The following is a 57671-nucleotide window of genomic DNA, read 5'->3' on the forward strand; positions in this document are numbered from 1 at the left end:
CCCAATAAACCAAGCAACGCCCTTTGCATCCGCACACCCACACGAAAGTCCACTATGCTGTCCGCCCTGACCCATCCCACGCTCTCCGACTGCCGCCGCCTGTTTCTTCGCAACTACGAAGTGATGATCAACATCGGCGTGCACGATTTTGAAAAGAAAGGCGAGCAGCGCGTGCTGATCAACGTCGACCTGTACATCCCGCTGGCCCTGTCCACGCCCAAGGATGACCACCTGGCCGAAGTGGTGGACTACGACTTCATGCGCGTGACGATCGCCAACCGCATGGCCCAAGGCCATGTCCACCTGCAGGAAACCCTGTGCGACGACGTGGTGCGCGCCATGCTGGCCCATCCGCAGGTGCGGGCGGTGCGGGTATCGACCATGAAGCCGGATGTGTATCCCGACTGCGAAGGCGTGGGCGTGGAAGTATTTCAGATCAAGGAAAACGTATGAACCAGGCAATCACGGCTGAAACGCTGGAAGCGACCTCCGACAAGGTCGCCTATGAAAACAACAAGCTGCACAAGCGCCTGTGCCGCCAGGTGGGTCAGGCCATTGGCGACTTCAACATGATTGAGGATGGCGACAAGGTAATGGTGTGCCTGTCCGGCGGCAAGGACAGCTACGCCCTGCTCGACATCCTGATGACGCTGCGCGAGCGCGCACCCATCCAATTCGAGCTGATCGCCGTCAATCTGGACCAGAAGCAGCCCAATTTCCCGGCCGACATCCTGCCGGCCTACCTGAGCAAGCTCGGGGTACCGTTCCATATCGAAAACCAGGATACCTACAGCATCGTCAAGCGCCTGATCCCCGAGGGCAAGACCACCTGCTCGCTGTGCTCGCGCCTGCGGCGCGGCATCCTGTACCGCGTGGCCGATGAGTTGGGCTGCAACAAGATCGCCCTGGGCCACCACCGCGACGATATCCTGGAAACCTTTTTCCTCAATATGTTCTTTGGCGGCAAACTCAAGGGCATGCCGGCCAAGCTGGTGTCCGATGACGGCAAGCACATGGTGATCCGGCCCATGGCGTACGTGAAGGAAGCGGACTCGACCCGCTACGCCGAGGTCAAGCAATTTCCCATCATTCCGTGCGACCTGTGCGGCTCGCAGGAAAACCTGCAGCGCAAGCAGATCAAGGGCTTGATGCGCGAGTGGGAGAAAAAATACCCGGGCCGGGTGGAAAGCATCTTTTCGTCGCTGTCGACGGTGGTGCCGTCGCACCTGATGGATGGCAACTTGTTCGGTTTTAAAGATATCAAGACCGACGGCGTGGCCAATCCGCTGGGCGATATTGCCTTTGACGAAGAGCCATGCGGCACGCCTGCGGCGGGCGTCATCAGCCTGCAACGCGAGTAACAGCCGGTCTTGCTGACAAAGTGTCTGCAAAGACCGACATCGACAGGCAAAAAAAGAAGGCTCCAAAGTGTAATAAGATACAATGTTGCACACACATTAATTCTTATCGCTGCGGAGCCTTCCTGCCATGCCGAACAACGCCCTCATGCGTTTGCACAGCCTACTCGGCGCGCTGACCCAGGACACTCGCCTGCTGCAGCTTGCTACCCCGCTGGCCATGCTAGTGCCGGAATGCGTGCGCGGCGAAGAGGGCATCGACCAGGGCTTCCGCTTGACCGTCAGTGCGCTGTCGCCGGATGCCGGGATCGCCCTCAAATCCCTGATCGGCCAGCCGGCCCTGCTGCAGCTGCTGACCGCTCACAGCCGCGACGCGCTGCGTCCCTTCCACGGCTACATCACGGCTGCGGAAATGAGCGGGGCTAACGGCGGCCTGGCCCGTTACCTGCTCACCATCGAACCGTGGACCCGGTTTCTCGAGCACGGGCGCGACAGCCGCATCTTCCAGGATATGACGGTGTTCGACATCCTCGACACCGTGTTCGCCTCCTGGCAGGGCAAGGGCAAGCTGGCGCCGCAGTGGCGCTTCGACATTGCCCGGCGCGACATCTATCCGGTGCGCAGCCTGACTACGCAATATCAGGAAAGCGACATGGCCTTTGCCTCGCGCCTGATGAGCGAGGAAGGCCTGTTTCATTATTTCGAGCATGCCGGCGCCCCCGGATCGCCGGCGCTCGGTCAGCACACGATGGTCATTGCAGACCACAACGGCAGCTTCCAGCCCAATGTCCAGTCGAGCATTGACTTCACCCAGTCCAGCGCCGTCATGAAGCGCGATGGCCTGGACAGGTGGCGCACCGAGCTGCGCCAGCAGGCCGACAGTGTCGAAGTGCTGAGCTGGGACTACCGCCGCAACAGCGCCCGCAGCGCTGCGGCAACCGCCGGCCAGGCCGGCCTGCCGGCTGTGCGCGAAGCACTGGGGCCGTACGCCTTCGAGACAGCAGACCAGGGCCAGCGGCTGGTCGACAACCTGGTGCAGTCGCTGGGCGCCAGGCGCAAAGTCCATGTGGGGGCCGGCACCGTGCGTACGCTCGCCCCGGGCACCACTTTCGCCCTGCACGGCCATGCCGTGCATGACGCCGCGCCCGATGACGACGCCCGCACCTTCGTGGTCACGCGCGTGGTGCACCTGATGCACAACAACCTCAGTGCGGAGCTCAGAAGCGAAGTGAGCGAGCGCCTGCCCGTGAGCAGCCTGGAACAAGCCATTGGCCGCGATGCCAGCCACAGCCTGCATGCGGTGGGGACCGAGCAAGGCGAGCGTCCCTTGTACCGGGTGCGCATCGACGCCATCCATGCTGGCGTGCCGTATCGCGGCAGCGTGCTTGATGACCATGGCGCGCTGCGCTTTCCGCGCCCGACCGTGCGAGGCCAGCAAACGGCCATCGTGGTGGGCGCACTCGGTAATTCCGTGCATACCGACCGCGACCATCGCATCAAGGTGCAGTTCCACTGGCAGCGCGGGGTGCAAAGCCACAGCCGCCTGGTCCACGGTGCCCCGGATGGCCACACCGGTGCGCCGGGCGACGACAGCGCCGGCACCTGGGTGCGGGTGGCCACGCCCATGGCGCCGGTGGCCGGTGCCAACTGGGGCAGCAGCGCCCTGCCGCGCGTGGGCCAGGAAGTGCTGGTCGATTACCTGGAAGGCGATATCGACCGCCCGGTCGTGATTGGCTGCCTGTACAACGGCCAAGGCCAGGATGACGCCGCTGGCAACCAGGTGGCTGGCGGCGCAGGTGCCAGCACCGGCAATGCCCCGGTGTGGTTCCCCGGCAGCGGCGGCGCGCATGCACATCCGGCGTCCCTGTCCGGCTTCAAGTCCCAGGCCATGGCGGCGAGCCAGGGCGGCAGCGGCGCCTACAGCCAGCTGGTGTTTGACGACACGGCCGGCAAGGCGCGTGTAGTGCTGCAGCGCCACGCGGCGGCCCATCGCGGCACCGACGAGCTTAATCTGGGCCAGCTGCGCCACCAGTGCGACAATGAACACCTGGCCCCGGCCGGCTTCGGCGCCGAGCTCAAGAGCGAACACAGCGCCGCCGTGCGCGCCGGCAGCGGCTTGCTGCTGTCAAGCCACGGGCGTAGCGGCGACAGCGCGGCCCAGCTTGATTCGCGCGAAGCACTGTCGCAAATCCAGGCCAGTACCACTTTGCTCTCCGACATGGCGAGCACCGCGCAAAAGCATAACGCGAAGCTCAAGGATGCAGAGCAGGCCGATGAAGCCGCACCCGACAAGCTGCCTGCAATCGAGGCAATGGCCGCCAGCGGCGCCGTTGTTGCCGCCATCGGCAGCGGCGGCGGCAAGGGCGATGCGGGCGGTGCGGGCGAGGCCATTGCCTACAGCAAGCCACAGCTGCAGTTATCCAGCGCGGCCGGCATTGCCGCCTCCACGCCCGCTGCCGTGGTAATCAGCGCAGGCAATACCAGCGCCATCGTGGCCGGACAAGACATCAATTGCGTTTCGCAAGCCAACAGCCATTTTCTGACCGGGAGCGGCATCAGCCTGTTCACTTATGGCAAAGCCAGCAGCGCGGACAAGCCCAACCAGGAGACCGGCATCCGCCTGCATGCGGCTAGTGGCAAGGTCAGCACGCAGAGCCAGTCGGGCGCGGCCAGCCTGACGGCCGACAAGGCCATCACGGTCGCAAGCGTGACAAAGAGCGTGACCGTGGGTGCCGGCAAGCATGTCATGCTGACCGCCCAGGGCGCCTTCATCAAGCTCGAAGGCGGCAACATCATGATCCACGGACCGGGCAAGATGGAGTTCAAGGCCAGCAAGAAGGAGCTGACGGGGCCCAAAAGCGCGAGCCAGAAGCTGACATTGCCGCCGCCCGGTAAGCTAGCGCAATGCCCGGCCAAGCTCGACGCAGCCGGCAGCGGCGGCGCCAGTGCAATTTAGACGACTGCGCTGATGGATGCCACCATGCGCTCCGCCACGCTGGGCCAGTTGGGCCAGGCCCTGGACCAGCCGCTCTCGATCTACCTGCTGGTCGACCCCATGCTGGGTGAGCCCCTGCCCGGCTTGAACACCGCGGACAGCGGCGATGTGGATGCATTGCGCCAGGCAGCCTGGCAGCGCGAGGTGGCCACCATCCCCCTGCATCCCTCGGTCAGCCTGGACCCGTACCAGTATCCTTACCTGGTTAATATGAACGGGCTGGATGACCCGACGCTGGAGTTGTCGCTGGAAATCGCGCACGAGGAGCGCAGCGACGGCCTGGACGCCGGTTTGGCCGGCGAAGGCGGGGCCGCCCTGCGCATCGGCGGCTGGCTGCAAACCAGCATGCACATGGATCAGCTGGCCACGCAGCTGTCGTCGCTGCTGCGGGTCAATACCGAAGCGCGCACCAGCGCTACCTATCTGCGCCTGGTGGACCGGCGCGTGCTGGCCCTGCTGCGCAGCGCTGCCGGCGACGACGCCGTGCGTGCGCAGTTCGGCCGGCTGCACAGCTGGACTTACCTCGATTCGCTCGGCACCCTGGCCAGCCTGTGCAGCGCGGGCGAGGCCGCTGCACCACTGCGCCTGTCGGCGGCCGAGTGGGAGCAAATGGCGCTGGGCGCCACACTGCACCGCACGCTACGCCAGTGGCTGGGGGAGATGCAGCGGCGCGCGCTGCCGGTAGCAGAAGATGAGGCGGCCCTGTTCCGCCGCGCCGCCCACGCGCTGATCGGCGCCCGCGCACTGGCTGCCCAGTTGCCGCACCGCTTTCGCGAGCAGCATGACCTGACCACATGGGCGGCACTGTCCATGCTGCACCCGGGTCTGTGGGACCACGACAATATCCGGCAACTGATGAGGCGGGCCGCGAGCGAGCAGGAAGAGTCGGACCGTCTTGTCTATCTGGTGGCAGATATCGAACAATTGATGGCCGCCAATGCGGAAGGCGCGCGCGCCCCTTCCATCGGTTAATTCAGGAATAGTATGCAAGAGAAGAAACAACAAGGCTGCAACAAGTGCAACAAGGCCACGCTGGCGCTGCTGCTGTTGCGGCCCTCGCCGGTGGCCAAGTACAAGCCACTGGTACCAGGCGGCGCGGCCACCGTCGGCATCCCGACCGAGAAGATTGCCAGCATCGTGCCGGCTAAGCAGCCTACCCAGTCGCGCTTTGCCCTGCGCCTGCTGCGCGCTGGCTATGTGCATGTGTATATTCCCAAGCCACCAGCAGGCGTGCCCGAGTGGACGCGCTACCGCATCACGGAAGATGCCGATCTTGTCACCGAGCAGAACGCGCTGTTCAAGCAGCCAGAGGCGCGCGTGAAGTGTTTTGAGGACGGCCATAGCCGGATGGGCATGAAGCTGTTGCCCATTCCCCAGGCGCATCTGATTGACGGCGTGTGGATCGCCTTCAGCGCCAACTTGTGGGATGCCAAACTGCGCGCCAGCATCAAGAAAACCTTGCCGGCGATGGCCGCCGGCGCCGCGACACCAGCTGGCCTGCCCATGCAGTTCGTGGCCATCGGCGGCGGCTCGGCCTGTACTTTCGAACCGACCGCGGCGGCTTTGAGAGCCTATCTGCTGGAATCGACCATCAACACGCTCAAGATTGGTGCGGACAGGGAAAACGACTTCACCTTCACCTCCATCGCAGGCGAAGTGGAGCAGATGGCCAGCGTCATGGTCAAGGCCGCTGCATGCCACAAGGTCGCGTCCATCAAACCGCAGGCAGTGATTCTGGCCGACCCGGTCGGCGTGGCTGCTGAGCTCAACACGATTCGCCTGCGCCGCGCCATGCTCATGCGCGCGGAAGCGGCCCTGCCGTACAACGTGCATGCCCACAACAGCATGAGCATCGTGGACGGCATGAAAAGGAATATGGTGGACGCGGCCTATGGCGAAAGTCTCGGCAAGATCAGCCCGATCAAGAACAAGCGCGACGTCATGCGCGGCAAGTACCCAATAGGGACCAAGTTCTACGTCCTCAACGATGCCGAGCGCGCCCAGATGCTGGCGCGGCACAACGGTTCGTCCCAATATGCCCACATGAAGGCCCACCTGGCGCGCAATGTGTACGGCCGCCTCATCTACCCTGACCAGAAGGCGCGCCAGCTAGCCTGGGCTGAGGAAAAATCACGCCAGACCTGGGAAAAGATGGCGCCTTATTATGATGAAGTGGCACGCGAGAAGTGGCTCAAGACATTTGAAGAGGACATGAAGGTCAAGCATTACGACCAGCTTGAAAAGATGGAAGAGGACTGGTGGGCCGCCGTCGAGGATGCTAAGACCAAAGCCTATTTCGCCCTGCACTTTTGCGAAAATGATCCGAACAGCCCGCTTCAGTGCCATTCGCCCGGCCTCACTTATACCCGCGAAAGCAATCATATTCATGTTCCGGGCCCCATCACGACCGGCAAAGTGCTGGGCAGCTATGTGAAGCTGCTCGAAGGCAGCTTCTTGAACGAGAGTTCGGTTGCCTTGCGAGCGCTGGCAGCCAACCAGGACCGCTTTCTGCGCGCTTTCGAAGTGCTCACGGGCGACCCCAACAAGGAAGTCAAAGAAGACCCGAACAAGCAGGATGGCGCCGGCAACCTGGGCGGCATGCGCGACAAGACCTTCGACATCCTCAAGGAAGTGGGCGCCGTCAAGAAATATAGCTGGATGGGCCACGGCATGGCTTTTTATGGCCTGGGGATGATGACCGCCATGTCCGCGGGCCTGGTAAGTGCCGCACTCAAGCATCCCATTGGACAGGCCCAGATTCGGAAAATGCAGTACTTGTGGGGAGTGCGCCAGAGCATGGAATATCTGGCTGATGCCAGGCTGAACGACTCCGCCAACGCACGCGCGCCCAAGGTGGCAGTGCTGATCAGGATGAGTATCACGGCCCAGCAGGCAATTGACATCCGCAATACGCGCTCGCCCGTCAACAACCAGAATCTGGGCGTTGGCGAAGCCGAACTCAACGCGAAGCTGGCCGCCGGTGAACGGGTGCCGCTGACCCTGCTGACCGACACTGAAGCACTGGCCGCAGAAGGCAACGATCCGCTCAAGCTGGCGCAGAAGGCGGACGTCGGCGAGGTCAAGATGGCCGGGGCGACGGCACACGCCTTGGGCAGTGCCGGCGCCGCTCGCATCCTGAACGCGGACGACTACGTGCGCATCGCCCAGCGCAACCAGACCTTAACCACTGAGTCCCTCACAAAACTACGCAAGGCCATGGCCAACCCGTGGGGCAAAGGCATTAACGCCATGTTCACCTCGCTGGACGGCCGTCTTGCAATCGGTGTCATCGCCGTTCAGACCCTGGGCGTGATGCACGGTTGGGAAGCCTACAAGAGAGAAACGGTGGCGGAAAAAAAATTGGCAGCGCGCACTGGCCTGCTGGACAGTGCATTTGGCCTTTCCGGTGGGCTTTTTCAGCTGTTGGCGATTGGTTCAGAGGTCAGCACAGCGTCCAGAGCGATGATGGTTACGGGTGCCGCTGCTACTGCAGGCGGCGACGCTGTTGCCAAATCATTGACCTTGGTTGCTTTCAAGTCCCTTGCCAACCTGGCGGGTATCGCTGGCGGGGCAATCAGTTATTTTGCAAACAAGGACTCCGCTAAAAAAGCGAAGGACGACAAGGATGCAACCGTCACTTTTTTTTACTCAGCATCGGCAGCTGCTTTTACATTGACCTCGGTTACTACGGGCCTGGTCATGGCGGGTCAAATTGCCGCGACGAGCGCGGCACGCGCAGTAGTACCAGTCATTGTCACCACTGCCGCAAAGCGGCTCGGGGCCACAGGACTCGGGGTGGTACTTGGCGTGACCGTCACCGTGTCGGGCCTGGCGTTTTTCTTTCTTATCGCTGGAGTCTCGTTGCAAATTGGCGCTATCCTGCTCACTCCGACCCAGCTGCAGCGCTGGATCAGCCGCTCATACTTCGGCAAGGACCGTAATTTCATTATCACTGGCGGGGACCGCCGCGAGGACAGCTTCAGTCATGGAGACTGGAAAGCCGAGTTTGAAGCATTTTCCCAAGCAGTTGGGTTGAGCGCCCAGGAAGCCAATCAGATCAGCGCAACACTTGAATCAAAGGAAATGCCATGAAGTTGTCTGACCCAGTAGCGCCAGTTAACGGCAAGGGTAATTTTGTCCCCCCAATAGAAGGGATTGGTAGTGGCCGCCTGATCAGCCGTTTCAAACGGAACCAGCCAGCGAGCGAGCAAACACGGGCTTTTGGACTTATCAAAAATACATATCAAGACGCGATCGAGTACAAAACGGTTCCGGCCCAGGTGCGCGGCTTAATTTTCCTTTTTGGTTTAGCAGGCGCGCTGGTACCGATTTTCGGCGTTCCAACGATGTATGCAGAGCTCGTCGAGCATGATAATCCGAGCAAATTCGATTACGCTTTCATGGCCATTCTTGCCGCGATTGCGTTGTTCACCGGCCTGGTACTTGTGTACACTGCTCGTCTGGAGTTTTTTCGCCCTATTGACGAGCCGGTAATCTTCGACCGGAAGAACAGAAAGATTTACCGCGTTTTTCGGGCGGTCCAGCCCGGCGTCAAAGGACTGTTTCAGCGTTGGCCATTGCAAACTGCTGAACATCGCTGGGATACAATAACGGGCGAATACCGTGTGACAATCACGCCCACGGGCTCGACGGTCTCAGCATCCCATGCGCTGCATTTCGTGGCGGTGGAGCGGCAGGGCGAGTCAACTTTGCTGCAGGATTTCCAAGTCGCAAATCCCCTGCTACTTGGCGAGTTCACCATTGGGCCTTTTTGGGAACACATCCGGCGCTTCATGGAAGAGAGTGGGCCCCATGTTCCTTCAACCGAAGCGGTAAATGTGGAACCTGTGCCTTCATCCCTGTGGCAGAGCCTGGGTGCGGTCGGGCCATTCGGGCCAAACTATTTCAAATGGTGGCGAACCAATACAACCGCTACGGTTTTCATGCACCTTTTTATCTGGTTGGTGCTGCCATTCTCGCTAGTCTGGGCGGTATTGAACTGGCTCAGTTATGCCACAGCTACTTCAGTCCATTGGCCAGCTAGCGTCATCGAAGCGATCGGGCCTGCGAATGAATGAATCGATCACCTGCACGGCCGTTTGCACGGAGCCAAGTGGATAACACTGATATATCGAACGCGCGTAGAAGACACCTGCCCCTGTTCTATTATCCTCAACAGTCAGGTCAGGCATGAATCGCCCTTCCCGCTCTTCTCGGGCCAAAGCGTCCAACCGCGTCCTCAGAGAGCCCCTTGTCAAAGGGCTGGGCAGTGGCCGCCTTGTCATCAGCTTTCTACGCGGACAGCGTGCCAGCGATTACGCCCTGGCGTTCGGTCTGATCAAGCGGACTTACCAGCAGGCCATCGAGTACCGGACCGTGCCGGCCCAGGTACGCGGACTCACTTTCCTGCTCGGCCTCGCAGGCGGCGCGCTGCCCATTGGCGGTGCGCTGATGACGTTCGCCGACATTGCCGAACGCGGACAGTTCGGCAAATTTGACTTCGCAATGATTGCATTTCTGACGGTGCTGACGACATGCGGGGCCCTCTTGCTCGTCTACGCGGCCCGGCTTGAGTTTTTCCGGCCAACCGACGAACCCGTCATCTTTGACCGCAAGAGCCGCAAGATCTACCGCCTGTATCGCGCTGTTGAACCGGGACTCAAGGGCCTGTTCAAACCATGGCCTCTGCGCACCGCAGAGCACGACTGGGATGACGTGACGGGAGAATACCGCGTCATCATCACGCCCACCGGCGCCACTATATCGGCATCCCATGCGCTGCACTTTGTCGCGGCAAGGCGGCAGGGCGGGGCAACGCTGGTCGAGGATTTTCAGGTGGCCAACCCATTGCTGCTGGGCGAGTTGACGGTGGCGTTATTTTGGGAACACATTCGCCGTTTCATGGAAGAAGATGGCCCCCATGTGCCGCCGTCCGAGAGCGTCCACGTGGAAGCGGTGCCCTCTTCCCTGTGGCAAAGCATCGGCGCCGTCGGGCCATTCGGTCCCAATTACCTGCGCTGGTGGCGCACCAGTCCGGTGGTGACCGGCTTTATGCACCTGTTCATCTGGCTGGTGCTGCCCTTCACGATGGTCTGGGCCATTCTCAACTGGCTGAGCTACGCCACTTCCGTCCCGGTGCAATGGCCGGCCGAAGTCGTTGAAAGCATTGGTCCGGCAAATTGACGAGCAAGCGGCCATCAAGTAGAAAGCCGCCGGCTTCGGCGAAGGACAGGCAACCCGAGCCCGAGCCTCGGAGCGGACGCTTGATTAAATCTTTCAAACGCGGCGAGCCTGCCAGTCCAGGAGCCACAGCTTTTGGCCTCGTCAAACGAACCTATCGCGATGCAATCGAATACAGAACGATCCCTGCGCAAGTGCGCGGCCTGGTTTTCCTGTCCGGCTTGGCCGGAGCGTTTCTGCCTATCATCGGGTGCCGAGGATGGTGGCGAATATCGTCGCGCACAGTGAGCTGGACAAGTTTGACTTTGTGATACTGGCATTTCTGGCCGGCGTGACGGTATGCACCATCCCATGCGCTGCATTTCGTGGCGGTGGCGAGGCAGCGCGAGTCAACTCTGCTACAGGATTTCCAAGTCGCAAATCCCTGCTACTTGGCGAGTTCACCAATGGATCTTTTTCGGAAGACATTCGGCGCTCCATGGAAGTGAATGAACCTCACGTTCCGCCAACTGAAGCCATAAATGTAAAACCCGTGCCTTCATCCCTTGGCAGAGTCTGGGGGCGGTCGGCCCTTTCGGCAGAGCATGGGTGCAATTGGCCCTTTGGCCCCAACTACCTGACATGGTGGCGGACCAATACGGCGGCTACTGTGATACTGCACTGTTCAGCTAAATATATCTGCCGTTTTCGTTGGTATGCGCTAGCTTCAACTGGCTCAGCTATGCCACCGCCTTCCCGGTGCAGTGGCCCGCGCAAATCGTCGAAGCCATCGGGCTGCTGCCCGGCTTGAGGGTGCGGGCGTGCACGCTCCCTGACCGATCTTTGACGAAACTGCGCTCGAAAAAAAACCCGCCGAGGCGGGTTTTTTCTTGTGCGGCAAATATTAGAACTTGAACGACACGCCAGCGCTGACGTTGGTCATGTCGCTGTCTGGACGCTGCACTTCCAGGCGTGCCGACATGGTTGGGGTGATTGCATAGCTCAGACCCACGCCATACAGAACGCCCGAATCGTCGCCTTTTGCGGTGATGCCATTGCCCGACACTTCAGCGTTGATGCGGTTATAGCCCAGGCGGCCATACAGACTGAACTCATTGGTCAGCGGCAGGCCGGCGATTGCCGACAGGCCGATCTGGTCAGCGTTGACGCTTGCGCCGAAAACCTTAACATCGAACAGGCGACGGTAGTTCGCTTCAATAGCGAACGTCTGGTTCAGCTGGTAGCCGGCGAAGATGCCAACGCTGGTATCGTTGTCCTTGATGCCGTAGTCATCAACACCGTCAACGCGGGTCTGGCCAACGTCTGCGCCGATGTAGAAAGCAGGAGCGTCAGCCGCGGCAGCGGTCGACGCAACGATAGCCAGAGCGGCTGCGGCAGCGATTTTTTTCAACATGATAGTAGCCTTAAAATAGGTAAATTATGGGAGCGGACGATAGCGGATATTGTCCGGGGTCCGCATTATGCCACAAAGCGGTGCGTAATGTTGCTATGTGGTCAATTGCCGACAGTCTTGCTGGCTTTGGCAATGGCATCGACCAAAGCGTCGAGCTTGGCAGGCTTGGTCAGATGGATATCAAAGCCACTTTCCAGTGCGCGGCTGCGGTCGCCGTCCTGGCCATAGCCGGTCAGGGCGATGAGGCCAATTCGGGCCGTGGCGGCCAGCGCGCGCAGGCGCACCGCCACTTCGTAACCCGACAGGTCGGGCAGGCCGATATCGATCACGGCCACGGCCGGCAGTTCCCGCTCGGCCACCAGCAAGGCTTGGCGCCCGTTAATCGCCTGCAAAACCGTGTAGCCGCTGATGGTCAGGACCTGGGTCAGCATCTCGCGCGCGTCATCATTGTCGTCCACTACCAGCACGCGCAGGCCCGGCGCCATGGCGGCTGGCTCCGCACGCGCCTCCACCGCCGGCGCCGCGCCGCTGGCCAGGGGCAGGACCACGGTAAAGACGCTGCCGCGCCCTTCCCCTAAACTGTCGGCCCGCACGCTGCCGCCATGCTGCTCCACCATGGCCCGTACCACGGCCAGGCCAATACCCAGCCCGCCCTTGGCGCGGTCAATCGAGGCCGCGCCCTGCATGAACACATCGAACACCTTGGGCAGCAGCGCGGCACTGATGCCGATGCCGCTGTCGGCCACTTCCAGCACGGCCTTGCCGTCCTGCGCGGCCACCGTCACCCGCACTGCGCCACCTGCCGGGGTGTACTTGAAGGCATTGTCGAGCAGGTTGTTGATGATCTGCTCCAGCCGCATGGGGTCGGCCTCGACCGGCGCGGCGCCAATCTCGGCCGTGATGGCCAGGCCCTTGCCAAGGCCGCGCATGTCCATGCTGTCGAGGCAGGCGCGGGTGACCGCGCCCAGGTCGAGTGCCTGTTTGGTCAGCGAAACCTTGCCGGTCATGACGCGGCTGGCATCGAGCAGTTCGTCGACGATATTGACCAGCAGGCCGCACTGGCGCCGGATGGCCTGGCGCGCGCGCTGGCTGGTCTCGGGCGTGGCGCCGGCGTATTCAAGCAGCGAAATGCCGGAGGTGATGGCGCTTAAGGGGTTGCGCAGCTCATGGCCCAGCATGGCCAGGAAGTCGTCCTTGGCCCGATTTTGCGATTCGGCCACGGCGCGCGCGTCACGCGCGTCAGCCAGCAGGACTTCGCGCTCGTCGCTGCTGCGGCGCAGGGCCAGGCCGGCATCATGCAGGGCCGACTCCAGCTTGCCCACTTCATCGATCGGCGACACGGCAATGACGGGCACCATGCCGCGGCCCAGGTCAAGCGCCGCGTGCGAAGCATGGTCGAGCGCGCGCACCAGGCGTTTGCCGAACAGGTAGGCCGCGCCAATGGCCAGCATCAGCGCCGCCAGCACGCCAATGGCGCTGAGCATGACGGCATTGCGCGCCGCTGCCTCCACTTCGCTGACCGGCACCCCGACCGCCACCGTCCATCCGGACATGGGCGAGCGCTGCAGCACTGTGTAGAGCGACGTGCCCTCCCGGCTGTGGTTGCGCAGCACATCCGTGCGGCCGTCGCGGATTGCCCGCAGCAAGTCTTCCTTGGGGAGCTTGCCCACGAACTCGGCCGGCCCCCGGTTGCGCAGCACCGTCACGCCATCCTGGTCGAAGATGCCGATCAGCCAGCTGGACGGCACATTGTCGGCCGGGAACGCGCGCTGGAAATGCGCGGCCGGGTACCACTGCGAAATGACGACCCGGCGCCCGTCGTTCAAGGTCGCTGCCTTCTCGAGCGTCGCGACGTATTTGCCAGTGGCGCGGCCCACGATGAGCCTTGAAATATGGTGCCGGCTGTCGGCCAGCGCCTGCGCCACCCGCTGGCGCGTGGCTTCCTTTGGCGGCGCAATCGCGGTGCCGTAGGGGACGGCCGTGTTGAACAGCTGCCTGCCGTCGCTGGAGATGAGCGCCGTTTGCAGGCCGCTGTCGCCATTGGCCTCGCGGGCACGCTCGTAAAAGCCTGCGAGGTCGCCCTGTTCCAGCACCGTTGAGGTGGACAGTGCGTGTCCCAGGCCGGCGGCGAAGCTCCACTCGCGGTCGGTGGCCAGGCTCGTGGCGCGCGCCGCTTCCCGCATGCTGCGCAAGGCCGCCTCGCGCTCGCCGTCAAGCAGCGCGTCCAGGGCCAGCGCGGACGACAGCACCACCGGCACCAGCAGGGTGCCGACCATGAGCGCCAGGTGCACGCGGATTTTCACGGCCATCCTTGTAGGCGCAGCCGTTACAGCGCCACGTCGGTGCGCATGACGGGATAGAGATTCAGGCGCTCATCCCACGACGAATGCAGGCGCGCAAAAAACTCCAGGCGGGCCGCACCATCCTTGGCAAAAGCGGGGTCGGTGGCCAGGCGCTGCCGGAAGCGCTCGGCCAGCGCGGGGTCGCGCGCCATCATGTCGCGCGCCTCGTCTTCAGCCACATAGTCTTCCAGGTATTCCTTGCGTTCAAAGGCGGTGTTGAACCGGCCCCAGGCCAGCATCGAATCGGGTGCCTTGGGTTCGAGCAGCGCCGCCACCAGGCGCGCCTTGGGCTGGCCGATCGGCACGAACAGCGAACCCTTGGGGATGGGGCGCGGCTCGGCGCTCCACTCGCCCTGGACAGAGACGCGCTGGTGCGATTCGAGCGAGGTGGGGCTGAGCGTGACCTTCTGGGCGCGGAAGGTTTCCACATCGGCTTTGTCGCGTCCCTGTTCCAGCACACGGAAGGTGATGCCGTGCTGGCGCAGCTTGGTGCCGACCATGGCGGCGTACGCGGCCGGCACCACGTAGCCTGCCGCCGGCAGTTTCACCTGCAGGTCCGGCACCATCTCGTCGCGCAGCGGCACGGTCCAGATCTGCGGGCGTGTTTCGTCATAGCGCGTCATGAGCTGGCCCGACACGTCCGACGGGGTGCGGGAGTAGGCATAGCCGCGAAAGTCGATCATGCGTGCCTTGTCGGTCGCCTTGTACGACAGCGGCACGGTGGCCGCGCCCAGTTTGGCCGCGCGTGCGTCGGCCTGGGCCACCGCCTGCTGCCACTTGGCGCCATGCTCGGCCACCTGGGACAGCACCGACACCACGGTATTGCGCGTGATGCGCACGCGCGTTGGATAATCCTTCCAGGCGTGGGTCTCCACCAGCATGGCCAGGCGGTTGCGCAAGGGGATGTAGCCGGTCGAAAAGCGCGGATCGGACACATTGTCGATAAAGCCCGAGGCAGGATTGTCGGTGTCGGCAAAGGACATGTAAAAGGCATGCGGCATCGATCCCTGGCGCGTGAGGTCGGCCAGCACATTGTCGCGCAGCTCGCGGCCGCTGGCGCGCAGGGCCTGGTCGGCCGAATGCACGGGTTCGACCTGGATCGAGACATCATGTTCGAACTTGGCGCCGTTGGTTACATGCAGATCGATGTAGGTCAGCGGGTCCCAGGCATTGACCAGCGCCAGCATGGCCTGCATCTCGGGGCTGTCGGCCTTGGCATAGTCGCGGTTGAGGTTGAAGTTCTGGGCGGTCGCGCGCCAGCCCGTTTCCACCGGTCCGCGCTGGTTGGGGCGGTTCCACTTCTTGAAGCGCTCGTGGCCATCGATATTGAAGACGGGGATGAAGAGCACCACTTGCTTGTCGAGCGCGCCGGGGGCGGCCTTGTTTTCCAGCACTTCGCGCAGGGCCAAAAAGCCGGCATCCTTGCCGTCGATTTCACCGGCGTGGATGCCGCCCTGGATCAGCGTGACCGGCAGGGAGCGCTTTGCGGCCGCCTGCGCCGTCATGGCGCCGGTGCGGGTGACGACGAGTGCCTTCATGGGACGCCCTTCCGGCGTGGTGCCGAAGTCGATGCACTTGGCGGCCTTGGGATAGGCCCGCTGGAACTGCGCACACAGCTTGATCACTTCATCATAGCGGCCAGTGTGCGTAAATTGCGACCGCTCGGCAATGGTGCTCAGGTCGGGGGCGGCGTGGGAAGGGGAAAGTGCGCCCAGCAGGGCAAGCGTCAACACACTACGGATCATCGGTAAGGCTCCGGCAGGAAGGAAAAGTGCCCGGCGGATACCCGGGGTGCGGAAATTATAGTCGTGTTTGAGTGACAAGGCCGCCCGTACGCGTTTATGCTTACCGGTAGCGCTCGTTTGAGCGCGTCAACGACGAGGCCACATATGGAACACGAATTGACCATCCTGGGCTGGACCCTGGTGCTGGCGCTGGTGCAGATCCTGCTGGCGGCGGCCATGCGTGACGCTGAAACGGGGCTGGCGTACAACATGGGGCCGCGCGACGGCGAGGCGCCACCCATGCGCCCCATCACGGGTCGCTTGCAGCGGGCCCAGAACAACCTGCTGGAAACGCTGCCGCTGTTTGCCGCTGCCGTGCTGGCCGCGCATGCCCTGGACCGCACCGGGGGCACAACGCTGCTGGGCGCCCAGATTTACCTGGCCGCACGGGTACTCTACGTGCCCCTGTACGCCTTTGGCGTGCCGCTGGTGCGCTCGCTGGTGTGGCTGGCGTCGATTGGCGGCCTGCTGCTGGTGATCAAGGCCATCCTGTTCTAAGAACCGGCCATGCCTGGTCATTGGCGAGCTGGCGCGCGCCAATGACGAGCCGCTTACGGCATAGTACGCATACATCTTGCCATCTTGAAAAGGCGCGCGGCGCCTGCCGCTGCCAGCCTGCATGGCGATGCAGTTTCAGCCTGACCGCTAAAGGAAAAAAATTGCGCATCGAAAAACGCCTCTCGAAAACGTTCAAGCAATTTACCCAGTCCGGCAAGGCGGGCGGCATCGTCCTGATTGCATGCACGCTCGTTTCGCTGGCCATCGCCAATTCATCCTTCGGTCCTGCCTACCTCGGTTTCTGGCAAACCTATGTGGGGGGCCTCACCATCGAGCACTGGGTCAATGATGCCCTGATGGCGATTTTTTTCCTGCTCATTGGCCTGGAACTGGAGCGCGAGCTGTACAACGGCGAGCTGTCCGACCTGCGCAACGCCATGCTGCCGATCATGGCGGCGGTGGGCGGTATCGGGGTCCCCGCGCTGATCCACTTCCTGCTCAATGGCGGCACCCTGACCCAGGCCGGCGTGGGCATCCCGATGGCCACCGACATTGCCTTCGCGCTTGGTGTGCTGGCCCTGCTTGGCAGCAAGGTGCCGGCCTCGCTCAAGGTTTTCCTCACGGCGCTGGCAGTCATGGATGACCTGGGCGCGATCATTGTCATCGCTGTCTTTTACACCGCGCAATTTTCCTTCCTGTATCTCATATCCGCGCTCGGCGTCTTTGTCGGCCTGCTGCTGATGAACCGGGTGCTGCGGGTGATGGCGCTGCTGCCCTACCTGATTGGCGGCGCGCTGATGTGGTTTCTCATGCTCAAATCCGGGGTCCATGCCACGATTGCCGGCGTGCTGCTCGCGTTCGCCATTCCCTATTCCGCCACGGAAGACGATGCCACGTCGCCGTCGCACCGGCTGGAGCATGTACTGCACAAGCCGGTCGCCTTCCTGATCCTGCCGGTGTTTGCACTGGCGAATACCGGCATCCTGATCGGCACCGGCTGGGCCCAGGAGCTGCTTTCCGCCAACAGCCTTGGCATCCTGCTGGGCCTCGTGATAGGCAAGCCGCTGGGCGTGTTCCTGTTCAGCTTTGCCGCCGTCATGCTGGGCGTGTGCCGCCTGCCGCTCGATTTGGCCTGGCGCCATATCCTGGGCGCCGGTTTGCTGGCCGGCATCGGCTTTACCATGTCGATCTTTATCACCAATCTCGCCTTCATCGGGCAGGCTGGCGTGATCAACGGATCGAAAATGGCCATTTTGATTGCCTCGCTGACGGCCGGCCTGATTGGCTTTGTGTGGCTGAAGATGTTCGGTGCGCCGCTGGCGTCCGATCCCGATCCCGACACCATGGACTTCGACACGTCGCCCCTGCCGGGCCCGCTCGGCTCGCGCTAAAGGGGCGGATTTTACAGGGAGTACGCGAACTCGTAGGCGTGCTCCCCGCCCGCGATCATGATCTTGCAGCTGCCCTCCAGGCCAGCCAGTTCGCCCGTGCCCGACCCCGGCACCACGGAGATGGCCAGCTGGCTGGCGCCATCATGCATGACGCCGGAATGCTGCAGCGCGAAGCTGCCGCTGCGCCCGTCGAGGATTGCCGTCACGTGTTCGATAGCAACGTAGGCCGCTGAACCCGCAGCCGGATTGCCGGCCGAGAGCATTTCGCCCTGGCCCACGCCCACCATGTCGCCGCCATACTCCTTGTCGATCAGCATGCGGCCCACGGCCACGCGCCCTGCGCCTTCGCCCGCCGGCGCCGGTTTCATCACGATCTCGAATGTGCCCTTCGCTACCTTGCCCATGCCATTCTCCCAAAGTGAAAAAAGCCTGCGCGGTGAACCCGGGCAGGCTTTTTATTGTAGCGCCCCGGGCATTGCTGCCCGGGCGCCGGTATCGCTATTTTTATGCTGCGCGGTGTGCGCCGCCGGCCGCGCCGAAGTTGGCCAGCAGTTCGGCTTCCTTGGCCTTGGCCGCCTTCAGGTGACGCTCCTTGACATGACCATAACCACGGATATCTTCCGGAATGCTGGCAATGGCCACGGCCTGGGACAGATTGTCGGCGGTCAGCTTCGGCAGCAGGCCGCTGACGGTGGCGTGGTAGTCCTTGATCAGGGCACGCTCCATCTTGCGCTCGGCGGTGTAGCCAAACATGTCAAATGGCGTATTGCGCAAGCCCTTCATCTTGGCAAGCACGCCAAAGGCCTTCATCATCCACGGACCGAATTCCTGCTTGATCAGGTGACCCTTGGAGTCGGTCTTGGCCATGATCGGCGGCGCCAGATGGAACTTCATCTTGTAGTCGCCTTCGAACATGTTGGCCACCTTTTCGGCAAACGCACCGGTGGTGTACAGGCGGGCCACTTCATACTCGTCCTTGTATGCCATCAGCTTGTAGTAGTAGCGCGCTACCGCTTCGGTCAGGCGCGTGCCGCCACCGACCCTGGCCTCCTGCTCGCGTACCTGGTCCACAAAGGCCTTGTACTGGGCGGCGTAGGCGGCGTTGGTATGCGCCGTCAGCAGCTCGATGCGGCGCTTGACGATGTCGTCCAGGGTCTGGGTGCGCTTGAACTCGATGACCTTGGCCGGCGTCGTCATCTTCACCAGCGACGGCAGGTCGTGGGCCGCGGTACGGCCCCAGTTGAAGGCGGCCTTGTTGAAGGCAACCGACACGTTGTTCAGTTCAATGGCGCGCATGATCGATGCTTCGCTCAAGGGCACCTGGCCCTTTTGCCATGAGTAGCCCAGCATGAACATGTTGGTGGCAATCGAGTCGCCCATGAGCGCGGTGGCGATCTGGCCGGCGTCGACAAAATCCACATTCTGCTCGCCGCAGGCCTTGACGATTTCTGCCTGCGAGCTCGCGCCCGGGAACTGCCAGTTCGGGTTCTTGACGAAGGCTGCGGTTGAGGAACCGGTGGAGTTGATCGCCGCGTAGGTGCGGTTTTCGCCCATGCGCGACAAGGCATCCTTGCTGGCGGTGACGATCAGGTCGCAGCCGATCACGAGGTCGGCACTGCCGGTGCCCACGCGGGTCGAGTGCAGGTCGGCCTGGTTGTCGGCCAGGCGCACGTGCGACATGACCGGTCCGCCCTTCTGGGCCAGGCCACTCATGTCAAGCACGATGGCGCCCTTGCCTTCCACGTGCGCCGCCATGGCCAGGATCTGGCCCACGGTGACCACGCCGGTACCACCGATACCGGTGATCAGGATGCCGTAGGGCGCCGCGGTGCTTTTCAGGACCGGCACAGGCAGCACTGGCGGGGCAGCTTCGCCCTTGGCAGCCTTCTTGGGCTTTTTGAGCGCGCCGCCTTCCACCGTCACGAACGATGGGCAGAAACCGGTGACGCACGAAAAGTCCTTGTTGCAGGAGGACTGGTTGATCTGGCGCTTGCGACCCAGCTCCGTTTCCAGCGGCTCCACCGACAGGCAGTTCGACTGCACCGAGCAGTCGCCGCAGCCTTCGCACACTGCCTCGTTGATGACGGCGCGCTTGGCTGGATCCGGATACTCGTTGCGCTTGCGGCGGCGGCGCTTTTCGGAAGCACAGGTCTGGTCATAGATCATGGCCGACACGCCCGGCATGTCGCGCAGTTCGCGCTGCACGTCCATCAATTCGCTGCGGTGGCGGACGGTGACGCCCGGCGCCCAGTTGTAATCGTCCGGGTACTTTTCCGGCTCGTCGGTGACGACGATGATCGGCGTGACGCCTTCGGCCGCGATCTGGCGGCTGATCATGCCCGGGTCGAGCGGGCCATCGAATTCCTGGCCGCCGGTCATGGCCACGGCGTCATTGAACAGGATCTTGTAGGTGATGTTGACCTTGGCCGACACCGCCGCGCGGATCGCCAGGATACCGGAGTGGAAGTAGGTGCCGTCACCGAGGTTGGTGAAGACGTGCTTCTCGTTGGTGAAGGGTGCCTGGCCAACCCAGGTCACGCCTTCTGCGCCCATGTGGGTGAAGGTGGACGTTTCACGGTCCATCCACAGCACCATGTAATGGCAGCCGATACCGGCCAGGGCGCGCGAGCCTTCCGGCACCTTGGTCGAGGAATTGTGCGGGCAGCCGGAGCAGAAATATGGCGTGCGGTCGGTTTCCGGATTTGGCTTCAGGCCGGCGGACTTGAGCACCAGCTCCTTGGCTTCCAGGAAGGCGATGCGCTCCTTCACGCGCTGCTCCACCGGATGGCCGGCGCAGTAGTGCGAAATACGGCTGGCGATGGCGCGTGCGATCAGGGCCGGATTGAGTTCGTACGTGGCCGGCAGCAGCCAGTCGCCGTGGCCGGACTTGCCCTTGTTGGACCACTCGCCCGTGTCGTCGAACTTGCCGACCACGCGTGGACGCTCGCCGTCCGGCAGGTTGTACAGTTCTTCCTTGAGCGCGTATTCGAGGATCTGGCGCTTTTCTTCCACCACCAGGATTTCGTCCAGGCCCTTGGCAAATTCATGCACCCCGTCCGCTTCGAGCGGCCAGGTCATGCCGATCTTGTACAGGCGGATGCCGATATCGGCCGCGGCCTGCTCGTCGATGCCGAGATCCGCCAGCGCCTGGCGCGTGTCCAGGTACGACTTGCCGGCCGTGATGATGCCGATCTTGGGACGGGGGCTGTCCCAGATGATCTTGTTGAGCTTATTGGCGCGCACATAGGCCAGGGCCGCGTACCACTTATAGCTGTTCATCCGCACTTCCATGTCGAGCACGGTGTCGGGCCAGCGGATATTCAGGCCGCCTTCCGGCAGCTCGAAGTCGGTCGGCATTTCGATCTTGACGCGGTCCGGGTCGAAGTCGACCACGGCGCCCGACTCGATGATGTCGGTCACGCACTTCATGGACACCCACAGGCCGGTGTAGCGGCTCATGGCCCAGGCGTGCAGGCCGTAGTCGATATACTCCTGCACCGACGCCGGGTACAGCACCGGGATGCCGCAGGCGTTGAGGATGTGGTCACTCTGGTGCGCAGTGGACGAGGACTTGGCCGCGTGGTCGTCGCCGGCCAGCACCAGCACGCCGCCATGCCTGGCGCTGCCGGCATTGTTGGCGTGCTTGAAGACGTCGCCGCAGCGGTCCACGCCAGGGCCTTTGCCATACCACATCGAGAACACGCCGTCGTACTTGGCATCCTTGAACAGATTGGTCTGCTGCGTGCCCCACACGGCGGTGGCGGCCAGGTCTTCGTTCATCCCGGGATGGAACTTGACGTGGTGCGCGTCCAGGTGCTTCTTGGCCTTCATGGCGGTCATGTCGACCGAAGTCACGGGCGAACCGCGGTAGCCGGTGATGTAGCCGGCCGTGTTCAGGCCAGCCTTGAGGTCGCGCTCGCGCTGCATCATCGGCAGGCGGATCAGGGCCTGGGTGCCGGTCATGAAGGCGCGGCCGCGCTCGAGCGTCCATTTATCGTCAAGCGAAATTTCGTGCTCGGGCTGGGCGCCCAGTTTGGACGGGTCTAGTGGTGCATTCATATGTGTCTCCGTGCTGCCGTATCAGGCGGCGGTCTTGGCGGTGGCTGCAGCGGGGTCGGCCAGGACGCCGCGCTTGATCTGGTCCAGCTCGATCGATTCGAACAGGGCGCGGAAGTTACCTTCGCCAAAGCCCTGGTCGCCCTTGCGCTGGATGATTTCAAAGAAGATCGGACCGATCACGGTCTGGGTGAAAATCTGCAGCAGCAGTTCGCGCTTGTCTTCGCTGCTGTGGCCATCGATGAGGATGCGCAGGCGGCGCAGTTCTTCCAGGTTCTCGCCATGGCCGGGCAGGCGGCGGTTGACCAGTTCGTAGTAGGTCTCGATGGTGTCCTGGAAGATGATGCCGCTGTCGCGCAGCTTTGCAATGGTGCTGTAGATGTCGTCGGTGCCCAGCGCGATGTGCTGGATGCCCTCGCCATGGTACTGGTCGAGGTATTCGGCGATCTGGGACTTGTCGTCGGACGACTCGTTGATGGGGATGCGGATCTTGCCGCATGGCGAAGTCATGGCCTTGGACTTCAAGCCCGTCAGCTTGCCCTCGATGTCGAAATAACGCACCTCGCGGAAGTTGAACAGGTTCTCGTAGAACGCTGCCAGTTCCTTCATGCGGCCGCGGTGGACGTTGTTGGTCAGGTGATCGATATAGGTCAGGCCATTGCCGACCGGGTTGACCTGGGCGCCGGGAATGGCGACAAAGTCGACATCGTAGATGCTGATGTCGCCAATGGCGCCGCTCTGGGCGTCGGCATCCTTGCCGCGCCAGCGGTCGACCAGGTACACGAGCGAATCGCCCACGCCCTTGATGGCGGGGATATTCAACTCCATCGGGCCGGTGCGGTTGTCAAATCCCCAGGCGCCCATGTCGAGCGCACGCTTGTAGGCAAAAGCGGCATCCTTGACGCGGATGGCGATGGCGCAGACGGACGGGCCATGGGTGCGCGCAAAACGCTGGGCAAACGAATCCGGTTCGGCGTTGATGATGAAGTTGATGTCGCCCTGGCGATACAGGGTCACGTCCTTGTGGCGATGGCGCGCGATGGCGACAAAGCCCAGCTGTTCGAACAATGCGCCAAGCGCTTTCGGGTCCGGCGCGGCGTACTCGACAAATTCGAATCCGTCGGTCCCCATCGGATTGTCCCAAGGCGTAAATTGCATGACTGTCTCCTCATTTATTAGCGCACAGTATAGTCGTCTGGCCCCGGCATTAAATTCCAATCAATGCCCACGTTTCAGGCATTTGCGCAATATAATTGCGTGAAATTGCGCGCTTTGGAGGAAAAATGTCAAAAATTGAGCTGGATAAAACAGATCGCAAGATTTTGTCCATATTGCAACAGGACGGCAGGCTCTCGAATCAGGATGTGGCGGACAGGGTCAGCCTATCACCATCGCCGTGCCTGCGGCGCATCAAACGGCTGGAGGAAGCGGGGGTGATCCGGCAATACGTGGCGCTGCTGGACCCGGCCCAGATTGGCCTGGGATTGCTGGCCTATGTCAACGTGCGGCTGGAAAAGCACAGCGAAGCGTCGAGCAATGCGGCCGGCGCGCGCCGTGCCACCAGTTCGCCGCATGCCGATTTCGCCTCATCGGTAGCGCACTGGCCGGAGGTGGTGGCCTGCTACGCCATGACGGGAGAAATGGATTACCTGCTGCGGGTGCACGTGGAAGATATGGATCACTTCTCGCGCTTCATGATGCAGACACTGCTGTCGCACCCGGCCGTGGCCGATGTGAAGTCCAGCTTTGCGCTGCAGCGGATCAAGGACACCACGGCGCTGCCGCTGGTGTAGCGGGCGCTGCCCTTCCCGAATCATTTTCCTATAGCCAGGGTCAGACCACTTAAACGCATCAAAATCAATTTCCTCAAACCAGGGTCAGACCACTTAAACGCATCAAAATCAATTTCCTCAAACCAGGGTCAGACCACTTAAACGGGCTGAAATCAATTGTCTTGTGGTTGCAAAAGTCCTACAAAAATTGCTGGCGAACCACTTTGAAAGGGCGGCGACGGGATGCGGCAGAAAGCTTCAGCCCACGCCGGGTTTAACCGTGCGCGATTCGCCCGCTTTTCATCGAATTTTGGCTTCGAAGCACGATCGGACCCGGCCACGCCTCGTGCCGGGCCAGTGCAACTCGCCGCAGGAAATTGATTTTCGCCCGTTTAAGTGGTCTGACCCTGGCTATAGGAAATTGATTTTGACCCGTTTAAGTGGTCTGACCCTGGTTTGGGGAAAGTTATGAGGGATTGGTCGGCAGTAGGGTCTCAGCGGTCGGCGCTGAAAAACTTGGCTGCGAAGCGCTTGTTGGCCTTGAAGTTGTAGTCGAGCGTGGCCACCTGCTCTTCCAGCGCTTCCTGCAGCAAGGTGGCGGGACTCGCCGCCGGCAGGCGCAGGTAGGCGTCCGCTTCGCCACGCTCGCGCTCAATCTGCATGCCGGCCTTTTTGGCAATGTGCATCATGGTCTGGTTCGACGACAGGCAGTGCATATACAGCGTATCGACATCGTTGTTGCGGCAATGGATGGCGGCCCGCTCGAATAGCCGTGAACCAATGCCGCGCCCGCGCGCCGAACGCGATACCGATACGCCAAACTCGGCAATGCGGGCCTTGGTGGTGGCACCGCCAACAGGCATGGCCGCTTTCGGCGCGAAGGCCAGGTGGCCCACCGCCACCAGACGGAACATCCGGTTGTAGACGCCATAGATGGTGTCGCGCGTGAAATCGATGCCGGCGACATACTGCTCCAGGCGCTCGTCCGACAATACAGTGCCGAACCGAAGTAAGCGGTCGCTATCGTCCAGATCAAGGAAATGCCGGCGCATGCGGCGCCGGTCGCGCTCGCCCAGCTGCTTGACCAAGACGGCACGGCGCGGCCGGGGACCGTGCGGCCTGCCCGTTTCGGGCTTGCGCAGCCAGCGGCCCAGCTGGATCGGAAGCGACATCGTAAACATGGAATTCTCCTGCCATTGTGCATTGCACCATAAAGCCATTGTAGCGCAACGGAAAAGGAGTTTTCGAGGCCAGACTCTAGCGTGCGACTAGAGAATCCGGTCCAGCACCGGGTCGGCCAGGCGCTGGGACCAGCGCGCATGGCCGCTGATGGCGATGCCGTTCTTGCCGTCCTGCTTGGCCTGGTACATGGCCTGGTCGGCGTCAGCCAGCAGGGCCTGGGCGCCGCGCGCACGCCCTTCCTGGCCGTTGGCGCTGGAAATGCCGATGCTGGCCGAGATGGTGATGGGATGGCCCTGGGCCTCGCGGATGCCGCAGATTGCTTCCAGCGCCAGCTCGGCCACGCGCCTGGCGCCTTCGCGGTCGCGCACTTCTTCAAGCAGGATCACGAACTCGTCGCCACCGAGGCGCGCCAGCACGTCTTCCTTGCGCAGCTTGTCCTGCACACGGCGCGCCACTTCCTGCAATACCACGTTGCCGGCGGCGTGGCCCCAGGTGTCATTGACGGCCTTGAAGCCGTCAAGGTCGATGAACATGACCACCACATTGGTGTTGCGGCGCGCCGCGCGCAGCATGGCCCGGTCCAGCAGCTGGGTGAACTGGCCATAGTTGATGAGGCCGGTGAGCATGTCATACATGGCCAGCTTTTCCAGCTGCTCGCTTTTCGCTTCCAGCGCGGCGGTGCGCTCGGCCACGCGCAGCTCCAGCGTTTCGTTGGCGCGCTTGAGGTCGCGGTTGACCTGGTTGATGATCAGGTAGCTGCGCCGCAGGCGCCGCGCGAACAGGACCACCAGGAACAGCAGCATGCCCGAATAGGCGAACAGGTAGCCGCGCCAGCGCTGGCGCTCGATCTGGACCTGGCCGAATGCGCGGTCGAACTGGGTGGCCAGCCGCCCCAGCAGTTCGCCGGTGCCGGTGTCGGCAATCTGGCGCTCGAGCCGGTTTTCCAGCTCGCGATAACGCACAATGGCGCGCGCGTGGGCGGCCATGGCCTCGATGGCCGCCCCCATGGTCGGCGAAAAGCCGCTGCGCAGCGATTCCACCAGCACGATCTGGCGTTCGATGGCCGTTCCCAGGGCCGGGTCCGGCACCATGTTGTAACGTAGCAGGTCGGTCAGCAGCGTGTTGAGCGCGGCATCGAGCGCCAGCACCGTGCGCGCCGGGACCAGGGCCGCCTCGATGCCCGTCAGTTCCGTCTTGAGACCGGCAATGGCGGGCGGGATATACATGAGCGAATTGCGCAGCACCGCATTCTGGCTCTTGAACTGTTCCACCAGCTCTTCCTTCTGGCGCAGCGCGCTGACCAGCTGGCCGTAGGTGGCAAGCGCCTCCGGCCCGCGCGTCATGGCCAGCGCCGATGCCACCTCGGTTGTCAGCTGGTGCATGCGCGGCAGGGGCGCCACCAGGGGATCGTAGTCGGGATTGAGTCCCACGTGCGAACGCAGGATGTTGACGTTCCAGCCGGCATCGAGCTTTTCCAGTTCACGCAAATTGAGCATGACCCGGTTCTGGGCATCGATGTCAATCGCCTGGGTACGGTTAAAAAGATAACCAAGAGTTACAACGAGGAGTGTGAGCAAGGCAATTGCAGCTACGCGCCGCGGCAAGCTCACGGCGTCGCTCCCGATGCCGGCTTTGATTCGCCGCTCAGGGAATGGAGGAAGCGCACGATCAGGTCGCGGTCCTGGGCCGAGGCTTCGCGCCCCAGCTGGTATTTGAACATGGCATCGACCGCTTCTTTCAGCGTCGACACCGAGCCGTTGTGGAAGTACGGCGCCGTCTGGGCCACATTGCGCAGGCCGGGCACGCGCAGCATGTGGCGGTCGGCTTCGCGCCCGGTGACGGAATAGCGGCCCGGGTCGGCCGTGATGGGCGCACCGGGAACCGGCCGGCGCATGGCGCCGAAACGCTGGAACATATTGCCGCCCGCGTTGACGCCCTGGTGGCAGCTGACGCAGCCAAAGCTCTTGAAGCGGGCATACCCGGCCCGCTCTTCGGGGCTGAGCGCGCCATGCTCGCCAGCGAGGTAGCGGTCGAAGCGCGAGGGCGTGAGCAGGGAGCGCAGGTAGTGGGACAAGGCATCCTGCACGCGCTCGGGACTTATCTCCTCGCCATAGGCGCGGCTGAACTGGGCCGCGATCGCCTCGTCGCCGGTCAGGCGCGAGGCCACCAGAACCCAGGGCGACACCTTGCTCTCGCCGGCGGGCCCAAACACGTGCTCCAGCACGGCGTCCATGCCGCCGCTGGCGCCGAGCCAGCCCTGGCGGTAATTGAGGACACTGTTATACACCGTGGGCGTGTTGAAGCGGGTCAGGATGCCCCCGGGGCCAAGCGAGCGCGCCAGGCCGTCGGCCCCACCGTGCTCGCTCTTGTGGCAGCTGGCGCAGGTTTGCGTATTGTCGCGCGACAGGCGCAGGTCGTGGAACAGGGCACGGCCGAGCGCCACCCGCGCCGGATCGAGCCCGGCTGCGGCGCGCAGCGGACGGATGGGTTCTGCCAGCAGCGGCTGGGCAAGACTGACGCCACTTGTGCACAGCGAAATGCAGATCGCATAGAAGGTGGCGGCAAGGTGCCAGGGGGACCGCATCAATAGCCTTTCAGGCAAACGATCGAGCTTCAAGAATAGCAGGATTGCGCCCGTGCGCAGACACAAATGACGCACAGTTACAAAGGAGCGGCGCGCGGCCCGTGCCCGGCGCCGGCAGGTTGTCACCCGCCCTCGGCATCGGCCGCCTCGTCGCCGTCGTCGCTGTGGCGCACCAGCTGCTTGACCGCCGACACGCGCGCCGCGTGCACGGCCAGCGGAATGCGCGCCTTGTCGTCGCCGCAGCGCGCCGCCACGTCGCCGGCATTGACGGCGCGCGCGGCATCGAGCGCGGCGAGCAGGTAGGGCGCCTGCGGAAACGGGCGCTCGCGAAAATCGATCCCGTCCCCCGCGCGGCCGCGAAAGTCGCATTCGGCAGCCTGCAGCATCTGGGCAAAGCGCTGCGGCTTGCGAAAGCCGTCGCAGCGCTCGAACAGCTTGACCAGGGTATTGGCGCGCAGCTCCAGCGCGCGGCTGACGTTGCCGTGCTCGCGCGCGGTGACGAGGGCCAGGTCGCGGCATTCGGTCGGCACTTTCAAGCGCTCGCACACGGCCCTGATCAGGTCCAGCCCCAGTTGCTCGTGGCCGTGATGGCGCGGCCACTGGGCGGCTGGCGTCACACCCTTGCCCAGGTCGTGCGTCAGGGCGGCAAAGCGCACGCACAGGTCGTAGCCCTGCTGCGCGGCGTAGTCGATGACAAGCATGATGTGCAGGCCGGTGTCGATTTCCGGATGGTGGGCCGGCGGCTGCGGCACGCCCCACAGGCGGTCCAGCTCCGGCATGATGCGCGCCAGCGCCCCGCAGGAGCGCAGCACCTCGAACATGCGCGAAGGCTGCTGCTCCATCAGCCCGCGCGCCACTTCCTGCCACACGCGCTCGGCCACCAGGGCGTCGACTTCGCCCTGCTCGACCATGCTTCGCATCAGCGCGGCGGTCTCCGGCGCCACCGTAAAGTCCGGGAAGCGCGCGGCAAAACGGGCCAGGCGCAGGATGCGCACCGGGTCTTCCAGAAAGGCGTCGGACACGTGTCGAAACACCCTGGCCTGTATGTCGGCCTGGCCGCCGAAGGGGTCGACCAGGGCGCCGTCGGGCGCGCGCGCGATGGCGTTGATGGTCAGGTCGCGCCGCACCAGGTCCTCTTCCAGCGTGACGTCGGGCGAGGTGTGGAACACGAAGCCGCGATAGCCGGGCGCGGTCTTGCGCTCGGTGCGCGCCAGGGCATATTCCTCGTGCGTCCCGGGATGCAGGAACACGGGAAAATCCTTGCCCACCGGGCGAAACCCCTTGGCCAGCATGTCCTCGGGCGTCGCGCCCACGACCACCCAGTCGTGGTCCTGCACCGGGATTCCGAGCAGGCTGTCGCGCACGGCGCCGCCCACGATATAGGTCTGCATCAGCCTATGCACTCCTCGACGCTGCGCTTCATGGCTTGCCGCCGATTTCGTCATCGTGAAAGGCGGCACTTTCCGTTTCGGCCAGCGCTTCGCTGACCCAGCGCGCCACGGCCGGGTGGGCCTGCATGCGGTCGCAGTAAGCCTGCAGCGCCGGCGCCAGGGCCACGCCGTAGGTGCGAAAGCGCATCACCACCGGCGCGAAGAACGCGTCGGCAATGGAGAAGTCGCCAAACAGGTACTGATGGTGGCCAAAGCGCGACAGGCATTCTTCCCAGATCTCGCTGATGCGGCCGATGTCGCCCTGCGCTTCGGGGGTGCGGCCGCGGCCCGGCAGGTGGCTGCGAATGCTCATCGACATGGCGCTGCGCAGGCCGGAAAAGCCGCTGTGCATTTCGCAGGTGACCGAGCGCGCCATGGCGCGCGCTGCCACGTCCTGCGGCCACATATGCTTTTCCGGGAACTGTTCGGCAAGATACTCGCAGATCGCCAGGCTGTCCCAGATCGTCATCTCGCCCGCCAGCAGCACCGGCACACGCCCGGCGCCGGAATACTCGGCGATGCGGTTGGCGGTATCGGGCTGGTCAAGCAGCACCCTGACTTCATTGAAGGGGATGCCGAAGCCGACCATGGCCACCCACGGCCGCATGGACCAGGATGAATAGTTCTTGTTGCCGATGACAAGGGTCAGTCCGGCATTCTTGGCGTCGGTGAGCGTTTGCGACAGGATGGGATCGAGTTGGGTCGTTTGCATGGTGGCGGCGAAGTGGCGTGGAGTGGATACGGGGCGCATGCATGGCGCATGCGGCAGGCACCCGCGCGTGGGCGCCTTTTTTCTCAGGTGCCACCAGTGTAATACAGCTGAAGCAATACCGAAATGGCAAGTGTTGTTCCGGCGGCCGAAACCTCAGCGCCCGGCACGGGCCCGGAAGTCGTCCATGCGGGCCGCCGGCGTCAGGTAATGCGGGGCCACCGCCTCCAGCGGCGTGAGCTTGATTCCCAGTGCCTGGGCGGTAGTGGCCTGGATGGCCGGGTCGACCACGTTGTCCACCTTCATGGAATCGAGATTGTCGCGGCTGATGACGGGGTCGCCCGGCAGCAGCTCGAAAAACCCGGCCTGGAGCCGCGCCAGGGCGTCGGGCAAGGCAAACACGGGCCGCGGGTGGCCGCTGTAGCGTCCGGCCAGGCGCACCAGCTCGGCCAGCGAATAAATCTGGGGCCCGCCCAGATGGTAGACCTGGTGGCGCGTCTTGAGCTCGCCCAGGGCATTGACAAAGGCTTGCGCCACATCGCCCACGTAAATGGGCTGGAAGTCAGTGTCCGCCCCGGCCAGGGGGATGAAAGGCAGGTATTTCTGCAGGCGCGCAAAGGTGTTGAGAAAGGCGTCGCCCGGCCCGAACACGACCGAGGGCCGGAAAATGGTGGCGGCGACGGTGGGCGCCGAGCGGGCGGCGATTTCACCATCGGCCTTGGAGCGCTGGTACATGGATGGCCCGTCGGCGGCGGCGCCCAGGGCGCTCATGTGCAGGTAGCGCTTGACGCCCGCATCGGCGCAGGCTGCAACGATGCGCCGCGGCAGCTCCACATGGGCACGGCGGAACTGTTCGCCATACGGCATCGCGCGGCGGGAGTGGAGCACACCCACCAGATTGATGGCGGCGTCGGCACGCTGCAGCAAGCCGCGCAGCACGCTGTTGTCGGCAATGTCGGCCTGCACCACTTCCACCCGCGGCAGGAAGATGAGGTGCTTGGTGCGCTCATAGCGCCGGGTGGGGACGATCACGCGCATCCCCGCTGCCGACAGGCGCGCCACCAGGTGGCTGCCAATGAAACCGCTGCCGCCAAAGACCACCACCGTGGCGGGCATGGCGCTCAATTGCATGGTCGTGTGCTGCATGCTGCTCCCCGGGGCGTCTGGTTGATCTGGTCTGCTGTACGGGGATTTTAAGGCAGATCGCTGGGCGGCGCAGTGCTCGATGAAATAGTGCCCAGTCGCGCCTTGAGCGATTGCGGCTTGTTCTCGAACAGGGCCGCATAATTGGTGGCGTTGGCCATCACGTTCTTGACGTACACGCGCGTTTCCAGGAAGGGAATGGACTCGGCGAAAATGGCCCCTTCCATGGGCTGCTCGAGCTTGCGGCGCCAGGTGCGCATGCGGCCGGGACCGGCATTGTAGGCGGCGCTGGCCAGCGGCTGGGAGCCACCGGCGCTTTGCAGCACCATGTTGAGGTAATTGGAGCCCAGCAGCAGGTTGGTGCGCAGGTCGGTCAGCTTTTCCTTGACGAAGTCAAGCCCGATGCGGCGTGCCACGTCGCGCGCGGTGCCGGGCATGACCTGCATCAGGCCGCCGGCCCCGGCACTGGAGCGCGCATCCATGATGAAGCGCGATTCCTGGCGGATCAGGCCATACACCCAGGCCTTGTCCAGGCCCAGTTCCTCGGTGGTCGGGGTCAGGATTTCGTTGTGGGGTGACGGGAAGCGCTGGGTGTAGTCAAACTGGGTACGGGTGCGCTCGGATGTGTAGACCATGCGGTCGAGGATATCGTGGCGGCGCGCCAGCTCGGCCGCGGCCAGCAGCTCGCGTTCGCTGAACTTGCGCGTTTCCCAGTTCCACTCGCGCAAGCCTTCCAGCCGCATGCGCAGGCTGAAAAACTTCAGCGCGCGCTGCAGGGCCGGGTTGGCCGCAATGGCCGCCTGTTCGGCTGCCGTCACGGCCGGGCCGGGCGGCGGGATGGTAATCAGCTGGCCCAGCTCTTCCAGCGCCAGCTGGCCGTAAAAATGGGTCTGGTCGGCAATGCTGCGGTACATGGCCGGGACCACCTCGGGCGCGGTGGCCGGATCGGTCTGCAGCGCGCGCGCCAGCCAGTACACCCACACCGGCTGCCTGCGCAGCGACGCGGGCATGGCCTCGATGGTGTCGCGCACGGTTTTCCAGTCGAGCTTGCGCAGCGCAATGCGCGTTTTCCACTGCATCTGTTCGTGGCTGAGGGGCGCGCCGGCGCTGCGCTGCCAGTACAGATAGGCCTCCGGTTCCAGTTTGATGGACGCCGCATGGGCCAGCACGGCCCAGCCGATCGCCTGTTCCTGGGGCGAGAGCAAGGGCAGGTTTTTTTCAAACGCCACCAGTGCCAGCGGCAGGCTGGAACGGGCCATGCGGCTGATCGCCACCAGGTAGACCTCGTGTTCGGCGCGGGTAGTGCCAATCCCGCGTGCCATGGCCAGGGCCGGGAAGTCCACGGCCTGGGCGGCGCGGGTGTCGGTCACGCCCAGCAGCTCGGCTGCGCGGCGGGCCGGGCCGGTACTGGCCGTCTCCCCCGCCAGGCGCAGCTGGACCAGCAAGTCGTCGGCGCTGAACTGGCCGGCCTGGGCCAGCGCGGCCATGAGGCCATTGCAGGCGTCGCCGTAGCCGGGTGGATTGGTCAGCAATAATCGCGCTTCCTCGGCCACGGTTTCCTGTCTGGCCAGGCGCGACATGAGGGCGTAGCACTTGACCTGCAAGTCGTCGTCAAGCACGAACAGCGGGTATTGCTGGTCAAAATTGACCCAGTCGCGCACCCGGCCCAGTTCCAGCAGCCAGTCATTGCGCATGCGGTCGGCAATGGCCGTGCCCTGGTGGCGGGCCAGGAAGGCGCGCACTTCGTCGGGCGTCACTGCCGGCATGCGCGCTTTCAGACGATAATAGTCAACATAGGAAGGCAGCGCATATTGCTGCAGGCGGGCGGCCAGCGTTTCAGCCTTGACGCTGTCGCCGCGGCGGGCCGCGTCGCGCAGCTCGGCAAAGGCTTCGTCGGCGGCGGCACTGTCGGCCGGCGCCAGCTGGGCCAGCGCCGGCAGGATGCAGGATCCGGCGAGTACGGCGCCGGTCAGTAATTTCGGCAAAGACATCGATTCCCAACTCTCTTTCATGCTGCCATGTGACCATGACCATTGACCCAAGAATACCATGCACGGATTCGCCGTTTCCAGCTCCCACCGCACAGAAGACGACAATGAATGACGGGCCTGACAAGGCTGTTTTGCGAAAGCAACTACTGGCGCGGCGGGCGCTGATCGATGCCGATGACAAGGCCCGGCGTGATGCCATCATCGGTGCGCGCGTGCTGGCATGGGTGCAGGCTCAGCAGATACGGCAGCTGGGCGTGTACTGGCCGCTGCGGGGCGAGCCTGCCCTGCTGCCCACCTACACGGCACTGGCCGCGCAAGGCGTGCAGCTGGCGCTGCCGGTGGTGGTGGCGCGCGATGCCGCGCTGGGCTTTGCCAGCTGGCAGCCGGGCGAAGCCATGACGAAGGACCAGATGGGGGTCACCATTCCCGCCGCCCTGCGCATGCTCGCGCGCCCGCCTGCGCTGCTGGTGCCCTGCCTAGGTTTTAATGGCGGGCACTTCCGGCTCGGTTACGGCGGCGGCTACTACGACCGTACGCTGGAACCCAGGCCACGGCCGCTGGCGGCGGGCGTGGCGTATGCGTGCCTGCTGGCCGACTTTGCCAGCGCGCCCCATGATGTCGCGCTGGACCTGGTCATTACCGACTAGGCTTTGGCCAGACGCTGCCAGATGGCCGTGGTGGCGGCGGCCTGGTTCATGCTGTAAAAGTGCAGGCCCGGGGCGCCGCCGGCGAGCAGGCGTTCGCACAGCTGGGTCACCACATCGAGGCCAAAGGCCTTGATCGAGGCGCTGTCGTCGCCGTAGCTGGCCAGCTTCAGGCGTACCCAGCGCGGAATTTCGGCGCCGCACATGTCGGAAAAGCGCATCAACTGGGTGTAGTTGATGATCGGCATGATGCCGGGCACGACGGGTACGTCGATGCCCAGTTTGCTCACCTGGTCCATGAAGGCAAAGTAAGCGTCGGCATTGTAGAAATACTGGGTGATGGCGGCATCGGCGCCAGCCTGCACCTTGCGCGCGAAGTTTTGCAAGTCATCCTGGGGCGAACGGGCCTGGGGATGGACTTCCGGATAGGCCGCCACTTCGATGTGGAACCAGTCGCCCGTTTCGGCGCGGATGAATTCCACCAGCTCGCTTGCGTAGCGCAGTTCGCCACCGCCACCATAGCCGCTTGGCAAGTCGCCGCGCAGGGCCACGAGGCGGCGGATGCCGTGCGACTGAAATTGCTGCAAGATGTCGCGGATGGACTGGCGCGAGCCGCCCACGCAGGACAGGTGGGGGGCGGCGTCATGCCCCTCGCCCAGGATTTCCAGCACCGTGTCGAGGGTGCCCTGCTGGGTGCTGCCGCCGGCGCCAAAGGTGACGGAAAAATACTTGGGATCGAGCTGGGCCAGCTTGCCGCGCGCAATGCGCAGCTTGTCGGCGCCTTCGGCCGACTTGGGCGGATAGAACTCGATACTGAAATTTTGCGTATTCATGTTATTTCAGGATCAAAGCCGCCAGCGCCCACGAAATGATGCTGTACAAGATGGAAGCGAAGAAGGCGGACACGAAGCCATTGACCTGGACCCCGTCGACAAAGGAGGCCACGGCCCAGAACAGCAAGGCATTGATGACCAGGATGAACAAGCCCAGCGTCAGGAAGGTGACCGGCAGGGTCAGCAGCACGAGGATGGGACGAATCAGGGTGTTGACCAGGCCCAGCACGAGGGCCGCAATCAGGGCGGAGGTAATATTGGTCACCTTTACCGAACTCATCAGGTAAGGCAGGGCAAACAGGGCGGCTGCGTTGATCAGCCAGGTAATCAGGAGTTTCATGGTGGCGTCTCTGGAAAAAGACGCCCCGGGCGGGCCGGGGCGTGCAGTCAATTAATAACGGTAGTGGTCAGGCTTGTACGGGCCTTCCTTCTTGACCGAGATGTAGGCGGCCTGTTCTTCGGTCAGCTCGGTCAGCTGCGCATTGAGCTTCTTGAGCTGCAGGCGCGCCACCTTTTCGTCCAGGTGCTTGGGCAGCACATAGACGCCGACCGGGTACTTGTCGTTGTTGGCGAACAGCTCGATCTGGGCAATGGTCTGGTTGGCAAACGAGGAGCTCATCACGTAGGACGGGTGGCCCGTGCCGCAACCCAGGTTGACCAGGCGGCCTTCGGCCAACAGGATGATGCGCTTGCCGTCCGGGAAGATGACATGGTCGACCTGGGGCTTGATGTTTTCCCACTTGTACTTCTTGAGCGCGGCAACATCGATTTCATTGTCGAAGTGGCCGATGTTGCAGACGATGGCCTGGTCTTTCATGGCCAGCATGTGCTGCTCGGTCAGGATGTGGTAGTTGCCGGTGGCGGTGACGAAAATGTCGCCGTGCTCGGCAGCATAATCCATGGTCACCACGCGGTAGCCTTCCATGGCAGCCTGCAGGGCGCAGATCGGATCGATCTCGGTGACCCACACCTGGGCCGACAGGGCGCGCATGGCCTGGGCCGAGCCCTTGCCCACGTCGCCATAACCGGCAATCACGGCAACTTTGCCGGCGATCATGACGTCGGTGGCGCGCTTGATGCCGTCCACCAGCGATTCGCGGCAGCCGTACAGGTTGTCGAACTTGGACTTGGTGACGGAATCGTTGACGTTAATCGCCGGGAAAGCGAGCTTGCCTTCCTTGTGCATCTGGTACAGGCGGTGCACGCCGGTGGTGGTTTCCTCGGTCACGCCCATGATGGCCGGCAAGCGCTTGGAATACCAGGTGGCATCCTGGGCCAGGCGGGCCTTGATGGAATTGAACAGGCAGATTTCTTCTTCCGAACCGGGATTGGCCAGCACCGATGGATCGGTTTCGGCGCGCGTACCCAGGTGCAGCAGCAGCGTGGCGTCGCCCCCATCGTCGAGGATCATGTTGGAGTACACGGGCTGGCCATTGACGCTGGGCCACTCGAAAATGCGGTGGGTATATTCCCAGTATTCATCCAGGGTTTCGCCCTTGACGGCAAACACGGGGGTGCCGGCGGCAGCAATGGCGGCGGCGGCGTGGTCCTGGGTCGAATAGATATTGCACGAGGCCCAGCGCACCTGGGCGCCGAGCGCTTCCAGGGTCTGGATCAGCACGGCGGTCTGGATCGTCATGTGCAGGGAACCGGTGATGCGGGCGCCCTTGAGCGGCTGGGACGCGGCAAATTCCTCGCGAATGGCCATCAGGCCCGGCATTTCGGTTTCTGCGATCTTGATTTCCTTGTCACCCCAGGCGGCCAGGGAGATGTCGGCAATGTGGAAGTCTTGCGAAGATTTGAGTACGGCGTTCATCACGCCCTCCTTTCAGTTAGAAAAAAGTAACGTGAGCGCAGTTGCAGATGATGTTCCGAGCCTGGCGAAAATCGTGTTTTCGTCGCAACGCTCCTCGGACCGGCTAGTGTACCAGCTTCCCGCCGGCACTGCCAGCGATGGCGCCGCGCCTGCCTGGCCGCGGCGCCATGGGCGCTTACGACAAGCCGGCTTCGGCGCGCAGCAGGGCTACCTTGTCGGTGCGCTCCCAGGTGAACTCCGGCTCTTCGCGGCCGAAGTGGCCATAGGCGGCGCTCTTGCGGTAAATCGGGCGCAGCAGGTCCAGCATCTGGACAATGCCTTTCGGACGCAGGTCAAAGTGTTCCATGACCAGCTTGGCAATCTTTTCGTCGGGGATCACGCCCGTGCCTTCGGTGTACACCGTGATGTTGATCGGCTTGGCCACGCCAATGGCATAGCTGACCTGCACCTGGCACTGGCGCGCCAGGCCGGCGGCCACGATATTCTTGGCCACGTAGCGGGCGGCATAGGCGGCTGAACGGTCGACCTTGGATGGGTCCTTGCCGGAAAAGGCGCCGCCGCCGTGGGGCGCCGCGCCGCCGTAGGTGTCGACAATGATCTTGCGCCCGGTCAGGCCGCAGTCGCCCTGCGGGCCGCCAATGACGAAGCGCCCGGTCGGATTGACCAGGTAGCGCGTGCTGCCCAGCCATTCGGCCGGCAGCACCTTCTTGATGATTTCTTCAATGACCGCTTCTTCGATCTGGCTGTGCGACACCTCCGGCGCGTGCTGGGTGGACAGTACCACGGTATCGACGCCCACCGGACGGCCATTGAGGTAACGCAAGGTGACCTGGGATTTGGCGTCCGGACGCAGCCACGGCAGGCGGCCATCCTTGCGCAGCTGGGACTGGCGCTCCACCAGGCGGTGGGCATAGTGGATGGCGGCGGGCATCAGTTCGGCCGTCTCGTCGCAGGCATAGCCGAACATGAGGCCCTGGTCGCCCGCACCCTGGTCAAGGTCCAGGCCGGCGCCTTCGTCCACGCCCTGGGCAATATCGGGCGACTGCTTGTCATAGCACACCATCACGGCGCAGCCGCGGTAATCAATGCCGAACTCGGTATTGTCGTAGCCGATGCGCTTGATGGTTTCGCGCGCCACCTGGATATAGTCGACGTTGGCGTGGGTGGTGATTTCACCGGCCAGTACCACCAGGCCCGTGTTGCACAGTGTCTCGGCGGCCACGCGGGCGCGGGGATCCTGCTCCAGGATGGCGTCGAGAATGGCGTCGGAAATCTGGTCCGCCACCTTGTCGGGATGGCCTTCGGAAACAGACTCGGATGTGAAGAGGTAATCGTTAGACATGCAAAACTCCTGTTACTGGTCAGATTGAAGTCGCAGTAACCGGGTTGCCTGCGACGCTTTAGCGACATTTATATTCCGCTTCGCAAGTTGTCTATTAACTCGGCGGATCCTGCATACGTGGTATTTTACGCTCCTTGAGAAATTTTGGTCAGGCAACTGACAATATTTAAGCTTCGTCAATCCATGCTAGTTCACCTTTTCCGCCTGCTGTCCCGGCTCCCCCTTTCCATCCTGCATGCGATCGGCGCGGCCCTGGGCTGGCTCGTTTACCTGGCCTCGCCGTCCTACCGGCGCCGCCTGCGCGGCAACCTGGTGCAGGCCGGCTTCGGGCAGCACTTGCGCAGTGCTGTGGCCGAGTCCGGCAAGGCCATCGTGGAGCTGCCCTTTGTGTGGTGCGCCGATCCGGCGCGGGTGGCGCGCCACGCCACGGAAGAGAACTGGGACTATGTGCAGTCGGTACTCGACAGCGGGCGCGGCATCGTGTTCCTGACCCCGCACCTGGGCTGCTTTGAGATCACGGCCCAGCAAATTGCCCTGCGCACGGCGCTCACCGTCATGTACCGTCCGCCCAAGAAGGCAGCCTTGAAACCCCTGATCGAAGGGGCGCGCGCGCGCCACAACCTGCACCTGGCCCCGGCCAACCTGTCCGGCGTGCGCATCCTGGCCAAATGCCTGCGCCGGGGCGAGCCGGTGGGCGTGCTGCCGGACCAGGTGCCGCAAGAGGGGGAAGGCGTGTGGGCGCCCTACTTCGGCAAGCCGGCCTATACCATGACGCTGCCGGCCAAGCTGGCCCAGCTGGGCCAGGCCGCCATCATCCTCGTGTATGCGGAGCGGCGCGCGCGCGGCCAGGGTTTTGTGGTGCGCTATGTTCCCTTCGATGGCGAACTGAGCGGCAGCGCGGCCGAGCAGGCCGCCACCATCAACCGCGCCATGGAGCAGCTGATCGCACGCTGCCCGGCCCAGTATTTCTGGAGCTATAACCGCTACAAGCAGCCCGATGGCGTGGCCGGGCCCGATGCCGGGATGGCTGCATGAGGCTGCTGCTTGGCCTGATGTGGCTGATGCACTGGCTGCCGCTGCCGATCCTGGGGCGCTTTGGCGCTGCCATCGGCAGCCTGCTGTTCATGCTGCTCAAGAAACGGCGCCACATTGCCCTGACCAACCTGCGCCTGTGCATGCCCGAATTGAGCGAGCAGGAACGGGTGGCGCTGGCAAGGCGCCACTTCCAGTCGTATTCGCGCAGCGTGTGGGAGCGCGCCATCCTGTGGTGGGCGAGCGAGGCGCGCCTGCGGCGCCTGATCCGCGTGGAACCGGGGGTGCCGCTGGCGCAGCTGCAGCAGCGCCCCACCATCTTGCTGTGCCCCCATTTCGTGTGCCTGGACGTGGCCGGCGTGGCCGTCATGCTCGAGTCCAGCCTGTGCTCCATTTACGTGGCGCAGAAAAACAAGGCCTTTGACGAAGTGCTGCGCCAGGGCCGCTCGCGCTTTCGGCCGGTGCAACTGTTTTCGCGCAAAGAAGGGGTCAAGCCCATCATCCGCGCGATGCGCGAGCACCTGCCCTACTTCATGCTGCCGGACATGGATTTCGGCGCCAAGGATGCCGAGTTCGTGCCTTTTTTTGGCGTGCCCGCCGCCACGCTGACGGCGCCCGGGCGCATTGCCGCCGCCACCGGCGCGGCCGTGGTGCCGGTGGTGGCCACCTTTCTGCCTGACTACGCGGGCTGGCGCGTGCAATTTTTTCCGCCCTGGGAAGACTATCCGGGTGAAGACATGGTGGCGGCGGCGCGCCGCATGAATGCCTTCATCGAAGAGCGGGTGCGCGAGGCGCCGGCAGAGTATTTCTGGACCCACAAGCGGTTCAAGACGCGCCCGGCCGGCGAAGCGTCGCCCTATATTCGCCCCTGACGGACCGACGCCGGGCGCCTGCCTGCCCGCGCCAGCTCCGCTATACTGCCCGCATGAACCTTCAATTTACCAAAATGCATGGCGCCGGCAACGATTTCATCGTCATCGATGCCATCAACCAGAACGTCGACCTGAGCGCCGACCAGTGGCGCGCGCTGGCCGACCGCCGTTTCGGCATTGGCGCCGACCAGATCCTGGTGGTGGAACGCGCGCACGCGCCCGACTGCGATTTCCGTTACCGCATCTTCAACCAGGATGGCAGCGAAGTGGAACAGTGCGGCAATGGCGCCCGCGCCTTTGTCAAGTTCGTCACCCAGAAGGGCTTGACCAGCAAGGCCGCGATCCGGGTCGAGACCATGAAGGGCATCATCACGCCGCGCCTGGAGCCGGACGGCAGCATCACGGTGGACATGGGGCCGCCGCGCTGGACTGCGGACGCGCTGCCTTTCAATGCCGCCGGCCTGGCTTGCTCAAGCGAGGGCGACGATACGCTGTATCCACTGGCACTCACGGCCGGGGCGCTCACCAGCACCGTGTACGTGTCGCTGGTATCGATGGGCAATCCGCATGCCGTGCAGACGGTGGACGATGTCGACACCGCCCCGGTGGAAGAGCTGGGCGCGCTGATCGAGCGCCACGAGCGCTTTCCCGCCAAGGTCAATGCCGGCTTCATGCAGGTCATGGACCGCGGACATATCCGCCTGCGCGTGTTTGAACGGGGCGCCGGCGAGACGCTGGCCTGCGGCACGGGCGCCTGCGCCGCCGTGGTGGCAGGCATCCGGCGCGGCCTGCTTGATTCGCCCGTGCGCGTCTCGGCCCGGGGCGGCGAACTGTCGGTGGCATGGGCGGGCGGCACGGCGCCGGTATACCTGAGCGGGCCGGCGGTGACGGTATTTGAAGGCAGCATCAGCCTCTAGGCGGGCGGCCCGGCCGCGCAGTTGCGATCAGGCTGCCATCTCGAACGATTCCCCTTCCGTTTCCTCGCATTGCTGGGCTTCCGGCAACACTGTCTTGAGCCGGTACAGGCGCTGGCGGTAGTTGCCTTCAGGTCCGCCCGGGCCTGGGTCCACTGGTCCGAACTGTTGCACGATGTCGTCCAGCGCGCGCCTTTCCTGCGCCGAGGCGATGGCAATCAGGCGCCGCTTGCAGCGCCCGTAGCTGGCGCGGATGTCCACCACCAGGCAATGGCCGTGGTCGGCGCTTTTGATATCGAGCAGCAAGGCTTCAGCGCGGCTCAGACCAAACAGGGCGGCCAGGCGCAGGCGCGCCGACAGCAGCGGATAGGCCGTGGCCAGGGTGGCCGGAGCGCGCGCGGCCACGCCGGCAAACACGGAAGCGGTGCGCGGCGCAATCTTGCCGAGCGCAGCGGCGGCCTGGGGACAGCCCTGGGCCGCCGCCTTTTGCAGCCAGTACACGGCCTTGACATCGTTGCCCTCCTGCTCGCGGCGGGCGCGCCAGGCGTTGTGGCCGCATTCGAGCTGGGCTTCGCGGTAGCCCATGCCGGCGGCGCGCTCCAGATAGGCCTGGGCATCTGCCACATTGCGCTGCGAAAACTCCGGCTTGATATAGATACGCGACAACGCATACCAGGCTTGCGGCAAGCCCTGCTCGCCCGCCAGCGCCAGCCAGCGGATGGCTTTCTTGAAATTGGCCGCGCCGGCTCCGGCGGCAATGCGCTGGCCATCGACGTGCATGCGCGCCTGCCACAGCCCCATGGCCAGCTGGGCATGGGCATCGTGTTCGGCGGCGGCCAGTTCCCAGAAATGGTGCAGCTCGGCCTCGCTCACGCCGTGGCGCTGGCGCAGGCCCGGCCCGCCGGCGTCCAGCAGGCGGGCGCAGCGCGACAAGGTGGCGACCCCGTCCTGGCCCGGATGAATGGCGCCCAAGGGCTGGCCGGCGCAGGCGGCAGCGAGCGCACGGGCGCGCGGCAGGGCCTGGGCCAGGAAGGCGTCGGGACTGTCGGCATGCCAGGCGCGCTCCGCCGCCGGTACGGCGGTGGCCCGCGCCGGCGGCTCGCCAGTGGATGCGGCCGCCCGCGGCCAGCGTTCGGCCGCGGCCGGGGCTGGAGCGGCAGGCGCGCACGGAACCGGGGCGGGGCACGGCGCAGCAGCACTGGCAAAGACACCGGCACCAGCAGCGTTCGCAGCACCGGCGGCAGGCGGGCGCGGGGCGCCGCCTTGCTGGTAGCGGGCGTACAGCCGGCTGGCGTCGGCCATGCCGCAGCGGGCCGCCTGTTCCAGCGCGCGCAACGCCTTGGCCCGGCGCGCCGGATCGGTCCCGCCCTGGTGCTCGAAAGTGAGCTGGGCCAGCACCACCCCGGCCCGCAGCACCCCGGCGTCGTAGGCACGCTCATACCACTGGGCCACCGGACGGGCGCTTTGCACGGCCAGTTCCAGCGGAATGTGCGCGCCGATCAGCTCGCATGCCTGGTGCGAACCCTGCTCTGCAGCGCGGTCGAGCCAGTGCAGGGCCGTGGGCAGGCTCTTGGGCAGGCCGGCACTGCCATATAAATAGAGCCGCCCCAGCGCCAGCTGGGCATCGCGCTGGCCGCCGCGCGCGCCCCGGATAATGCCCAATTCTTCGCGATTTGCCATCGTGTGTCCTATGCAGTGAGGTCCGGACCATGGTCGCCGTGCGGCCGTATTGATTCCGGTGGAACAATGAAGGAAAGTCTACGCCCTGCGCCGGCGCGAACGGCGGCGAAACACGCCTTCCTTGATCTTGAACAAACGGCACATGCATGCAGACAGATAATTTTGCTTGTGAGAAATGAAATAAAGCCCGTTCCGAGTTTCAAAAATACAACAGCGCACGCTGAATTATTGGCTTTCCACCAATGGACACCTGCATAATTGGTCAACTCGGCGATTCCGATGCGCCAAGCACAGACAGTTATACCTATTGCGACCGGCGGCCAGCGCCCCGGCCCGCGATTCGAACGATTTACTTATTAAGGATTTGGTACATGAAAAAATCATTGTTGGCCGTGGCACTCCTGGGCGCATTCGCCGGTGCAGCACACGCGCAGTCGTCCGTGCAGATCTACGGCAACCTGGACCTGGGCCTGGTCAAGCGTACCGACCAGTCGCTCAATATCGGCAAGCGCGCCAACAACACCCTCGGCTTCAAGGGTGTGGAAGACCTGGGCAATGGCCTGAAGGCGATCTTCCAGCTGGAAATGCGTTACGAGCCGGACACCGGCGCCAATGAAACCGGCAGCAACGGCTATCAGCGCCCCCTGTTCCAGGGCCAGAGCCGGGTGGGCCTGTCGGGCGACTTCGGTACCGTGCGCGTTGGCCGCGGCCTGACCGCGTTCCAGGAGTCGAGCATTGCGTTCGAGCCATGGCACGGCATTCCATCGCCACAGGGCTTCCAGGCTGACCTGGCAGTGGCCGGCTACACCTCGGACCCGCTGAGCCCGACCGGTAACTCGGCCAACCGTTTCTCGAACGCCGTGTTCTACAACTCGCCAGAGTGGATGGGCCTGCAGCTCAACACCACCATCGCCACCAAGGAAGCCAACGGCAACGCCGCCTTCATTGGCCGTGGTACGGCAGCAGCGCCGCAATACCCTGCCAACACCACGTCGCAGACCAACCCTTACTCGATCTCGGTTACCTACCGCAACGGCCCAGGCGCCCTGATGCTGGCTGCCGAGCGCAATGCCGTGGAATCGAAGGTTGCTTCCTTCGCAGGTTCCGTGTACGTCATGCCTGAAACCAAGCTGATGTTTTCGATCACCCGCCAGGACCAGGAGCACACCCGTCCGTTCAACTATGACACCAAGGCCTGGGTCATTGGCGCCAATCACCAGATCGGCAATGGCAAGATCCTGGCCGGCGTGGGCATGAAGCATGTCGACGGCATGGAAAAGGTCAAGCAGTTCTCGCTCGGCTACGAGTACGCGCTGTCGAAGCGTACCTACCTGTACGCGGACTTCTCGAACAAGAAGGGCGCACCGGCCATCGCGCCGAGCACCCAGACCAGCATCAATCACTACGCGCTGGGCGTGTTCCACTCGTTCTGATCACGCGGAGCGCAGCTCCGGCATCAGCACGACGCGAGGGCGAAGCCAGGGGCAACCCGCTTCGCCCTCCTTGCTGATGGGCCGGGATAGTGAAATGACATCGGCGGCAAGGCTTTGTGTCATTTCTGCAACCGCAACAACATCCGCTCATCGGCTTTCTGTACAAGCAACTTGAACGATGGCATATTGGTCAAAACGAATTAGTACGCACGTTCGTTTTTACACAAATTTAATATCCTGGAGACGCAATGAAGACTAAATTACTCGCTGGTGTGATCGCTACCTCTTTCGCCGCCCCTGTGCTGGCCCAATCGAGCGTGCAGATCTACGGCATCGCCGACATGGCTGTGGTCAAGACCAAAAATGAAAAGACCAAGCTGGCAAGCGGCGGCGCGGATGGCTCGCGCATCGGTTTCAAAGGCACGGAAGACATCGGCGGCGGCTACAAGGCGATTTTCCAGCTGGAAGCACGCGTTGAACTCGACACCGGTACCCAGACCCCGGCCCTGCTGCACAACAATGACGGTTTCTACCTGCTCAAGGGCATGGGCGGCCTGCCGGCGGCAGCGCGCGCCGGCCTGGCTGCCGGCCTGCGCGGCTTCGGCGACGCTGCCGTGAACCGTGAAAAAGCCCTGTTCGACCGCACCGCCATGGTCGGCCTGGTCACTCCTGTGGGCGCCATCCTGATGGGCCGCATGTACACCCCTGGCTACGAAGTGTTTGCTGCTGCCGACACGTTTGAAAACGGCACCGGCGGCGCCTGGGGCGGCATCACCGGCGGCACCGCCGGCTTCACCGCCATCGGCGCTGACATTCGTTCGCAAAAGTCGATCCAGTACCGCATCGCCACGCCACAGGGTATCGGCGGCTCGCTGATGTACGGCTTCAAGAATTCCGGCTACCTGGGCCGCTACAACAAGTTCTACGGCGCCGCCGTGACCTACAAGGCCAACGGCTTTGACGTGGGCGTGGCGCACAACCGTGGCCACGACCTGGCCGACCGCCGCAGCCTGACCACCTCGACCATTGGTGGTTCCTACACCATGGGCGACTTCAAGTTCTTCGCCGGCTACCACGACCAGGAAAACTACAACTCGGCCCTGCTGCCGGACTACATCGCCACCTACGACACCTCGGTGGCACCGGCTTTCGCCATGCTCGACCCGGTCACCCGCGGCGCCCTGCGTAACATCTTCGTGACCAACATCACGCGCAACACGCAGATCGATTCGAACAGCGCCCAGGTTGGCTTGCACTACCGCATCGGCGCCGGCCGCATCATGGCTTCCGTTGCACGCCAGAACGACCGTACCGCCTCCGACAGCGATGCCACCCTGATGGCCATCGGTTACGACCACAACCTGTCCAAGCGTACCGACGTGTACACCGTGTTCGCGCACATCAAGAACCAGAACGATGGCCAGTACACCCCTGGCGTGGCCGGCGCTCCGGGCGGCTTCACCAAGGTCGCGGGCGAAAGCAGCCACTCGCTGCAGCTCGGTATCCGTCACCGCTTCTGATCATTGCCATACCAACAAAAAGACGCCTGCGGGCGTCTTTTTTTTATGCCCCCGTGCCACGCTCGGTTAGAATGCCGGTACTTCACAGCCGAACTGACCGACCTCAATGACCGCAACACTGGATTCCTCTGCCGTCGCCGCCTTCCTGGCCGACAATCCGCACTTTTTCGAAGAACACGCCGGGCTGCTGGGCCAGGTGCGCCTGTCCAGCCCGCTGACCGGCAAGGCCGTGTCGCTCCAGGAGCGCCAGATGGAAGTCATGCGCGACAAGTACAAGGCGCTCGAACTGCGCATGTCCGAACTGATCCACCTGGCGCAGTACAATGCCGCCATTGCCAACAAGTTCCATGCCTGGACCCAGGGCCTGCTGGCCGCGCGCGACGGCGGCGACATGGCAGCGGCGGTGACCGATGGCCTGCGCACCCACTTCGGCGTGCCCCAGGCCACGCTGCGCCTGTGGCAACTGGAAAGCGGCCACGAAGCGCAATGGTATGCCCAGGGCGTGTCGGAAGATGCGCGCCTGTTCGCCAACAGCCTGCTGGCGCCCTATTGCGGCAGCAACCATGACTTCGAGGCCGTGCGCTGGCTGGACGACGCCTCCGCGGTCGCGTCCACCGTCATCATTGCGCTACGCAGCAATGGCGGCGAGCGTGCAGGCCAGGCTTTCGGCCTGCTGATCATGGGTTCGCCCGATCCGGAGCGCTTCACGGCGCACATGGCCACCGACTTCCTGATCCACATCGGCGAAACGGCCAGCGCGGCGCTGGCCGCCCTGCGCGCCAGGTAAATGGACGGCGCCGGACGGCTGGACCTGGCCGGACGCTACCTGTCGCAGCTGGCCACCCAGCGCCAGCTCTCTGTCCATACCATTGGCGCCTACCGGCGCGACCTGGCCGAACTGGCCGCCCTGCTGCCGGACACGGCCTGGCAGGAAGTACAGCACAATGACATCCGGCGCCTGGCCGCGCGCCTGCATGCCCAGGGGCACAGTCCGCGCACCATTGCGCGCAAACTGTCGAGCTGGCGCGGCTTTTTCAACTGGCTGGCACGCGATGCCGGCCTGGCGGCCAATCCGGTCGATGCCGTACGCGCACCGCGCGCTGCCAAACCGCTGCCCAAGGCCCTGTCGGTGGACGATGCCGTGCACCTGGTGTCGGGCGGCGCCCACGGGCCCGCCCATCCGGAACCGGCCGCGCTGTGCAACCGCGCCATGTTCGAACTGCTGTACTCGAGCGGGCTGCGGGTGTCCGAACTGGTGGGCGTGGATGTGGCGTATGCCCGGGGCCAGGACGGGCGCGCCGCCTCGCTGGGCTGGCTCGACCTGGCAGCAGGCGAAGTGGTGGTCACCGGCAAGGGCGGCAAGATGCGCAAGGTGCCGGTGGGAAGGCACGCGCTGGAGGCGCTCCAGGCCTGGCTGGCCGTGCGCCCGCCCCCCGCCGATGGCAGCGCCGCCTTGTTCGTCTCCGCACGCGGGGCGCGCATGTCGGCGCGCGTGGTGCAGCTGCGCCTGAAGGCCCATGCGCTCAGGGTCGGCACCAGCGTCAATGTGCATCCGCACGTGCTGCGCCACTCGTTTGCCTCGCATGTGCTGCAATCGTCGGGCGACCTGCGCGCGGTGCAGGAAATGCTGGGTCACGCGAGCATCACCTCGACCCAGGTCTACACGGCGCTCGACTTCCAGCACCTGGCCGAGGTGTATGACAAGGCCCATCCCCGGGCCAAGGCCAGGGACGGGGGCAAGTAGGCGCGCTTGCACGCACGCCGGCAAATCACTGCGCTTCCTGATCCGAATCAAGCTATTGCCAGCCATTTGGATGCAAATATCGTTTTGCGGCATAATCGCTCGTTGATTTCACCTGCGCACAGCCATGGCTCTCATTCCCAGCACCATCCTCACCGGCTTCCTCGGGGCCGGCAAGACCACCCTGCTCAACCGCATCCTGCGCGAGCAGCACGGGTTCAAGATTGCCGTCATCGAAAACGAGTTCGGCCAGGAAAACATCGACAACGACATCCTGGTGCAGGACAGCGGCGAGCAAATTGTGGAAATGAACAATGGCTGCATCTGCTGCACGGTTCGTGGCGACCTCATCGTGGCGCTGACCAGCCTGGCGCAAAAGCGCGAGGCGGGCGAGCTTGATTTTGACCGCATCATCATCGAAACGACCGGCCTGGCCAATCCCGGCCCCGTGGCGCAAACCTTTTTTGTGGACGAGGAAGTCGGCGCCCACTACATGCTCGACGCCGTCATCACCGTGGTCGACGCCCGCCATGCCATGGACCAGCTCGACCAGCACGAAGAAGCCCAGCGCCAGGTTGGCTTTGCCGACAAGCTCCTCCTGTCCAAGACCGACCTCGTCGATGCGGCATCGGTCAAGGCGCTGGAAGCGCGCCTGGCGCGCATGAATCCACGCGCGCCGATCAGCCATGTCGACTTCGGGCACGCACCGGTGGCCGATGTGCTCGACATCCGCGGTTTCAACCTCAATGACAAGCTCGAACTCGATCCCGCTTTCCTGACCCAGGATGAAGCGCACGATCACGCGCACGATCACGGCCACGAACATGTACACACCGAAGCCTGCGACCACAGTCAGGATGCGCATTCCGGTGAGCACGACAATGCGCACGACCACCATCACAGCCACCACAGTGACGACATTGCCGCCTTTGTCTTCAAGAGCGAGCGGGCGTTCGACCCAGAACGGCTGGACCAGTTTCTCGGCAGCCTGGTCCAGGTGTTCGGCCCCCGCATGCTGCGCTACAAAGGCGTGCTGCTGATGGAAGGGGCTGACCGCAAGGTGGTGTTCCAGGGGGTGCACCAGATTATGGGCAGTGACCTGGGCGCAAAATGGGCCGAACATGAGCCGCGCGCGAGCAAGATGGTGTTTATTGGCAAAAATTTACCGAAAGATGTCTTTATCCGTGGTTTGGAACAATGTTTGGTATAAACTATCCCGGTTTTACGATCACATAGACGCCTGCGCCAGCGCGGCAGTGCGTCACCTTGATTGACGCAATTGCCACTGCGTGCGGCACGGCGCGGGGAAACCATCGGGATGGCAAGATGAAGGACACGGTAGCGAAAACGCCACGCAAGGCCGGGACCGCCGGTACTGGCGTGATCAAGAAAGTTGCCAGTGCACTGGCCAAGAAGATCGCCGGTGTATTATCGCCGCCAGCGAAGACGCCTGCAGCCAGGGCGAAAGTGGCAGCCCGGCCCGCCACCGGTGCAGCAGCGCCCAAGCCGGAGGAGCGCAAGCCGGCAAAGGGGGCGGTAAAAGGTGCGGCCAAGGCTGCAGCGGCCCGCAAGACGGCGCAGCCGGCCGTGAAGGCGGGGGCGCCGGCCGCGGCAGTCAAGACGGCGCCTGCGAGGGCGACAGTCAAGGCGGCGGCAGTCAAGCCGGCGACAGTCAAGGCGGCGGGCAAGACGCCGGGCAAGGCGGCAGCGGCACCGAAACGCACGGCGCAGCGCGCCGCGACGCCGGCAGTACCAGAAGCAGTTGCAGTGTGTACGAAAAAGACGGTCGCGCAAGCTCCCGTTCAGGTTGGCGAAACAGGCGCGCGCACCGCAGCAGGAGGTGTCACAGCCGAGTTAGCTGATAAAATGAAAACCTCTGTCGTATCGAAGGTAAGTGAAGTCATGACCAAAACAACTAAATCGACCCCAGCCGCCAATACAGAAGGCCGCATCCTCTCGGAAGACGAAATCCGGAGCATGAACGACAAGGACTACATGAACGCCGACCAGCTCGCGTTCTTCAAGGCCCGCCTGCAGCAGCTGGAAAAAGACCTGCTCAAGAATGCAGGCGAGACCACCGAACACCTGCGCGAAACCGTGCTGGTGCCGGACCCGGCTGACCGCGCCACGATCGAAGAAGAACACGCGCTCGAACTGCGCACGCGCGACCGCGAGCGCAAGCTGCTCAAGAAAGTGCAGCAATCGATTGCCGCCATCGATGCCGGCGACTATGGCTGGTGCGAGGAAACGGGCGAGCCGATCGGCATTCCACGCCTGATCGCGCGCCCGACCGCGACGCTGTCGCTGGAAGCCCAGCAGCGCCGCGAACTGAAACAGAAACTGTACGGCGATTGATTCGCCTGGTGCCTGCCATCGACAAAGCATGCAGCCTTCGGGCGCATGCTTTTTTGTTTTGGCAAGGCGCCATTCGTGCGAACGCAAAGCTTGCCCTTCGGCTACACTATCGCTATGGGCGATGAACATCGCGTGACGCTGCACAGCCGCCGCGCCGCCGTGCTAAGGTAAGGGCTGGGCGGACCTGCCCTGCCGGTCAGGCGGGCGCTACAGAAGAAACAGGGAACGACGTGGGAATTTTCTCCATTTTCAAGGGAAAAAAGCAGCAGCCGGAAGGTGCCGAGACGGCACCTGAATCGCGCCTGCGCGGCGAACCGTCACGCCTGATCCTTGACGGCGACGCCGAGCGCGCCCGCCAGCGTGAAATTGCCCGCGCCACCGCCGCCAAGATCGACGCCATCGAGTCTGCCATGGCCGATGACATTTTCAATACGCCGGAACCGGCCTGGGGCAGCGGCCCGCGCCGCCGCCCGGGCGCCCCGTCCCGTCCCGACGACGATGGCGACACCCTGCCCATGCTGGAACTGGCCACCACGGAGCTGCTGGCCGACGATGGCGGCCTCGACAGCCCGGTGCATGCCCAGACCGCGCCCATCATCGAAGAAATCGCCATCATGTTCGCCAACGACCAGATGGCCGTGGCCGAGCAGATGCTCATTGAAAGCCTGCGCGATGTGGGCCGCACCGACCGCACGGTGTGGTGGATGCTGTTCGACCTGTACCAGGTCATGGGCCGCCAGGACGATTTTGACAACGTCGCCATCGATTACGCGAGCCAGTTTGAAACGTCGCCCCCCACCTGGGCCCCGCCGCCCGCCGCCGGCGCCGAAGACGCCGCCTTTGCCGGCGTCACCCCCACCGAAGTGTTTGCCGGCGTGCTCGACGCGCAAGTGGCACCGCGCCTCGAGCGCCTGCTGGGACTGGCCGACGACAACCAGGTGCTGCGCCTCGAGTTCGGCCGCATCACCGACGTGACGCCGGAAGGCTGCCAGCTCATGCTGAACACGCTCAATACGCTGCGCAAGCGCGAGCGCGAGCTGATCGTGGCGGGCGCGGCGGAACTGGCCGAACTGGTGCGCTCGACCATTGCCATTGGCGACCGCGACGCCAGCGAAGCGCCCTGGATGCTGCTGCTGGCGCTGCTGCAGCTGCTCAACCGCGAAAAGGATTTCGAAGAAACGGCCATGGATTACTGCGTCACCTTCGAAGTGTCGCCGCCCTCGTTTGAAACCCCGCAGCACGTGGCCACCACCAACACCATCACCGCGCCCACCCGCACCGAATGCTTCATGCTGCCCTCGGTGGTCAACAGCGGCGCCAACGCCCTGTTCGACGCCATCGACGCCTACGCCGCCCAGGCGCCCACCCTGCTCATCGACTGCTCGCGCCTGGCGCGGGTCGACTACGGCGCCGCCAGCGCCATGCTCAACCGCCTGCGCCCGATCGCGGCCGAGAAAAAAATCGAGTTCCGCGACATGAACCATCTGGTGGCGGCGCTGTTCAAACTCCTGAGCTATTCGGAAGTGGCCAGGATGTTCCCGCACAAGTATTAGACACCGAGTTTTATCGGCGGCAGATCGCTGCCGGCGATATGCACTATCTTGCAATTGGCGTTAACACCCCCATTTTCCCCGGAGAGTTAACTAAGAGGCAGATATGGAACAATTTCACGGCACCACCATCCTGTGCGTACGCCGGGGCAAGCAAGTTGCCCTGGGCGGCGATGGCCAGGTAACGCTTGGCAACATCATCATGAAAGGCACGGCCCGCAAGGTGCGCAAGCTGTACCAGGGCAAGGTCCTGTGCGGCTTTGCCGGCGGCACCGCCGACGCCTTTACCCTGCTCGACCGTTTCGAAGGCAAGCTGGAAAAGCACCAGGGCAACCTGCTGCGCGCCTCGGTCGAGCTGGCCAAGGACTGGCGCACCGACCGCGTGCTGCGGCGCCTGGAAGCCATGCTGCTGGTGGCCGACCATGAATCGACCCTCGTCATTACCGGTAATGGCGACGTGCTCGAGCCCGAGGACGGCATTGGCGCCATCGGTTCGGGCGGCACCTACGCCCAGTCCGCCGCCAAGGCTTTGCACGAAAATACCGAGCTGTCGCCCGCCGAGATCGTCACCAAAGCGCTGACCATCGCCGGCCAGCTCTGCATCTATACCAATTTGTCCCACATTGTCGAAACGCTGGACTGAACCTTATGAACATGACCCCTCTTGAAATCGTTTCGGAACTGGACAAGCACGTGGTGGGCCAGGCCAAGGCCAAGCGCGCCGTCGCCATTGCCCTGCGCAACCGCTGGCGGCGCCAGCAGGTGGCCGAGCCCCTGCGCCATGAAATCACGCCCAAGAACATCCTCATGATCGGCCCCACGGGCGTGGGCAAGACCGAGATTGCGCGCCGCCTGGCGCGTCTGGCCGACGCTCCCTTCATCAAGATCGAAGCGACCAAGTTCACGGAAGTGGGCTATGTGGGGCGCGACGTCGACACCATCATCCGCGACCTGATCGACATCGGCGTCAAGCAGACCCGGCTGGCGGAAATGAAAAAGGTGCGCCAGCGGGCCGAAGACGCCGCGGAAGACCGCGTGATCGACATCCTGGTGCCGCCGCCGCGCGACTTTGGCTTCCAGCCGGCCGCGGCCGCCGACGCCAAGGATGGCAAGGAAGGCAAGGAAGGCGACAGCACGCGCCAGACCTTCAGGAAGCGCCTGCGCGAAGGGGCGCTGGACGAGCGCGAGATCGAGCTTGACGTGGCCGAGGCGGGACCGCAAATGGAAATCATGGCGCCGCCGGGCATGGAAGAAATGACCGAGCAGATCAAGAGCATGTTTTCCGGCATGGGCGCGGCGCGCAAGAAGCCGCGCAAGATCAAGATCCGCGAAGCGATGAAACTGCTCATTGACGAAGAGGCGGCCAAGCTCATCAATGAAGACGAGATGAAGCAGAAAGCGATCCAGAATGTCGAGCAGAACGGCATCGTGTTTCTCGACGAGATAGACAAGATCGCCTCGCGTTCGGAAGTGGGCGGGGCGGACGTCTCTCGCGCGGGCGTGCAGCGCGACCTGTTGCCGCTGGTGGAAGGCACGACCGTCAACACCAAGTACGGCATGATCAAGACCGACCACATCCTGTTCATTGCCTCGGGCGCCTTCCACCTGGCCAAGCCGAGCGACCTCATTCCCGAACTGCAGGGGCGTTTTCCGATCCGGGTCGAGCTCGAATCGCTGTCCATTGCCGACTTCGAGTGCATCCTCACCAGCACCGACGCCTGCCTGACCAAGCAGTATGAAGCGCTGCTGGCAACGGAAGACGTCAAGGTCGACTTTGCGGCTGACGGCATCACGCGCCTGGCCGAGATCGCGTTTTCGGTCAACGAGCGCACCGAAAACATTGGTGCCCGGCGCCTGTACACGGTCATGGAAAAGCTGCTGGAAGAAGTCTCCTTTACCGCCAGCGAAACGAGCGGGCGGGTGGTGACGATTGACGCGGCCTACGTCAACGAGCGGCTCGACAAATTGGCCGACAACGAAGACTTGTCGCGCTACGTACTGTAAGGGAAGGCCATGGCGAACAAGGCACTGGCCACGCGCCAGAAGATGATGCTCAAGGTCGCCTCCAAGCCGCCGCGCAATCCGGTGGCGGTGGCGGCCAAGCTGCGCGCCGCCGGGCCGCACGCCAAGGGGCCGGCGCAGGAGCGGGCCGCGGCCAAGCGCGCACTCAAGAAGGCCAAGCTGGAGCCGGAAGAAGAGTAAGTTCCGCCGCGCAGCAGCTATCGCGCGGGGCAATTCTGCCCCGCCACATCATTCCATTTGTCCATCAGCCCCCCAGCCAACAATTTCCTACCACCAGGGTCAGACCACTTAAACGCACCAAAATCAATTTCCTCTTGCCAGGGTCAGACCACTTAAAAGCGGCAAAAGCAATTATTCTTGCGGCGACTCGCGCAAAAACACGTGCACCGCGGCCCGGAATTGCGTTTTGCTTTGCTCGCGGTCCATTGATCGCGTTATCGATATCGCTTGGCTATCGCTGCGGCATCTTCCCGTCAGTTTCGGGGCGGAGAACAGGCGATCAGCTAGCAAAAAAATAAGGGCACTTCCAGGACGATTCGGCAAGTTGCAGGCAGTTGCGGCCTCGCGCTCCGACAAGTTGCTTTTTGCCGTTTTAAGTGGTCTGACCCTGGCAATAGGAAATTGCTTTGAGCGCGTTTAAGTGGTCTGACCCTGGTTTGGGGAAATAAAATGGGAGGCGTAGGGGTTGCGAGAGGAAATGGAAGAGCAAACTGAAGGGGTGGGCCGCCAGCGGAAACCCTGTCGGGCTCCCGCTTTCTGGCCATCGAGGTGTAGTCTCTCTGTTTATATCGACAAGTGCTACCTGCTTGTGCGAAGGCGCGTTATTCGGTACATTCGGTACTGTCCCGCAGTACATCCCCTCCCACAAGGCTTTCAATGAGTTCACCCGAGCAGGTTCTTGCAGTGCTGAGAGCGCAGCTGCGCGCCGCCAATATCACTTACCGGCAGTTGGCCGAACGCATCGACATGAGCGAATCCAGCGTCAAGCGGATGTTTGGCCAGAAGGATATGACTCTCACCCGCCTGGCGCAGATCTGCAAGGCCGCCGGTATCCCCATGGAGGATGTGCTGCGGCTGGCGGCCGACGCCACGCCCCATGCCGACACACTCACGCTGGCACAGGAAAAGTCGCTCATGGCCAATCCGCGCCTGCTGCTGGTCGCCATCTGCTGCCTTGGCCACTGGACCCTGGACCAGATCATCGAGACCTACAGCATGAGCGAGCCGGAATGCATCGGCCTGCTCGTCGAGCTCGATCGCCTCGGCCTCATCGAACTCAAGCCTGGCAACCGCTATACGATGCGCGTCTCCAACGCCTTCCGCTGGATCGCAGACGGGCCGGTGCAGCAGTATGTGCGCGAGCATGTGGTGGGCGATTATTTCGGCGGGCGCTTCGATGGCAATGGTGAAATGCTGATGTGCCTGCCGGCCCGGCTGTCATCGGCCAGCGCCCAGGAGCTCCAGCAAAAAATCCAGCAGCTGGCCGGCGAACTGGCGCGCCTGCATCAAGGCGACCGCAAGCTGGCGTCCGCCGAGCGCGAAGGCATGACGCTGCTGCTCGGCTTTCGCTCATGGGAATTTGCGGCCTTTACCGCCTTGCGCCGAAAATAAGGCGCCGCTTCGTCCACCGCGCTGTGCCTGCCCCGGCGGCGCCATCTCGCGCGCGGCCTCGCATAGCGCTTCTGACCGGGCGCGCATGGCGCCGGCCAGATGACACGGGCAGCGGTTGAAGCCAGCCAAACCTACCAGGTCGGTCCCAGGAACAGATACATGGTGCCCTTGCCGTCCTTGGTCGCGCCGGCGCCCACGTAGGCCGGACCGAAGCGCGTATCGACTGACAGGAAGCCGCTGACGGCCTGCTTCACGCGCCGCCCGGGCGCCGCCTGCTCCAGGTCGAAGCCGCCGCCCACCTCCACCGAAAAGCCGGCGCGCACGGTGCCGCCCAGCGCCAGCGGCAGGGCGCCGATGCGGCGCGCCGACACCACGCGCGCAAAGGCCACGCTGCGGCCCTGGATCGAATCGGGCACGGTGCCCGACAGGCGCAGGAAGCCGCCCAGCGACAGCGGTGAAAATCCATACCTGGCGTGCGCATACTCGCCGTACACATGGCCGGCCCAGTTACCGGCACTGAAGGCGTGCATGCCGATCAGCGAGGTGGTGGCCTGGGCGCCCACGCCGCGGTTGCCGGGCGAGCCTTCGATGCGCGCCTCCACCAGGTTGCCCCGGCTTGGAAACCCCAGCGAGTCGAGCGTGTCAAGCCGGTAGCGGACGAACTGGGTGGTGCCATAGCCACGCTCTGTATCATCGGTCTGGTCGGGTATGACGGCGCGCTTGCCCGCACGCTGGCGCGTCACGCCCAGCTGCAGGTCGCCCCACGACCACAGCTCCCGTCCCAGCACCAGGGTGCCGGTGGTATCGGCAAACACGGCGCGGCTCACGCGCCGGCCCTGCGAGAACAGGTCGCGCGCAGCCGAACCATATTGCAGCGATGGCGCCAGGTACCATGGCGAGCCGGCGCCCAGCGGCTGGTAGAACTGCAGCCCGAACTCGCGCGCGTCGCCCACCCGCGCCACGGTGCGAATCTCACCACCCCAGCTGTTGACCGACGACTTCACGTGCATCAGTTTGAGCGCGAACGAATTGCTGTCATCGAAATCACTGGCCAGTTCCAGCCCCACGCGCAGGCGGCTGGTGGCCCACGGTGCTTCCTGCACCGTGATTTTCACGCGCCGCTGGCCGCCATCGTCATCGATCTCGGTCTCGACCCGCTCCACATCGCCGCGCCCGTACAGGCGCTCGCCGGCGACGCGCACTTCTTCCCGCGTGAGCTGCTGGCCAGCGACCAGGCCTGACTGTGTTTCAAGCACTTTGGCATGCACGCGGCCGGTGCTCACGACGTCGACCCGCGCCAGCTTGAGCGGCTGGTCCGACAGCGGGGGCGGCGCCAGGCGGGTGTTTTCAAACAGCGCGTACGCGGCCGGCTCCAGCGCCAGCGGGGCCAGGCGCGCCGCCATGGCATGGGCGGCCGTTTCTCCGGCCTTGATGGCCAGGCCGGCGTCGCGAAACTCGAGGAAGCCTACGCCGTCAAGCGCCGGTGAAATCAGGATGTCCTGCGTCCGCAGTTCCTTGAGAGAGCGCTGCACGTTCTGTTCAGTGAGGATGTTGACCATCTGCTGGGCCACGCCCAGCGCGCTGCGCAGCTCCTTCTCGGCTGCCAGGGTAGTGCCCACATTGACGGCAATGACCACATCGGCCCCCATCTTGTGGGCAAGGTCGACCGGCAGGTTGCGTACCAGGCCACCGTCCACCACCAGGCGCCCATTCACCCGCACCGGCGCGAACACGCCCGGCACCGCCAGCGAGGCGCGCATGGTGAGGAACAGCGGCGTGTCGACCAGGTCCACCAGGTCGCCGCTAAGCAGGTCTGAGGCGACCGAACGAAATGGCAGTGCCAGCTGGCTCACAGGACGGTCGCGCGTGCCGGACGGGATCAGGCGCCCGAGCGTGCGCTCCAGCGCGGCATTGCCGGCAGCGGCAGGCGGCAGGGAAACCCCTTCACCATGCAGGCTGAATTCAATGCGCGAGGGGAGCAGGACATCTTCTTCGCGGCGCCTGAAATGCAGGTCTTCGCGCGCCGGCCGGTACGCGACCACGCGGTCCCAGTCGGTATTGCGCGCCATGCGTTCCAGGTCCGGGACCGACACGCCGGCCGCATAGGCGCCGCCGACCACGCTGCCCATGCTGGTGCCTACCACCATGTCCACCGGCACCCGCATGTCGCGCAGCGCGCGCAGCACGCCGATGTGGGCAAAGCCGCGCGCACCGCCCCCGGACAGTACCAGTGCCACGCGCGGGCGCTCGGCCGGGGCGATCGTTGGTACGCCCTCGGCCTGCGGCCGGGCGAACGCCGTCCCCAGCGCCATGGCGCATCCACCGGCAAGCGCAATGGCGCGGGCGAGCTTCAAGTTATTGGGTCGGCATCTGGTTGTTGTTCATGCCGTTGCTGCTGCGCGTGGGCGCCGGCATCTGCACCGGCGGCGGCGGGGCCGGTACGCCAGGGGGCAGCGCGACCGGCACTTCCATCGGCTGGTTTGGCGGCACCGGCACGTCAGCCCCCGGCAGTTCCTGCGGAGCCACCGTACCTTGCTGCATTTGCTGCTGCTGCATTTGCTGCATCTGCATCTGCTGCTGCATCTGCTGTTGCTGCATCTGCTGTTGCTGTATCTGCATCTGCTGCTGCAATTGCTGCTGCCCGGGGTCCATCTCCACCGGCGCGGCCAGCCCGCCCATGGCCGCTGCCTTGTCGTCGGTGGCCAGTTCGATCCGCTTGATGATGCCGCCTTCCGACAGCACCACGTGCTTGGGGTGGACTTCCTTCAGCACCACGCCGGTGGCGATCTCCTTGCCCACCTGGACCGCCTTGGCAGCCTGGCCGTCAGCCATCAGGATGGCCACACCCTCCGCCCCGGCCGACACCACGCCGGTGAGCTGGTAGTTACTCACCGCGACCGTGACGACCTGGCCGCCGAACAGCGTGGCGCCCGCATCGGCCTGCGGTTCGGGCACGCCCTCTTCCACGATTGCGGCCATGGGACGGGTTTCGGGCTTGTACAGTTTCAAAAACCAGAAGGCGACCGACGCCGACAGGGCGATCAATCCAAGCAGGCTGAAAATTAAGGGCAAACGCTTCATCAAATTCCTCGGGTTACCGCACCAGCTGATTAATTTCGATAATAGGCATGAGCACCGCGAGCACGATCAGCAGTACCACCACACCCATGGACAGGATCAGGAAGGGCTCGAGCAGGCCGGCAATGGTCAGGGTGCGGCGCTCAAGGTCCTGCTGCTGCGAGTTGGCGGCCCGTTCCAGCATGGCCGGCAATTCGCCGGTGATCTCGCCGGCGCGGATCATGTGAATCAGCATGGGCGGGAAATGGCGCTGCGCCGACAGCGCCCGCGCCAGGCTCACGCCTTCGCGCACACTGGCGCTGGCCTGCTCCACCAGCTCTTTCATGGCCACGTTGGACAGCGTATCGCGGCTGGTATCGAGCGCGCGCAGGATGGGCACGCCGGAACCGGTGGTAATGGCCAGCGTGCTGGCAAAGCGGG

The 57671-nt window shown here is 63.9% G+C and carries 47 protein-coding genes and 1 riboswitch (2 of these 48 cut by a window edge); of the genes, 26 read left to right on the forward strand and 21 right to left on the reverse strand.

From position 1 onward, the window contains the following. The 8 genes from KY495_RS07195 to KY495_RS07230 all read left to right on the forward strand — a co-directional run. On the forward strand, positions 1 to 8 hold the end of the coding sequence (locus KY495_RS07195; RefSeq protein WP_219882994.1) for an SDR family oxidoreductase. It extends 793 nt beyond the left edge of the window; the window shows 8 of its 801 coding nt (coding positions 794-801); the start codon falls outside the window, past its left edge; it ends in the stop codon at positions 6 to 8. Between the two features lie 46 nt (positions 9 to 54). Then, positions 55 to 453 (forward strand): dihydroneopterin aldolase, encoded by a 399-nt coding sequence (locus KY495_RS07200; RefSeq protein WP_219882995.1) that lies wholly within the window; start codon positions 55 to 57, stop codon positions 451 to 453. After that, a complete protein-coding gene (ttcA, locus tag KY495_RS07205; RefSeq protein WP_219882996.1) occupies positions 450 to 1361 on the forward strand; it encodes a tRNA 2-thiocytidine(32) synthetase TtcA in 912 nt (303 codons plus the stop codon). Before KY495_RS07200 ends, ttcA begins: the two co-directional genes overlap by 4 nt. A gap of 127 nt (positions 1362 to 1488) precedes the next feature. Beyond that, on the forward strand, positions 1489 to 4314 hold the full coding sequence (locus tag KY495_RS07210; RefSeq protein WP_229518521.1) for a type VI secretion system Vgr family protein: 2826 nt from the start codon (positions 1489 to 1491) through the stop codon (positions 4312 to 4314). 12 nt (positions 4315 to 4326) lie between these two features. Next, positions 4327 to 5325 (forward strand): DUF4123 domain-containing protein, encoded by a 999-nt coding sequence (locus KY495_RS07215; RefSeq protein ID WP_219882997.1) that lies wholly within the window; start codon positions 4327 to 4329, stop codon positions 5323 to 5325. Positions 5326 to 5337: 12 nt separating this feature from the next. After that, positions 5338 to 8445 carry a T6SS effector BTH_I2691 family protein gene (locus KY495_RS07220; RefSeq protein WP_219882998.1) on the forward strand — a complete coding sequence of 1036 codons (3108 nt, stop codon included), beginning with the start codon at positions 5338 to 5340 and terminating at the stop codon, positions 8443 to 8445. Next, positions 8442 to 9431 (forward strand): DUF6708 domain-containing protein, encoded by a 990-nt coding sequence (locus KY495_RS07225; protein WP_219882999.1) that lies wholly within the window; start codon positions 8442 to 8444, stop codon positions 9429 to 9431. The genes KY495_RS07220 and KY495_RS07225 overlap by 4 nt, the downstream gene beginning before the upstream one ends. 112 nt (positions 9432 to 9543) lie before the next feature. Further along, positions 9544 to 10536 carry a DUF6708 domain-containing protein gene (locus KY495_RS07230; protein WP_219883000.1) on the forward strand — a complete coding sequence of 331 codons (993 nt, stop codon included), beginning with the start codon at positions 9544 to 9546 and terminating at the stop codon, positions 10534 to 10536. A gap of 880 nt (positions 10537 to 11416) precedes the next feature. On the opposite strand, the gene KY495_RS07235 is transcribed toward KY495_RS07230, so the two are convergent. The 3 genes from KY495_RS07235 to KY495_RS07245 form a co-directional block, all read right to left on the reverse strand. Further along, complete coding sequence (locus KY495_RS07235) at positions 11417 to 11926, reverse strand: outer membrane beta-barrel protein (RefSeq protein WP_219883001.1); 510 nt, start codon at positions 11924 to 11926, stop codon at positions 11417 to 11419. A 101-nt stretch (positions 11927 to 12027) separates the two neighbouring features. Beyond that, a complete protein-coding gene (locus KY495_RS07240) occupies positions 12028 to 14229 on the reverse strand; it encodes an ATP-binding protein (RefSeq protein WP_219883002.1) in 2202 nt (733 codons plus the stop codon). 23 nt (positions 14230 to 14252) lie between these two features. After that, complete coding sequence (locus KY495_RS07245) at positions 14253 to 16013, reverse strand: M14 family zinc carboxypeptidase (protein ID WP_219883003.1); 1761 nt, start codon at positions 16011 to 16013, stop codon at positions 14253 to 14255. A 144-nt stretch (positions 16014 to 16157) separates the two neighbouring features. Between KY495_RS07245 and KY495_RS07250 the strand changes: the two genes are divergently transcribed. After that, a complete protein-coding gene (locus tag KY495_RS07250) occupies positions 16158 to 16550 on the forward strand; it encodes an MAPEG family protein (protein WP_219883004.1) in 393 nt (130 codons plus the stop codon). Positions 16551 to 16711: 161 nt separating this feature from the next. Beyond that, entirely contained in the window at positions 16712 to 17941 is a 1230-nt protein-coding gene (gene nhaA, locus KY495_RS07255) for a Na+/H+ antiporter NhaA (protein ID WP_219883005.1), read from the forward strand. Between the two features lie 11 nt (positions 17942 to 17952). On the opposite strand, the gene KY495_RS07260 is transcribed toward nhaA, so the two are convergent. From KY495_RS07260 to hppD, 3 genes are all read right to left on the reverse strand, one after another. Then, positions 17953 to 18345 carry a DUF3224 domain-containing protein gene (locus KY495_RS07260; RefSeq protein ID WP_219883006.1) on the reverse strand — a complete coding sequence of 131 codons (393 nt, stop codon included), beginning with the start codon at positions 18343 to 18345 and terminating at the stop codon, positions 17953 to 17955. A gap of 100 nt (positions 18346 to 18445) precedes the next feature. After that, positions 18446 to 22000 carry an indolepyruvate ferredoxin oxidoreductase family protein gene (locus KY495_RS07265; protein ID WP_219883007.1) on the reverse strand — a complete coding sequence of 1185 codons (3555 nt, stop codon included), beginning with the start codon at positions 21998 to 22000 and terminating at the stop codon, positions 18446 to 18448. A gap of 21 nt (positions 22001 to 22021) precedes the next feature. Further along, positions 22022 to 23155, reverse strand: a complete 1134-nt coding sequence (hppD, locus tag KY495_RS07270; protein ID WP_219883008.1) for a 4-hydroxyphenylpyruvate dioxygenase — start codon at positions 23153 to 23155, stop codon at positions 22022 to 22024. Positions 23156 to 23280: 125 nt separating this feature from the next. Between hppD and KY495_RS07275 the strand changes: the two genes are divergently transcribed. After that, the gene (locus KY495_RS07275; RefSeq protein WP_219883009.1) at positions 23281 to 23790 is read left to right on the forward strand and encodes an Lrp/AsnC family transcriptional regulator; all 510 of its coding nucleotides are present in this window, start codon (positions 23281 to 23283) and stop codon (positions 23788 to 23790) included. A gap of 473 nt (positions 23791 to 24263) precedes the next feature. On the opposite strand, the gene KY495_RS07280 is transcribed toward KY495_RS07275, so the two are convergent. The 7 genes from KY495_RS07280 to KY495_RS07310 form a co-directional block, all read right to left on the reverse strand. Further along, positions 24264 to 24941 carry a GNAT family N-acetyltransferase gene (locus KY495_RS07280; RefSeq protein ID WP_219884146.1) on the reverse strand — a complete coding sequence of 226 codons (678 nt, stop codon included), beginning with the start codon at positions 24939 to 24941 and terminating at the stop codon, positions 24264 to 24266. A gap of 96 nt (positions 24942 to 25037) precedes the next feature. Then, positions 25038 to 26561 (reverse strand): DAHL domain-containing protein, encoded by a 1524-nt coding sequence (locus KY495_RS07285; RefSeq protein WP_267876166.1) that lies wholly within the window; start codon positions 26559 to 26561, stop codon positions 25038 to 25040. After that, positions 26558 to 27535: a cytochrome-c peroxidase gene (locus KY495_RS07290; protein ID WP_219883010.1), complete on the reverse strand. Its 978-nt coding sequence runs from the start codon at positions 27533 to 27535 to the stop codon at positions 26558 to 26560. Before KY495_RS07290 ends, KY495_RS07285 begins: the two co-directional genes overlap by 4 nt. Positions 27536 to 27657: 122 nt before the next feature. Next, a complete protein-coding gene (locus KY495_RS07295; RefSeq protein ID WP_219883011.1) occupies positions 27658 to 28926 on the reverse strand; it encodes a multifunctional CCA addition/repair protein in 1269 nt (422 codons plus the stop codon). Between the two features lie 28 nt (positions 28927 to 28954). Further along, a complete protein-coding gene (locus KY495_RS07300) occupies positions 28955 to 29677 on the reverse strand; it encodes a glutathione S-transferase family protein (protein WP_219884148.1) in 723 nt (240 codons plus the stop codon). A gap of 153 nt (positions 29678 to 29830) precedes the next feature. Continuing rightward, positions 29831 to 30820, reverse strand: coding sequence for a complex I NDUFA9 subunit family protein (locus KY495_RS07305; protein ID WP_229518523.1), 990 nt, complete (start codon positions 30818 to 30820; stop codon positions 29831 to 29833). A 47-nt stretch (positions 30821 to 30867) separates the two neighbouring features. Beyond that, positions 30868 to 32808, reverse strand: coding sequence for a lytic transglycosylase domain-containing protein (locus tag KY495_RS07310; protein WP_219883012.1), 1941 nt, complete (start codon positions 32806 to 32808; stop codon positions 30868 to 30870). Between the two features lie 104 nt (positions 32809 to 32912). On the opposite strand from KY495_RS07310, the gene KY495_RS07315 reads away from it, so the two are divergent. Continuing rightward, positions 32913 to 33455 carry a 5-formyltetrahydrofolate cyclo-ligase gene (locus tag KY495_RS07315; RefSeq protein ID WP_219883013.1) on the forward strand — a complete coding sequence of 181 codons (543 nt, stop codon included), beginning with the start codon at positions 32913 to 32915 and terminating at the stop codon, positions 33453 to 33455. On the opposite strand, the gene metF is transcribed toward KY495_RS07315, so the two are convergent. From metF to metK, 4 genes are all read right to left on the reverse strand, one after another. After that, complete coding sequence (gene metF / locus KY495_RS07320) at positions 33452 to 34285, reverse strand: methylenetetrahydrofolate reductase [NAD(P)H] (RefSeq protein ID WP_219883014.1); 834 nt, start codon at positions 34283 to 34285, stop codon at positions 33452 to 33454. The two genes, KY495_RS07315 and metF, sit on opposite strands and share 4 nt — an antisense overlap. A 1-nt stretch (position 34286) precedes the next feature. Beyond that, positions 34287 to 34625: a phage holin family protein gene (locus tag KY495_RS07325; RefSeq protein WP_219883015.1), complete on the reverse strand. Its 339-nt coding sequence runs from the start codon at positions 34623 to 34625 to the stop codon at positions 34287 to 34289. A 51-nt stretch (positions 34626 to 34676) separates the two neighbouring features. Next, on the reverse strand, positions 34677 to 36101 hold the full coding sequence (gene ahcY, locus KY495_RS07330; RefSeq protein WP_219883016.1) for an adenosylhomocysteinase: 1425 nt from the start codon (positions 36099 to 36101) through the stop codon (positions 34677 to 34679). 26 nt (positions 36102 to 36127) lie between these two features. Continuing rightward, positions 36128 to 36203: riboswitch (S-adenosyl-L-homocysteine riboswitch) on the reverse strand. 73 nt (positions 36204 to 36276) lie between these two features. Further along, positions 36277 to 37443 (reverse strand): methionine adenosyltransferase, encoded by a 1167-nt coding sequence (metK, locus tag KY495_RS07335; protein WP_219883017.1) that lies wholly within the window; start codon positions 37441 to 37443, stop codon positions 36277 to 36279. 183 nt (positions 37444 to 37626) lie between these two features. Here metK and KY495_RS07340 point away from each other — a divergent pair, with 183 nt between their 5' ends. The 3 genes from KY495_RS07340 to dapF are packed head-to-tail and all read left to right on the forward strand — an operon-like array spanning position 37627 to position 40264. Further along, positions 37627 to 38478 carry a lysophospholipid acyltransferase family protein gene (locus tag KY495_RS07340; RefSeq protein ID WP_219883018.1) on the forward strand — a complete coding sequence of 284 codons (852 nt, stop codon included), beginning with the start codon at positions 37627 to 37629 and terminating at the stop codon, positions 38476 to 38478. Beyond that, positions 38475 to 39347, forward strand: a complete 873-nt coding sequence (locus tag KY495_RS07345; RefSeq protein WP_219883019.1) for a lipid A biosynthesis acyltransferase — start codon at positions 38475 to 38477, stop codon at positions 39345 to 39347. The genes KY495_RS07340 and KY495_RS07345 overlap by 4 nt, the downstream gene beginning before the upstream one ends. A 53-nt stretch (positions 39348 to 39400) precedes the next feature. Next, positions 39401 to 40264, forward strand: coding sequence for a diaminopimelate epimerase (gene dapF, locus KY495_RS07350; protein WP_219883020.1), 864 nt, complete (start codon positions 39401 to 39403; stop codon positions 40262 to 40264). 27 nt (positions 40265 to 40291) lie between these two features. On the opposite strand, the gene KY495_RS07355 is transcribed toward dapF, so the two are convergent. Continuing rightward, positions 40292 to 41941 (reverse strand): SEL1-like repeat protein, encoded by a 1650-nt coding sequence (locus KY495_RS07355; protein WP_219883021.1) that lies wholly within the window; start codon positions 41939 to 41941, stop codon positions 40292 to 40294. Between the two features lie 371 nt (positions 41942 to 42312). Between KY495_RS07355 and KY495_RS07360 the strand changes: the two genes are divergently transcribed. From KY495_RS07360 to KY495_RS07410, 11 genes are all read left to right on the forward strand, one after another. Beyond that, on the forward strand, positions 42313 to 43374 hold the full coding sequence (locus tag KY495_RS07360) for a porin (protein ID WP_219883022.1): 1062 nt from the start codon (positions 42313 to 42315) through the stop codon (positions 43372 to 43374). A 248-nt stretch (positions 43375 to 43622) separates the two neighbouring features. After that, complete coding sequence (locus KY495_RS07365; protein ID WP_219883023.1) at positions 43623 to 44894, forward strand: porin; 1272 nt, start codon at positions 43623 to 43625, stop codon at positions 44892 to 44894. A gap of 106 nt (positions 44895 to 45000) precedes the next feature. Beyond that, positions 45001 to 45681, forward strand: a complete 681-nt coding sequence (locus tag KY495_RS07370) for a DUF484 family protein (RefSeq protein WP_219883024.1) — start codon at positions 45001 to 45003, stop codon at positions 45679 to 45681. Then, complete coding sequence (locus tag KY495_RS07375) at positions 45682 to 46638, forward strand: tyrosine recombinase XerC (RefSeq protein ID WP_219883025.1); 957 nt, start codon at positions 45682 to 45684, stop codon at positions 46636 to 46638. A gap of 124 nt (positions 46639 to 46762) precedes the next feature. After that, entirely contained in the window at positions 46763 to 47845 is a 1083-nt protein-coding gene (locus tag KY495_RS07380; protein WP_219883026.1) for a GTP-binding protein, read from the forward strand. Positions 47846 to 47961: 116 nt separating this feature from the next. Continuing rightward, on the forward strand, positions 47962 to 48990 hold the full coding sequence (gene dksA / locus KY495_RS24015; RefSeq protein ID WP_229518524.1) for an RNA polymerase-binding protein DksA: 1029 nt from the start codon (positions 47962 to 47964) through the stop codon (positions 48988 to 48990). 230 nt (positions 48991 to 49220) lie between these two features. Next, positions 49221 to 50543: an STAS domain-containing protein gene (locus KY495_RS07390; protein ID WP_219883027.1), complete on the forward strand. Its 1323-nt coding sequence runs from the start codon at positions 49221 to 49223 to the stop codon at positions 50541 to 50543. A gap of 103 nt (positions 50544 to 50646) precedes the next feature. Further along, positions 50647 to 51183: an ATP-dependent protease subunit HslV gene (hslV, locus tag KY495_RS07395; RefSeq protein WP_219883028.1), complete on the forward strand. Its 537-nt coding sequence runs from the start codon at positions 50647 to 50649 to the stop codon at positions 51181 to 51183. 5 nt (positions 51184 to 51188) lie between these two features. Further along, the gene (gene hslU / locus KY495_RS07400; RefSeq protein WP_219883029.1) at positions 51189 to 52544 is read left to right on the forward strand and encodes an ATP-dependent protease ATPase subunit HslU; all 1356 of its coding nucleotides are present in this window, start codon (positions 51189 to 51191) and stop codon (positions 52542 to 52544) included. Between the two features lie 9 nt (positions 52545 to 52553). Continuing rightward, the gene (locus KY495_RS07405) at positions 52554 to 52742 is read left to right on the forward strand and encodes a hypothetical protein (protein ID WP_219883030.1); all 189 of its coding nucleotides are present in this window, start codon (positions 52554 to 52556) and stop codon (positions 52740 to 52742) included. 696 nt (positions 52743 to 53438) lie between these two features. After that, positions 53439 to 54173, forward strand: a complete 735-nt coding sequence (locus tag KY495_RS07410) for a helix-turn-helix domain-containing protein (RefSeq protein WP_219883031.1) — start codon at positions 53439 to 53441, stop codon at positions 54171 to 54173. 131 nt (positions 54174 to 54304) lie between these two features. Here the strand turns inward: KY495_RS07410 and KY495_RS07415 are convergent, their stop codons facing one another. The 3 genes in view from KY495_RS07415 to gspF are tightly spaced (at most 13 nt apart) and all read right to left on the reverse strand, a layout consistent with a single transcriptional unit that may run on beyond the window. After that, positions 54305 to 56527, reverse strand: a complete 2223-nt coding sequence (locus KY495_RS07415) for a patatin-like phospholipase family protein (protein ID WP_219883032.1) — start codon at positions 56525 to 56527, stop codon at positions 54305 to 54307. Between the two features lies 1 nt (position 56528). Then, entirely contained in the window at positions 56529 to 57254 is a 726-nt protein-coding gene (locus KY495_RS07420) for a type II secretion system protein N (protein WP_219883033.1), read from the reverse strand. 13 nt (positions 57255 to 57267) lie between these two features. Continuing rightward, positions 57268 to 57671, reverse strand: the 3' end of a protein-coding gene (gene gspF / locus KY495_RS07425; protein ID WP_219883034.1) for a type II secretion system inner membrane protein GspF. It continues 817 nt past the right edge of the window; the window shows 404 of its 1221 coding nt (coding positions 818-1221); its start codon lies off the right edge, out of view — the gene reads right to left on this strand; its stop codon occupies positions 57268 to 57270.

It is taken from the genome of Massilia sp. PAMC28688 (assembly GCF_019443445.1).
In the GTDB taxonomy this organism is placed as follows: Bacteria; Pseudomonadota; Gammaproteobacteria; order Burkholderiales; family Burkholderiaceae_D; genus Telluria_A.

What these genes read in the sequence shown, in the direction of transcription:
- KY495_RS07200 (WP_219882995.1), top strand. Translation starts at nt 55, where the DNA reads ATGCTGTCCGCCCTGACCCATCCCACGCTCTCCGACTGCCGCCGCCTG.
- ttcA (WP_219882996.1), top strand. Translation starts at nt 450, where the DNA reads ATGAACCAGGCAATCACGGCTGAAACGCTGGAAGCGACCTCCGACAAG.
- KY495_RS07210 (WP_229518521.1), top strand. Translation starts at nt 1,489, where the DNA reads ATGCCGAACAACGCCCTCATGCGTTTGCACAGCCTACTCGGCGCGCTG.
- KY495_RS07215 (WP_219882997.1), top strand. Translation starts at nt 4,327, where the DNA reads ATGGATGCCACCATGCGCTCCGCCACGCTGGGCCAGTTGGGCCAGGCC.
- KY495_RS07220 (WP_219882998.1), top strand. Translation starts at nt 5,338, where the DNA reads ATGCAAGAGAAGAAACAACAAGGCTGCAACAAGTGCAACAAGGCCACG.
- KY495_RS07225 (WP_219882999.1), top strand. Translation starts at nt 8,442, where the DNA reads ATGAAGTTGTCTGACCCAGTAGCGCCAGTTAACGGCAAGGGTAATTTT.
- KY495_RS07230 (WP_219883000.1), top strand. Translation starts at nt 9,544, where the DNA reads ATGAATCGCCCTTCCCGCTCTTCTCGGGCCAAAGCGTCCAACCGCGTC.
- KY495_RS07235 (WP_219883001.1), bottom strand. Translation starts at nt 11,926, where the DNA reads ATGTTGAAAAAAATCGCTGCCGCAGCCGCTCTGGCTATCGTTGCGTCG.
- KY495_RS07245 (WP_219883003.1), bottom strand. Translation starts at nt 16,013, where the DNA reads ATGATCCGTAGTGTGTTGACGCTTGCCCTGCTGGGCGCACTTTCCCCT.
- KY495_RS07250 (WP_219883004.1), top strand. Translation starts at nt 16,158, where the DNA reads ATGGAACACGAATTGACCATCCTGGGCTGGACCCTGGTGCTGGCGCTG.
- KY495_RS07260 (WP_219883006.1), bottom strand. Translation starts at nt 18,345, where the DNA reads ATGGGCAAGGTAGCGAAGGGCACATTCGAGATCGTGATGAAACCGGCG.
- KY495_RS07265 (WP_219883007.1), bottom strand. Translation starts at nt 22,000, where the DNA reads ATGAATGCACCACTAGACCCGTCCAAACTGGGCGCCCAGCCCGAGCAC.
- hppD (WP_219883008.1), bottom strand. Translation starts at nt 23,155, where the DNA reads ATGCAATTTACGCCTTGGGACAATCCGATGGGGACCGACGGATTCGAA.
- KY495_RS07275 (WP_219883009.1), top strand. Translation starts at nt 23,281, where the DNA reads ATGTCAAAAATTGAGCTGGATAAAACAGATCGCAAGATTTTGTCCATA.
- KY495_RS07280 (WP_219884146.1), bottom strand. Translation starts at nt 24,941, where the DNA reads ATGTCGCTTCCGATCCAGCTGGGCCGCTGGCTGCGCAAGCCCGAAACG.
- KY495_RS07290 (WP_219883010.1), bottom strand. Translation starts at nt 27,535, where the DNA reads ATGCGGTCCCCCTGGCACCTTGCCGCCACCTTCTATGCGATCTGCATT.
- KY495_RS07295 (WP_219883011.1), bottom strand. Translation starts at nt 28,926, where the DNA reads ATGCAGACCTATATCGTGGGCGGCGCCGTGCGCGACAGCCTGCTCGGA.
- KY495_RS07300 (WP_219884148.1), bottom strand. Translation starts at nt 29,677, where the DNA reads ATGCAAACGACCCAACTCGATCCCATCCTGTCGCAAACGCTCACCGAC.
- KY495_RS07305 (WP_229518523.1), bottom strand. Translation starts at nt 30,820, where the DNA reads ATGCAGCACACGACCATGCAATTGAGCGCCATGCCCGCCACGGTGGTG.
- KY495_RS07310 (WP_219883012.1), bottom strand. Translation starts at nt 32,808, where the DNA reads ATGTCTTTGCCGAAATTACTGACCGGCGCCGTACTCGCCGGATCCTGC.
- KY495_RS07315 (WP_219883013.1), top strand. Translation starts at nt 32,913, where the DNA reads ATGAATGACGGGCCTGACAAGGCTGTTTTGCGAAAGCAACTACTGGCG.
- metF (WP_219883014.1), bottom strand. Translation starts at nt 34,285, where the DNA reads ATGAATACGCAAAATTTCAGTATCGAGTTCTATCCGCCCAAGTCGGCC.
- KY495_RS07325 (WP_219883015.1), bottom strand. Translation starts at nt 34,625, where the DNA reads ATGAAACTCCTGATTACCTGGCTGATCAACGCAGCCGCCCTGTTTGCC.
- ahcY (WP_219883016.1), bottom strand. Translation starts at nt 36,101, where the DNA reads ATGAACGCCGTACTCAAATCTTCGCAAGACTTCCACATTGCCGACATC.
- metK (WP_219883017.1), bottom strand. Translation starts at nt 37,443, where the DNA reads ATGTCTAACGATTACCTCTTCACATCCGAGTCTGTTTCCGAAGGCCAT.
- KY495_RS07340 (WP_219883018.1), top strand. Translation starts at nt 37,627, where the DNA reads ATGCTAGTTCACCTTTTCCGCCTGCTGTCCCGGCTCCCCCTTTCCATC.
- KY495_RS07345 (WP_219883019.1), top strand. Translation starts at nt 38,475, where the DNA reads ATGAGGCTGCTGCTTGGCCTGATGTGGCTGATGCACTGGCTGCCGCTG.
- dapF (WP_219883020.1), top strand. Translation starts at nt 39,401, where the DNA reads ATGAACCTTCAATTTACCAAAATGCATGGCGCCGGCAACGATTTCATC.
- KY495_RS07355 (WP_219883021.1), bottom strand. Translation starts at nt 41,941, where the DNA reads ATGGCAAATCGCGAAGAATTGGGCATTATCCGGGGCGCGCGCGGCGGC.
- KY495_RS07360 (WP_219883022.1), top strand. Translation starts at nt 42,313, where the DNA reads ATGAAAAAATCATTGTTGGCCGTGGCACTCCTGGGCGCATTCGCCGGT.
- KY495_RS07365 (WP_219883023.1), top strand. Translation starts at nt 43,623, where the DNA reads ATGAAGACTAAATTACTCGCTGGTGTGATCGCTACCTCTTTCGCCGCC.
- KY495_RS07370 (WP_219883024.1), top strand. Translation starts at nt 45,001, where the DNA reads ATGACCGCAACACTGGATTCCTCTGCCGTCGCCGCCTTCCTGGCCGAC.
- KY495_RS07375 (WP_219883025.1), top strand. Translation starts at nt 45,682, where the DNA reads ATGGACGGCGCCGGACGGCTGGACCTGGCCGGACGCTACCTGTCGCAG.
- KY495_RS07380 (WP_219883026.1), top strand. Translation starts at nt 46,763, where the DNA reads ATGGCTCTCATTCCCAGCACCATCCTCACCGGCTTCCTCGGGGCCGGC.
- dksA (WP_229518524.1), top strand. Translation starts at nt 47,962, where the DNA reads ATGAAGGACACGGTAGCGAAAACGCCACGCAAGGCCGGGACCGCCGGT.
- hslV (WP_219883028.1), top strand. Translation starts at nt 50,647, where the DNA reads ATGGAACAATTTCACGGCACCACCATCCTGTGCGTACGCCGGGGCAAG.
- hslU (WP_219883029.1), top strand. Translation starts at nt 51,189, where the DNA reads ATGAACATGACCCCTCTTGAAATCGTTTCGGAACTGGACAAGCACGTG.
- KY495_RS07405 (WP_219883030.1), top strand. Translation starts at nt 52,554, where the DNA reads ATGGCGAACAAGGCACTGGCCACGCGCCAGAAGATGATGCTCAAGGTC.
- KY495_RS07410 (WP_219883031.1), top strand. Translation starts at nt 53,439, where the DNA reads ATGAGTTCACCCGAGCAGGTTCTTGCAGTGCTGAGAGCGCAGCTGCGC.
- KY495_RS07420 (WP_219883033.1), bottom strand. Translation starts at nt 57,254, where the DNA reads ATGAAGCGTTTGCCCTTAATTTTCAGCCTGCTTGGATTGATCGCCCTG.